We start from the raw sequence: 54,485 nt of genomic DNA, 5'->3' as shown, positions 1-54,485 counted from the left end.
AGATATTCGCGGCCTCAGCGCCGACCAGCTCAAGGACAAGTTGGCTGACCTCAAGAAGGAACAGTTCAACCTGCGTTTCCAGAAGGCCACTGGCCAGCTGGAAAAGTCCTCGCGCATCAACGAAGTCCGCAAGGACATCGCCCGGATCAAAACCATTGCTGCCCAAAAGGCCGCAGAAGCCAAGGCCTAAGGAAGAATACTATGCCTAAACGCATTCTCCAGGGCGTCGTTGTATCCGACAAGAACGAGAAGACTGTCGTAGTTCGCGTTGAGCGTCGATTCGCTCACCCGCTACTGCAGAAGACCGTTCGTCGTTCTAAGAAGTACAAGGCGCACGACGAAAACAACCAGTACAAGGTCGGCGATGTGGTTTCCATTGAGGAATGCGCACCGATCTCCAAGGATAAGCGCTGGACGGTTGTTGCCGCTCACGCTTAATTTCAACGGAATCGCGCCAGGTCTATTGCACTTGGCGCGAAAATCTGTATGAAGCAGCGCAAGGACGCTCGTAACCCGAGCGTCTTTTGCTTTGATGCGCACGGAAGGTCCCTTTGGGAAACCACCCTGGCAAGTTTCTTCCGCGCAAAGACAGAGATTTCATAAGCTGGAACAGGGGGCAGCATCCATGATGTGTGCCCAACCGGTCCGGTAACAACAAGAAGGCGACCTGACATGATTCAGATGCAAACAAACCTCGACGTGGCGGATAATTCCGGCGCACGTCGTGTCATGTGCATCAAGGTGCTGGGCGGCTCCAAGCGCAAGTACGCTTCCGTGGGCGACATTATCGTCGTTTCCATCAAGGAAGCTATTCCGCGCGGCCGCGTCAAGAAGGGCGACGTGATGAAGGCGGTTGTTGTGCGTACCGCTAAAGACATCCGCCGCGCCGACGGCAGCGTCATCCGTTTCGATAACAACGCAGCTGTTCTTATCGACAACAAGAAAGAGCCGATCGGCACCCGTATCTTCGGACCGGTTCCTCGCGAGCTTCGCGGTAAGAACCACATGAAGATCATCTCGCTGGCTCCAGAAGTACTGTAAGGAGCACGAGCGATGCAGAAGATTCGTAAAGGCGACAAGGTTGTCGTATTGACCGGTAAGGACAAGGGCCGTACCGGCGAAGTAATCCAGGTAATGCCGAAGGAAGACCGTGCTGTTGTGCGTGGCGTAAACATGGTGAAGCGTCACCAGCGCCAGACCCAGAGCCAGGAAGCCGGCATTATCAACAAGGAAGCATCCTTGCACATCTCCAACATCGCCATCGCCGATAAGGATGGCAAGCCGACTCGCGTTGGCTTCAAGGTTGTAGAGGGCAAGAAGGTCCGTGTGGCCAAGCGTTCGGGAGAAGTCATCGATGGCTGAGACCAAGTACGAACCGCGTCTCAAGACGGAATACGTCAACCGTATCCGCGGCGCCATGCAGGAGAAGTTCTCCTACGCTAACGTCATGATGATCCCGAAGCTGGAAAAGATCGTCATCAACATGGGTGTGGGTGAGGCGACTGCCGACTCCAAGAAGCCCACGGTTGCTGCCGGCGATCTGGCTGCTATTGCAGGTCAGAAGCCAGTCGTAACCCGCGCCCGCAACTCGATTGCTGGCTTCAAGGTTCGCGAAGGCATGCCAATCGGTGCGAAGGTTACCCTTCGTGGCGCACGCATGTACGAATTCCTTGATCGTCTGGTCAACATCGCGCTTCCGCGCGTTCGCGACTTCCGGGGCCTGAACCCGAAGAGCTTTGACGGCCGTGGCAACTTCGCCATGGGCATCAAGGAGCACATTGTGTTCCCAGAAATCAACTACGACAAGGTTGATCAGATGTGGGGCATGGACATCATCGTTTGCACGACGGCTCCGACCGACGACGAAGCACGGGCTCTTTTGACAGAGTTCAACTTCCCGTTCCGTCAGTAACCGTAACGACGAGCGTAGAAAAGGAACTCCGATATGGCGAAAACAAGCGCAGTTGAAAAGAACAAGCGCCGCCGCAAGACAGTTGCCTCCCAGGCCGGCAAGCGTGCCGCCCTCAAGGCCATCGTCATGAACCAGTCCCTTCCGATCGAAGAGCGGTTCCAGGCAACTCTGAAGCTCGCTTCGCTGCCGCGTGACGGCTCGAAGACGCGTATCCGCAACCGCTGCGAAGTAACGGGCCGTCCGCGCGCGTTCTATCGCAAGCTCAAGATGTCGCGTATCGCGCTTCGTGAGCTGGGCAATTCCGGCAAGGTGCCGGGCATTGTCAAGTCGAGCTGGTAAGGAGACGGGCACATGACCATGACTGATCCTTTGGGTGATATGCTCACCCGCATCCGCAATGGTGCTTCCCGTCGCAAGTCTTCGGTTAGCACGCCTGCTTCCAGCCTCCGCGCACGCGTTCTCGACGTGCTGCAGGCTGAAGGCTACATACGCGGTTATTCCAAGGTCGATTTTGAAAACGGCAAGTCCGAGTTCACCATCGAACTGAAGTACTACGAAGGTGCGTCGGTGATCCGTGAGATCGGCCGCGTATCCAAGCCGGGCCGCCGAGTTTATGTCTCGGTTAAGTCCATTCCGCAGGTCGCGAACGGCCTCGGCATCACCATCCTTTCGACACCGAAGGGCGTGATGGCCGATCACCAGGCTCGCGAACAGAACGTTGGTGGCGAGGTTCTCTGCTCGGTCTTCTAAGGCCGAGTAAGGATCTCCGTAACGGACAGACAGGATAGAAATATGTCTCGTATCGGTAAAAAGCCCGTTCAGGTTCCCGCAGGTGTGACGGCCAACGTTGAAGGCCAGAAGATTACTGCCAAGGGTCCGAAGGGCGAACTGTTCTTCGTCGCAAATGACGACATCCAGCTCAAGCTGGAAGACAACGGCGTTTCGGTACAGCCGTCCAACAACACCAAGGAAGCTCGTTCGAAGTGGGGCATGTCCCGCACCATGATCGAGAACATCTTCAAGGGTGTTAAGGATGGCTACGAGCGCAAGCTCGAAATCAACGGCGTTGGTTACCGTGCAGCCATGCAGGGCAAGAACCTGCAGCTGGCACTCGGTTTCTCGCACGACGTTGTCTACGAGCCGCCGCAGGGCATCACCATCGCCGTGCCGAAGCCGACGGAAATCATCGTTTCCGGCATCAACAAGCAGCAGGTCGGTCAGGTTGCCGCGGAAATCCGCGAATACCGTGGTCCCGAGCCCTACAAGGGCAAAGGCGTCAAGTACGCTGAAGAACGGATCGTCCGCAAAGAAGGCAAGAAGAAGTAAGGAACTCGCGAAATGGCTAGCAGGAAAGAAGCACTTGCACGTCGTGCGAACCGTGTACGCCGCCAGCTCAAGGCGGTTGCTAACGGTCGCCCGCGCCTGTCGGTTCATCGCTCGTCGAAGAACATCTACGCTCAGATCATCGATGATGTTGCAGGCAAGACGCTCGCGTCTGCCTCTACGCTCGAAGCCGATCTGCGCTCGTCGCTGAAGACCGGCGCTGACGTTGCGGCAGCTGCCGTTGTTGGCAAGCTGGTTGCCGAGCGCGCTGGCAAGGCTGGCGTCAAGGATGTCGTATTCGACCGTGGCGCATTCATTTATCACGGCCGCGTTAAGGCCCTGGCAGATGCTGCCCGCGAAGGCGGTCTGAACTTCTAAGACTTTATCCACCCGGGCGTGATCGCGCCGGGTGGATTTTCACCGGGCCAACCGGACTTCAGCAATGGAGCCGGAGGGCCTACTTTCGTTTGCCGTTCGATACCGGAAAAGAAAAAGGAAAAGGACAATGGCACAGGAAAAAAGAGGTTCTCGCGACGATCGCCAGAACCGCGAAGAGCGCGACAGCGAGTTCGTCGACAAGCTGGTCGCGATCAACCGCGTTGCAAAGGTTGTTAAGGGTGGCCGTCGTTTCGGCTTCGCCGCTCTCGTTGTTGTTGGCGACCAGAAGGGCCGCGTTGGCTTCGGTCACGGCAAGGCTCGTGAAGTTCCAGAAGCAATCCGCAAGGCGACTGAAGCTGCCAAGCGCGATCTGATCTTTGTTCCGCTGCGCGATGGCCGTACGCTGCATCACGACGTTAACGGTCGCCACGGCGCCGGCAAGGTTCTGCTGCGTTCCGCCAAGGCTGGTACCGGTATCATCGCCGGTGGTCCAATGCGTGCCGTTTTCGAAACGCTCGGCGTTCACGACGTTGTTGCCAAGTCCACGGGCTCTTCGAACCCGTACAACATGGTTCGTGCAACGTTCGACGCTCTGAAGCATCAGGTTCATCCGAAGGACATCGCTGCTCAGCGCGGTCTGAAGTATGCAACCCTTCAGGCACGTCGCGTCGCGTCCGGCGTCGCTTCTGAAGAGTAAGGATCTGGATCATGGCCAAGACTACAACTGAAGCCAAGAAGACTGTCACGGTCGAACAGATCGGCAGCCCAAATCGCCGCCCGGAGATCCAGCGTCAGACGCTGATCGGCCTGGGTCTTAACAAGATGCACCGTCAGCGCACGCTGGAAGATACGCCTTCTGTTCGTGGCATGATTCGTGCGGTCCAGCATCTCGTTCGCGTCGTAGACGAGAAGTGAGACGGAGGAACCTATCATGAAACTCAATGAAATCAGAGACAACGAAGGCGCCACCAAGGACCGTATCCGCGTAGGTCGCGGTATTGGTTCCGGCAAGGGCAAGACCGGTGGTCGCGGCGTCAAGGGTCAGAAGGCTCGTTCGGGCGTTGCTATCAACGGCTTCGAAGGCGGTCAGATGCCAATCTACCGTCGTCTACCGAAGCGCGGCTTCAACAACATCTTCGCTTCCGAATACGTCACCGTTTCTCTCGGTCGCGTTCAGGCTGCTATCGATGCTGGCAAGTTGGACGCCAAGGCAACGGTTGATGCCGCTGCTCTTAAGGCTGCTGGTGTTATCCGTCGTCCGAAGGACGGCGTTCGCATTCTGGCCGATGGCGAGCTTAAGGCAAAGGTGGCTTTCGAAGTCGCTGGCGCTTCCAAGCCTGCTCTTGAAAAAATCGAGAAGGCTGGTGGTTCCATCAAGCTTCTCGTTGTTGCGCCGGAAGCTTCCGAGTAATATATGGTGTCTGAACGCCCGGGGTGTTTCGCCCCGGGCGTTTCTCTTTACGCTACGTAAGTCTTTGAAAATCTAATCGATTTGACGGATCTGCGCAGCGACTCATTGCGACTTTGCATGTCTCGCGCTCAAAATGCCGCAGCTTGCAGCGCAAGTGAGAGCCTCACAGTTCTTGAACCCCTTTGACCTTGAACTCGGTAGGGGGAGGGGATAGGACATACGAAAACAAGGGTGAGGCATGATTGCGGCGCAACAGTCGCTTTCCGTCCGAAGCCCGGTTTTTGAACCAGTATCTTTATGGACCCTGCCGGAGACGCCGTTCACCGTGCTGCTGGACAGGGTCATGCGGAGAATTTTATGGCTTCAGCAGCGGAACAACTGGCCTCAAACCTGAATTTTTCGACCTTCGCCAAGGCTGAAGATCTGAAAAAGCGTCTCTGGTTTACCCTTGCCGCACTTCTCGTCTATCGTCTCGGCACGCATATTCCGCTTCCTGGTCTAAATCCGGAAGCCTATGCCCAGGCGTTTCGCGGTCAGGCGAATGGCATTCTCGGCCTCTTCAATATGTTTGCGGGTGGCGCTGTCGAGCGCATGGCGATCTTTGCGCTTGGCATCATGCCTTACATCTCCGCTTCGATTATCGTGCAGTTGATGACCTCGGTCGTTCCATCGCTCGAAGCGTTGAAGAAGGAAGGCGAAGCAGGCCGCAAGATCATCAACCAGTACACGCGCTACGGAACCGTGCTGCTTGGCACGCTGCAGGCTTACGGCATCGCCGTTGGTCTAGAGAGTGGTGCTGGCCTCGTTGTCGATCCGGGCTGGTTCTTCCGCGTTTCTACCGTCATCACGCTGCTCGGCGGCACGATGTTCCTGATGTGGCTTGGCGAGCAGATCACGTCTCGCGGTATCGGCAACGGTATCTCGCTGATCATCTTCGCTGGTATTGCTGCAGGCTTGCCGAAGGCTTTGGCCGGAACGCTTGAACTCGGTCGTACGGGTGCGTTGTCGACGACTCTGATCCTCACGGTCGTTATCGTCGCCATCCTGGTGATCGCGCTGATCGTCTTTGTTGAACGCGCCCAGCGCCGTCTCTTGATTCAGTATCCGAAGCGTCAGGTCGGTAACCGCATGTTCCAGGGCGACACGTCGCACCTGCCGCTCAAGCTCAACACGGCTGGCGTTATTCCTGCGATCTTCGCGTCCTCGCTGTTGCTTCTGCCGGCAACGGCTGCGGGCTTTACCAACAGCACGAACCTTCCCGGCTGGGCGACGACGATCATCTCGTCCCTTCAGCACGGCCAGCCGCTCTTCATGCTGTTCTACGGCCTGTTGATCGCGTTCTTTGCCTTCTTCTACACGGCGATCGTGTTCAATCCGAAGGACACGGCCGACAATCTGAAAAAGCATGGCGGCTTCATTCCTGGCATTCGCCCTGGCGAGCGCACCGCAGAGTACATCGACTACGTGCTGACGCGCATCACGGTCGTCGGTGCAATTTATCTTGTCTTCGTCTGTATCCTTCCTGAGACACTTATTGCCCGTACAGGCATACCGTTAGCCCTTGGTGGTACTTCGCTTTTGATCGTAGTCAGTGTAACTCTGGATACTGTTGCGCAAATCCAGGGCCACCTGATTGCCCAGCAATATGAGGGGCTGATCAAGAAATCGAAACTGCGTGGAGGAAAGAGGGGACGATGAGACTGATATTTTTGGGACCGCCAGGTGCAGGCAAGGGAACACAGGCCAAGCGTTTGACGGACAAGTACGGCATTCCGCAGCTTTCCACCGGCGATATGCTGCGTGCGGCTGTGACTGCGGGAACGGACATCGGCAAGCGCGCCAAGGCGGTGATGGATGCCGGTGGTCTCGTGTCGGACGATATCGTCAACCAGATCGTTTCCGAGCGGATCGAGCAGGCTGACTGTGCGAAGGGCTTCATCCTCGATGGTTACCCGCGCACCGTGCCGCAAGCCAAGGCGCTGAGCGAAAACCTCCAGCAGAAGAACATTCAGCTGGATGCTGTCATCGAGCTCAAGGTAGACGAAGAGGCGCTGGTGCGCCGAATCGAAAACCGTGTGGCTGAGACGGTCGCGGCTGGTGGTACGGTTCGTTCGGACGACAATCCCGAATCGTTCCGCAAGCGCCTCTCCGAATATCGTGAGAAGACAGCACCGTTGTCCGAATACTACCGCGAGCAGGGTGAGCTCGTTGCACTGGACGGCATGGCGGATGTCGATGCGGTCACTGCCGCAATCGCGGGTGCCTTGGAAAAGGACAACAGCCCGGCAGCTTCTGCTGCGCGGATCTAAAGAATCTTGGCGGGGCCGGTTGCTTTTTTGAACCGATTCCGTTAAACACCGCGCCAACTCGCGACAACCCAAGCGACTGGCGCGGATTTTCCTTTAGGGAAGGAAAGTCCGGGTTCGGTCGTTTTGACTTGTGACGAACAGGAATTTGAACTGGCGGCAGCATCGTGCCGCTCAAATGGAAGCACCACTTGCCGGATGGCAACTGGAACGCAAGGAGAATAGACGTGGCACGTATCGCTGGCGTCAACATCCCGACGGCTAAGCGCGTTGTTATCGCTTTGACCTACATTCACGGGATCGGTCCGAAATTCGCGCAGGAAATCATGGACAAGGTTGGTCTCTCGGCCGACAAGCGCGTTCATCAGCTGACGGACGCTGAAGTCCTTCAGATCCGCGAAACGATCGACCGCGATTATCAGGTCGAGGGTGATCTTCGTCGCGAAACCGCGATGAACATCAAGCGCCTCATGGATCTTGGCTGCTACCGTGGCCTGCGCCACCGCCGTGGCCTTCCGGTTCGCGGTCAGCGCACGCACACCAACGCTCGTACCCGCAAGGGTCCGGCGAAGGCTATCGCGGGTAAGAAGAAGTAATTTTCCGTTCATACGGAAGAGAAGGCTGGTGCGAACCGCGCCAGCCTTTCTGAGTTTGGCGCAATGCTCGCAAGCGGGTTGCGTGCCGGTGTAGCCGCTGGTGTTACGGCGGTGAAGAGATCAATGAAAGGACTATCATGGCCAAGGAAGCCACACGCGTTCGCCGTCGCGAACGTAAAAATATCACGTCGGGTGTAGCGCACGTCAACTCGACCTTCAACAACACGATGATCACCATCACCGACGCACAGGGCAACGCGATTGCCTGGTCGTCCGCTGGTGCCAAGGGCTTCAAGGGTTCGCGTAAGTCTACCCCGTTTGCTGCCCAGATCGCTGCTGAAGATTGCGCCAAGAAGGCTCAGGAACACGGCATGAAGTCGCTTGAGGTCGAGGTTTGCGGTCCGGGTTCTGGTCGTGAATCCGCACTTCGCGCTCTGCAGGCTGCTGGTTTCCTCATCACCTCCATCCGCGACGTGACGCCGATCCCGCATAACGGTTGCCGCCCGCGCAAGAAGCGCCGCGTCTAACGCGTTCTGTCTGGAGGTTCCGCCTTTCCATCGGTCTGGCGGAATTTTCGCGTAATCGGCGTGTGGTTGCCGGCGTGGCCGGTGTGCTTACGCTTGAAACCCTCCGATGAACCGTTTCGGTTCCTCTCGGTGATCATGCTCGGTCCGCCACGATTGAATGGTGGCGGCGAACGGAAGGTTTAAAGATGATTCAAAAGAATTGGCAGGAACTGATCAAGCCGAACAAGGTCGAGTTCACGTCCTCCAGCCGCACCAAGGCAACGCTTGTTGCTGAGCCGCTGGAACGTGGCTTCGGTCTCACGCTCGGCAACGCGCTTCGTCGCGTTCTCCTGTCGTCTCTGCGTGGCGCCGCTGTGACTGCCGTGCAGATCGACGGCGTTCTGCATGAATTCTCCTCCATCCCCGGCGTTCGGGAAGATGTGACGGACATCGTGCTCAATATCAAGGAAATCGCCATCAAGATGGACGGCGATGATTCCAAGCGCATGGTCGTGCGCAAGCAGGGCCCAGGTGCCGTTACCGCTGGCGATATCCAGACGGTTGGCGACATTGAGATCCTAAACCCTGACCATGTTATCTGCACGCTCGACGATGGCGCTGAAATCCGGATGGAATTCACCGTCAACAACGGCAAGGGCTACGTGCCTGCAGAACGCAACCGCGCGGAAGATGCCCCGATCGGCCTCATCCCTGTGGACAGCCTTTATTCTCCGGTCAAGAAAGTGTCCTACAAGGTGGAAAACACCCGTGAAGGCCAGGTTCTCGACTATGACAAGCTGATCATGACGATCGAGACCAACGGTTCCGTATCCGGCGAAGATGCCGTTGCCTTCGCCGCTCGTATCCTTCAGGACCAGCTTGGCGTCTTCGTCAACTTCGACGAGCCGCAGAAGGAAGCTGAAGAAGAATCGGTTACGGAACTGGCGTTCAACCCGGCACTTCTCAAGAAGGTCGACGAGCTTGAGCTGTCCGTTCGTTCGGCAAACTGCCTGAAGAACGACAACATTGTCTACATCGGCGACCTGATCCAGAAGACGGAAGCCGAAATGCTTCGCACGCCAAACTTCGGTCGCAAATCGCTCAACGAAATCAAGGAAGTTCTCGCTTCCATGGGTCTGCATCTCGGCATGGAAGTGCCTGCATGGCCGCCAGAGAACATCGAAGATCTCGCCAAGCGTTACGAAGACCAATACTAACAAAGAAAAGGCAGGCCCTTAAAGACTGCCTTTCCCCGTCAAACAGCAGACCAGTCGTCTGCATGTGCCAGGAAACGGCAGGACCGTATAGGAAACCTGCACTAAAGGAGAATAGCAATGCGCCACGGAAATTCAGGCCGCAAGCTCAATAGAACCGCCAGCCACCGCAAGGCAATGTTTGCCAACATGGCTGCTTCGCTCATTACTCATGAGCAGATCGTCACCACTCTGCCAAAGGCGAAGGAAATTCGCCCGATCGTAGAAAAGCTGGTTACGCTCGGCAAGCGCGGCGACCTGCACGCTCGTCGTCAGGCCATCTCGCAGATCAAGGATCAGGACGCTGTCCGTAAACTCTTTGACGCGATTGCAACCCGTTACGCGAACCGTAACGGCGGCTACATCCGCATCATGAAGGCTGGCTTCCGCCAGGGCGATAACGCAGCTCTGGCTGTCGTTGAATTCGTCGAGCGTGACGTCGATGCCAAGGGCGCAGCCGACAAGGCTCGCGTTGCTGCTGAGACTGCTGCTGCCGAAGCTGCATAAGCCTCACGCTTAAGCATAGACAGTTAAAGAACCGGGTGAGCGATCACCCGGTTTTTTTATGTCTATTCATGCGTCCGATGGCAGTCAGCTTGGAACGCCGCGGATTCTGGTGAGCGCTGTCTGCTCTATATATGGTTTCATCCAGCGATCACTGCGTGGTGAGGAACCGTGGCGGGTCTGAAGTCCTAGAGCATGTGCGCGAAGGTGTGGAGAGGTTTCACGATCAGGAGATGTGACCAACGAGGAGCTAAGCGTAGCGAGCGAACTGACGGCTCGTTCGAGACGGTAGGCGTATACGTCCTACGTCGCTCTCGGACCGCTATAAGGGCCAAGATCGAGGGCTAAGGGGCGCCGCTACATTCCAGCGGGATTCGGCGAATGCGTGTCGTTTAAGAATCGTGAGTAGGTAGAGCCATGGACCGGTTCATTTCCCATTCACAAAGCCCGGATTTATTTCGCGAAGCCGCTGTCGATCAGAGGCTGTTCAACAGACCGATGGGTTATAGCGTGTCCTGATAGCGCGTATCGCACTGCTGGACGAAGCGTTTCATGACTTCTGGCTCCCTGGCGAAGAGCACGGACATAGTGTCGACATGCTTTTGCAGATAGGCCGATGCTTCTGCTTTTGTGCGCCTGTTTTCTTCAAACGACGCTCTCGCTCTCGCCGCAAGCTTGTTGAACTTGCTGTCGTACTCAGCAGCTTTGGCTTGGATTTTGGGTGACTTACCGCTGTCCTTCAGTTCATGCGCGTTGATGATAAAAGTCGCGCTGCATTGAAACAGATAGTCCGTTTCCGATGGTCCGGGCTTGATGTTGGCTGCGAAAGCCGAGGATGCCGAGACGCTTGCCAGAAGCACGAGGACGCCGATACGCAACGCCGTTTCCTTTTCAAAAGAGAGGCAGACAAGTCGTGTTCATCACGAGAGCCTTCACGACGTCATATCGCTTGCTGTCAGAGGACAGCCAATCATCAGAGTAAGCTTGTTGCCTGATGCTGTAAATGACGGCTTTTAGTACGATTTTTGGGGGAGTGTCGTTAACCAGTTCGACGGGTGCGCCCCACCTATTCAGGGATAAAAATCCGGTGCTTGATGTGCTTCAAATGGGCGACGATGGTGAAGGTCATGATGACGAGAAGAGACCAAGAGCTCCATTTGCCGAGGCTGACTGCGGACCAAGCTCCAAGCTGGCTTGGGTAGCTCCAGATTGCGAAGAATGTCGAAATATTTTCGGCAAGCCAAACGAAGAAGCCGATCAGAATGAAGGAGAGCAAAAGCGGCATCTCCCGATCCCGGTCATAGGGCCGGTAGGTGACAGCGGTCCGGGCATATAAGCCGAGAGCGCAGGCGGCGATGTACCAGCGATAATCCCCAATGAAGTGATGGGTGAAGAAGTTGGCATAGATCGCAAGCGCTATCAGAGTTGCCATCCAATAGGGCGGGTGATGCCGGATTCTGAGATCGAACAGCCTCCAAGCCTGAATGATATAGCTGCCGACTGCGGCATACATGAAGCCGGAAAACAGCGGCACGCCATAAATCTTGCTGTATGCGAAGTCCTGGTAAGACCAGGACTGGATGGCGCTGGACGTCTTGAATAGTTCTAGGGCGAAGCCGACGATGTGGAACAGAAAGATCGCCTTGGCTTCATCGAGTGTTTCTAGTTTGCTCCAAATCATGAATATCTGGATGCCCAACGCAATGACGAGCAGAACATCGTAACGCGGAAGCACAAAGAGGCCCGTGCGAGGTACCAGAAAGATCGACAGGAAGAACAGCCCCGCAAAAATGCAGGCTCTGGCATTCTTGATGCCGAAATAGAGAAACTCGACAATGAAGCGCCTGGTGCCGCTCAGACTTCCCCAGGGTCGCGCATCACAAAGATAGTTATCCAGAAACGATAGGCGGCTGGTTGGAAATGTTGCATCGGTCATCAAAGCATGTGTCCTAGTTTGCCGACCGTTTGAGGTGGCGACAGAATCGACGTAAAGCGCGACGATGACAATCGACAGTGGCAAATTTTATGCATCACGCGTGTTGCTTTTTCTGGCCTGCATTCTGGTCATTTTGACGGGGCTTGCGCTGCGGCGCTATGGCTATGCGATCGGGCTCACGTTTCCCGTCGTCAAATATGGCGGCTCCGTTTTGTGGGGCGCGATGGCTTACCTGCTGATCGCGACGCTATTGGCCCGGCACAGAACGCCCCGTTTCGTTGTGGTCACGGCCTGTTGTATCGCCATTGCCGTTGAGTTGCTCCGGCTGGTGCATTTCCCCGCGCTGGACGCCTTCCGTGACACGGCTGCCGGCACCTTGCTGCTGGGCCGTGTCTTCTCACTTTGGAATATCATTTGCTATCTGACTGGCATCGTGGTCGCGGCACGGATCATGAGGTGGTTCGTGAGACATTAGCAGCTCTCTGTGCCCTACGGCGCGCCATGATGGTCGGCCGGATCAGGCGGTAGCCGAGCAGAACGACAGCGAGCGTGATGTAAAAGATCGGCTCCAATGTCAGACTTTTGCGCGCCAGAACGAAATGTAAAACGGCGATGATCAGCACCGGATAAGCTAGTTTGTGGAGCGTATTCCAGCGGGAACCAAGCCTACGGATGGACCAGCGATTAGAAGTCAGCGCCAGTGGAATGAGCATGGCTAACCCTGCCATGCCAAGCATGATGTACGGACGTTTAAGAATATCTCCGATGATGGAGCTGAAGATAAGTCCTCGGTCTAGTGTCAGATAGACTGCGAAGTGGGCCAGCACGTAATAGAACGCCAGCAAGCCCAGTGCGCGGCGATAGGCGATGAGGTTGATATTGAACAGGTCACGCAATGGCGTGACGATCAATCCAAGGCACAGAAACCTTAGAGCCCATATGCCAAGCAGGTGCTCGAAATCCTTCACGGGATTGAAGCCGAGCCCTCCTGTCGCAGCGAGGTAGAAATACCAGAGGCCTGGACAGAGGCCAAGGATGTAAAGCGCCCAAATGGCAGCGGGCTGATAGCGTTTGGGGAGCGATGGCAAGGGCAGGGCAAATGCCATGTCAGTAATTCGCCTTCAGATCCATGCCGGTATAGAGGCTTGCAACCTCTTCATAGCCATTGAACATCAAGGTCGGGCGGTTCTTCACGCTGAAGAAGCCGCCTTCACCAATGCGCTGCTCCGTCGCCTGGCTCCAGCGCGGGTGATCGACGTTGGGATTGACGTTGGAATAAAATCCATATTCGCGCGCGTTGGAGTTCTTCCAGGTGGTTTCCGGCTGCTTTTCTACCAGCGAAATCCGCACGATGGATTTGATACCCTTGAAGCCGTATTTCCATGGCACGACGAGGCGGATCGGCGCGCCGTTCTGATTGGGCAACGTCTCACCATAAAGGCCAACCGCGAGGATCGTGAGCGGGTGGCGCGCTTCATCAAGCCGCAAGCCCTCGACGTAAGGCCAGTTCAGCGGCTGGAAGAGACCGCTTTGGCCTGGCATCTCATCCGGACGAACCACGGTTTCGAAGGCGACGAATTTGGCACTGCCGAGTGGCTCCACCTTGTCTAGGAGGGCCGCAAGAGGAAAGCCGATCCAAGGGATCGCCATGGACCACCCCTCGACGCAGCGCATGCGGTACGGGCGCTCCTCAAGATCGAACTTCATCAACTCTTCAAGACCGAATTCCTTCGGCTTGCCGACGAGGCCATCGACCTTCACCGTCCAAGGCGTCGGTTTGAACTTTCCGGAGTTCTCCTTCGGATCGGATTTACCGACGCCGAATTCGTAAAAGTTATTGTAGCTTGTGACAGCATCGAGCGGCGTCAGTTGTTCATCCAGCCTATAGGCACCGGGCTTTGCCGTCAGCGGTGCTGCCATCGCCTCTCGACCGGTTAGCCCAATAGCGGCGAGCCCGGCTGCCGTACCGAGAAAGCCACGTCTGGAGAGATAGATATCGCGCGGCGTGATTTCGCTGGAGGCGATACGGGGAGGGCGATAGAGGGCCATGGAAATCTCCTGAGAAACAGGTGCTGCACGGAATGTGCAGGATGAGGCAGGTTCTTATGATATGATCCCGATTTACGGCAAACAACAGATGTCGGTTCACCAATCGCGCGAAAGTGAAAGACCAGTCGGCACACTCGGACGTGCCAAGGCAGGATGGCGCCTCAGCTGTCAGAAAGTTGCGATGTTATTCAGATCGGTGGACGTTGGCTCGGCCCGGTTGGTTCAGTCATAACCGATATGCTGCCTATTGTGGTGTGCGGCCGCTGAAAAAGATAATGCCGGCCCACGCTGACTTCGCCGTCGGTGAGATCGAAGGTTTGGTGCCCGCGGAAATTGACCGTTCCAATGCCCAGGGGAAACGAACAGGGCGATGCGCAATCGACAGTCAATCTGTTTGCCTGAAGATCGTCTCTCTGACGTAAAACGACAGTTACTTTGATTCCAATGTCCGGTCTGGAAATGACCACGCATTCTACCTCCTTCTCGCAGATCGATTCCGCGAGCAGAGGCTCTGGTGAGGCATCGAGCAGGACAGCGATCTGCACATGCCGCCCCTTTGTCTCCTCTGCCTGAGCGGCGCTGAAGAGAGCAATAAGGCAGGCTGGCGCCATGGGGAGCACTCGTAGTCTGTGAGGGTGTACCAGTCAATTCTTCACGATCATCGTATATCCTCAAGCCGGGATTTCATTCATAGAACTATCAATACACGCTAAGACATGCGATGCGGTAGTGTGATCGCGTCAGATTTAAATAACAAGTTGCGTACCGTACCGCACCGTACTGTTTTGCCGCAAGGTGACAGTGACAGCCGTTGGCGAATGGAGTAGAAGACGCCTCAGATTTTAAGCGGGCAGGGCGCGTTGATGTGCCTGGAAGATATGCCCGCGAGTTTGAGAGAACCGAGGAATAACGAGATGCCTGTCTATCGCTCCAGAACGACAACCCATGGCCGCAACATGGCGGGTGCGCGTGGCCTTTGGCGCGCCACCGGTATGAAAGATGGCGATTTTGGCAAGCCAATTATTGCGGTGGTCAACTCCTTCACCCAGTTCGTTCCGGGTCACGTCCACTTGAAAGACCTTGGTCAGCTCGTGGCCCGCGAGATCGAGGCGGCTGGCGGTGTTGCCAAGGAGTTCAACACGATTGCCGTCGATGACGGCATCGCCATGGGTCACGATGGTATGCTCTACTCGCTGCCATCGCGCGAAATCATCGCGGACTCAGTCGAGTATATGGTCAATGCGCATTGCGCCGACGCCATGGTCTGCATTTCCAACTGCGACAAGATCACGCCCGGTATGCTGAATGCCGCCATGCGCCTCAATATCCCGGCTGTCTTCGTTTCCGGTGGTCCCATGGAGGCGGGCAAGGTCGTTCTGCACGGCAAGACCGTTGCACTCGATCTGGTAGATGCCATGGTCGCGGCTGCCGACGACAAGGTGTCCGATGAGGACGTCAAGATCATCGAGCGCTCGGCCTGCCCAACCTGCGGGTCCTGCTCCGGCATGTTCACCGCCAACTCGATGAACTGTCTGACCGAAGCGCTCGGCTTGTCTTTGCCCGGCAATGGCTCAACGCTCGCGACCCATTCGGATCGCAAGCGTCTGTTCGTCGAAGCCGGTCATCTGATCGTCGATCTGGCGCGCCGCTATTACGAGCAGGACGACGAAACTGTTCTGCCGCGCACCATTGCCTCCAAAGCTGCTTTCGAGAATGCCATGTCGCTCGATATTGCTATGGGCGGTTCCACCAACACCGTTCTGCATATTCTGGCGGCGGCGCACGAAGGTGGAGTGGACTTCACCATGGAAGACATCGACCGTCTGTCACGCAAGGTTCCTTGCCTCTCCAAGGTTGCGCCTGCAAAGCAGGACGTGCATATGGAAGACGTGCATCGCGCCGGCGGCATCATGCGCATCCTGGGTGAGCTCGACCGCGGTGGCCTGATCAATCGCGATTGCCCGACGGTGCATGAGCCCACGCTTGGCGATGCCATCGACCGTTGGGATATCACTCGCACCAACTCTGAAACCGTGCGCGAGTTTTTCAAGGCAGCACCAGGCGGCGTTCCGACGCAGGTTGCTTTCAGCCAGTCGTCTCGCTGGGACGATCTCGACACTGACAGCGAAAACGGTGTCATCCGCTCCGTTGAGAAACCGTTCTCTAAAGACGGCGGTCTTGCCGTGCTGTATGGCAATATCGCGCTGGATGGCTGCATCGTGAAGACGGCAGGCGTCGACGAGAGCATTTTGAAGTTTAACGGAACGGCTGTCGTTTACGAGAGCCAGGACGCGGCGGTGAAGGGTATTCTGTCCAACGAGGTAAAGGCTGGCGACGTCGTCGTGATCCGTTATGAAGGCCCGAAGGGTGGTCCTGGTATGCAGGAGATGCTCTATCCGACAAGCTACCTCAAGTCGAAGGGGCTGGGTAAGGCCTGCGCTCTGATTACCGATGGTCGCTTCTCTGGCGGCACGTCTGGACTTTCCATTGGCCACGCTTCTCCAGAAGCGGCACAAGGCGGTGCTATTGGTCTGGTGCGCCAAGGCGATCCGATTGAGATCGACATCCCGAACCGGACGATCAATCTCAAGGTATCGGATGCCGAACTCGCAGCGCGTCGCGCGGAGCAGGATCAGCTTGGCTGGAAGCCCGCAGAATTCCGCAAACGCAATGTTACGACTGCGCTGAAGGCTTATGCAGCCTTTGCTTCGAGCGCGGACAAGGGTGCAGTTCGCATTCTTCCTGAGTGAGTTTGCGCTCTGCATCGTCCGAGTTAATTGGAAAACGCTCTGAAGAGGGCGTTTTTTCTATTTTTTACAACATGTTGAAAGTCGTCGTTGCAAGATTGAGTCAGGTCACAGTGACCCATTTGTAAGCTTTGGTTGAGCTAAGCGTCTTCCCATCTATGTCGGTCAAGCTTGTAACGCATGAGAGGCATGACTTTGCTCCGCTCGCAACAGAAGGCGCTCGCGATCCTGTCCTCTTGAAAACCTAGCTTCCTCAAGATGGGGTGAGATACCTTGCTGTCGGCGATCAAGCTGGCATGAAGCGCTTCGACTTTTAAGCGCGGAAACGTATGATCTACGATAAACGTGTGCTGCACAGGCGTAACCTTTGCCCAGGCGCTGCGGGCCAGCCAATATCCAAACTCACCAGATATGCCAATCAGGCCGATGAGCTGCCCGCTCTCGATAGCCCAAACCGCACGCTTCTTTGTCAGAATCCTTGAGATCAGTCGCCGAGATCCTACAGCGGTGAAAGGCATTGTGGTCTTGAGAAGGTGGCGGGTAATGAGAGGATCGTTGGTGATCCGCACGAGCCTCGCTGTATCTCAAATTTTGAGCGGTCGCAGCAACAGGCGTTCAGATGTCAGTGCAGCAAGTTCCTTGGTGGCATTGATCATCCGTCCCATGATGCGCGAGCCTTCGCCAGGTTTAACCCTGGTGTCATCATCGGAACAACCTGGCTATCGCAAACGTTGCCGCACGACATGGTAGGGAGAACATCATGAAGCGGGCAGTTGTGACCGGCGGCGGTGGCCTGATCGGAACGGGCATCATCGAGGCTTTGTTGGAAGCCGGTTGGACGGTAGCGTCTTTCGATGTGAAGGAAAGCAAGACGGCGGCTCGCCACATTTTGTGCGACGTGGGCAATGAAACTTCTGTGCTTGCCGCTTTCGATCAACTTGGCTGGAAGGGGCTTGAGTTGCTGGTCAACAATGCTGGCATCGCGAGTCCCGTGAACGGGCCGATCCATGAGCTCTCACTTTCAGACTGGCGGAAGGTGACCGACAGCCATTTGACTGGCGCTTTCCTGATGACGCGGTCCGCCGTGCCTTTGATGGGAGAGGGCGCCAGCATTGTTAATATGGCTTCGACGCGCGCCTTCATGTCCGAGCCTGAAACTGAGGCCTATGCTGCGTCCAAGGGCGGTCTCGTTGCTCTAACCCACGCGCTGGCCGTCAGCCTTGGACCGAAGATCCGCGTCAATGCCATCGCGCCGGGCTGGATAACGGATGAAACCGATCTGCGTAAGAAAGACGAGATGCAGCATCCGGTAGGCCGCGTTGGTCGGCCAAAAGATATAGCTGATGGCGTGCTCTATCTCACTGGCGCCGGCTTTATGACCGGGCAGGTTCTCGTCCTGGATGGCGGCATGACGCGGAAAATGATTTACGAAGAGTAGACGTGGCGTTTCTTCTAATGTTGAATCAAGTCGTTGATGTTTCGGCTCAGGAAATCACTCAGACGCGTTGTTTGGAGAATCTTTTCTCGAATAAAGTCCTTCTGGTCACAAGGTAGTGATGCCGCTTCCTTTGGCTGTGCGAGGGCCTACCTAGACACGTATGAAACGTCGCACAGTACTCGCAGCCCTTGCCACCCTGCCTTTCGCCACCAAAGTGTCCGCGCAATCCTCGAATGTGCGCCAAGAACTCGATCCTGTCCTGGATAGGTCTGGTTCACTCCAGACGCTGAAAACTGTAATCGTCAGCGTCGATGGCAAAGAAGTTGCGTCGCGCGCCTATAATGGTGCGGCGCTTAACGGGTCGACGAATATAAAGTCGGCTTCGAAGTCTATCGTCTCAGCTCTTGTCGGCATGGCGATTGATCGCAAAATACTGGAAGGTGCGGATCAGCCCATCGCTTCTGTGCTGCGGGCGGACTTTCCCGCAAATTTCGATCCGAGACTTGAGCGCGTTACCATCGGCAATCTACTGTCGATGCAGGCGGGTCTGGCTCGAATGTCCGGCCCCAACTACGGCCGTTGGGTCGCAAGCCGCAATTGGGTCCGCACCGCCCTCGGCTCTGGCTTCGACGGTGAGCCGGGCGGGACCATGCTCTATTCCACCGCCTCGACTCATCTTCTCTCGGCAATCCTGACTAAAGCCTCTGGCCGCTCTACGCTCTCGCTGGCACGCGATTGGTTCAAGCCGCTGGACGGTTTTTCGATTGGAAGCTGGGAGCGAGATCCTCAGGGGATTTATCTTGGAGGTAACCAGATGGCGATGACGGCGCGCTCGTTGCTTGCTTTTGGAGAGCTGTATCGGCGTGGCGGTATCACAGAAGATGGTCGGCGGCTTCTATCGCAAAGCTGGATTGATCAGTCATGGACGCAGAGGACCAATTCCGTTTTCAATGGGGATGGGTACGGTTATTGCTGGTTCATCAAGAAAATGGCGGGTGAGAAGGTTTATTATGCCTGGGGTTACGGCGGGCAGATGCTCTATATCGTTCCGTCGAAGGCGCTATCTGTCGTCATGACATCCCGGGAAGACGCGCCCTCGGCGCGCACCGGTTACCGGGATGCCCTGCATGCGTTGATGACGGATATCATCGAGACAGTTTAAAGCGGGCGGTTGATGCTTTGGAAGGCTTCGCCGAGTTTCACCATGCGCTCGTCATAGGCTTTAGTCAGGCAGGCGACATCTGCTTCGCAGGTCTGCCGGTGTTTCAACCATTCGGCCTGTTCGGTTTTTAGCGTATCGCGGGCTCCCATGGCCATGAGCTGCGTCAGAATATCGAAGGTCGTGGCCATCTTCACGTCCTGATCGTTCAAAGCGCGATTTTCGCAGATCGCTTTTTCGTCTGCTGCGAGATCGGTCTTGCCGCAATCGAAGCTTGCAGCTCCGACGGGCGATCCGTGCGAGTAAGACGCGCAAACAATAAACATGGCCAGTGCGTGTTTTCGAAACTGCATTTTTCTTTCTCTTTTTTGATCAAATCTTGGCGGATAAATTCTCAGACCTGCAAACCAGTTCCACAGAAAGTAAAGCTGTCGCTCGCAAAGCCACATGTCATGATATTGCCGCCGTTTGATTTATAGGCTGAGACGCTATAACTGCATCCTATTGATGAAGATGAGGAATCACATGCAGCGCGTGTTGAAATTCATGGCCCACGGCTTTCTCGCGGCGTTGCTTCTGGCGCCGTTCAGTGCACAGGCACAGGACGCCAAGGCAGTGCCGTCGAGCCGCACTGAAATGCAGCTATCCTTTGCGCCGCTGGTCAAGCGTACTTCCGGGGCGGTGGTCAATGTCTATGCCGAGCGCATCGTTCAGCGCCGCGCTTCGCCCTTTGCCGGCGATCCATTTTTTGAACAGTTTTTCGGGCAGCAATTGCCAAACCGTACGGAAAAGCAATCCTCGCTCGGCTCTGGTGTGATCGTTTCCGCCAGCGGTCTGGTGGTTACGAACAACCACGTCATCGAGGGGGCCGATGATATCAAAGTGGCGTTGGCGGATGGTCGTGAGTTTTCTTCGAAGGTTCTGCTAAAAGATGACCGCGTCGATCTTGCCGTGCTGCAAATCGATGCGAAGGAGCAGTTCCCCGTGCTGCCGCTTGGCAACTCGGACGCGACCGAAGTGGGTGATCTGGTACTGGCGATCGGCAATCCGTTCGGTGTCGGCCAGACCGTCACCAGCGGTATCGTGTCGGCGCTAGCGCGCAATCAGGTGACACAGGGCGATTTCGGCTTCTTCATTCAGACGGATGCATCGATCAACCCGGGCAATTCCGGCGGCGCGCTGATGAATATGAATGGCGAGTTGATCGGCATCAACACCGCCATCTTTTCGCGCGGCGGTGGCTCCAACGGTATCGGTTTCGCCATTCCGGCCAATCTCGTCAAGGTGTTCCTTGCCGCGGCTGAAAAGGGCGACAAAACCTTCCAGCGGCCTTATGTTGGCGCGACATTCGACCCGGTGACATCCGAAGTTGCCGAGGCTCTCGGACTGAAGCGCGCACGCGGCGCTCTCGTCGTCAGCGTAGTGAAGGGCGGGCCCGCTGAAAAAGCGGGTATCGAGCCTGGTCAAGTGGTCACTGCGGTCAACGATATCGAGGTAGAGCATCCAGACGCGCTGGGTTATCGTCTGACAACAGCAGGAATAGGCAAGTCCGCGAAGATCACGCTGATCGACAAGGGCAAGGAAAAGACCGTCACCATCGCGCTCGACACTGCGCCGGAAACCGCACCGCGTGACGAGCGCCTGCTGGAAGGCCGCAATCCATTCGCGGGTGCGACGGTCGCCAATCTCTCACCGAAGCTTGCCGACGAATTGCGCATGGTCGCCACGACCACCGGCGTTGTCATCGTTGATGTCGCTCGGGGCTCGCCCGCTGCGCGCGTCGGCTTTCAGCCGAAGGACATTATCGTGTCACTGAACGGCGCGGACATCACATCCAGTGCCCAGATGGAAGAAGCGTTGCACGACAATCCCGGCTTCTGGCGTTTGGAAATCATTCGTGATGGTCAGCGTCTCCGGCAGTTCCTGCGATGAGTGGAGACCTCTTTGCACCCCAGGTTCCAGCCGAGGTCGCCAATCGGCGGCCTTTGGCGGATCGGCTACGCCCAACGACGATTGCGCAGGTCACGGGCCAGCCGCATCTGACGGGTGAAGAGGGCGTTCTGCGTCGCATGATCGAGAGCGGTTCGCTCGGCTCGATGATCTTCTGGGGGCCGCCGGGAACTGGCAAGACGACCGTGGCTCGGCTGCTCTCCGGCGAGGCGGGGCTTGCATTCGAACAGATCTCGGCGATCTTTTCCGGTGTTGCCGATCTCAAGAAAGTGTTCGAGGCGGCGCGTGCGCGTCGAATGAACGGGCGGCAGACGCTGCTCTTCGTGGACGAAATCCATCGCTTCAATCGCGCCCAGCAGGACAGCTTTCTGCCGGTCATGGAAGATGGCACCATCATTCTCGTCGGAGCAACGACGGAAAATCCATCCTTCGAGCTTAACGCCGCTCTTTTGTCGCGGGCACGCGTCCTGACTTTCAAGTCGCATGACGAGGAAAGCCTCCTTGAACTCTTGAACCGTGCCGAACAAACGGAAGCTAAACCGCTGCCGCTTGACGATGATGCCAGGCTGTCGCTGCTTCGAATGGCGGATGGCGATGGGCGTGCGGTTCTAACGCTTGCCGAAGAAGTCTGGCGTGCGGCAAGGGCAGGCGAAGTCTTCGATACCGAAGGTCTCACCCGCATCGTCCAGCGCCGCGCTCCGGTCTACGACAAAAGTCAGGATGGGCATTACAATCTGATTTCTGCCCTGCACAAATCCGTGCGTGGTTCCGATCCGGACGCTGCGCTCTACTATCTGGCGCGAATGCTCGACGCTGGTGAAGATCCGCTTTATCTCGGCCGGCGGCTGGTCCGCATGGCGGTGGAGGATATTGGCCTTGCCGATCCGCAGGCGCTTGTCATCTGCAACGCCGCCAAAGATGCGTATGATTACCTCGGCTCGCCCGAAGGCGAGCTTGCGCTTGCGCAGGCCTGCGTTTATCTGGCGACAGCACCGAAATCCAATGCTGTCTATACCGCTTACAAGAGCGCTATGCGGGCAGCCAAGGAAAATGGCTCATTGCTGCCGCCCAAGCATATTCTCAATGCGCCGACCAAGCTTATGAAGGGCGAGGGCTATGGCGATGGCTATCGCTATGACCATGACGAGCCGGATGCTTTCTCGGGCCAGGACTACTTTCCCGAAAAGATGGGGCGCACAACATTCTACGATCCGCCTGATCGCGGTTTTGAGCGAGACATTCGAAAACGTCTGGACTGGTGGTCGAAGCTTCGGCGGGACCGTAACCCCCGCTAAAGCGTGAATGTCCCGTTTCGGGGTATGTTTGCGCTTCGCCTTCGGGTGTTGTCGGAGGATCGATCAGGCAGTCTTGCGCGCAGCGGTGGCCGGGTTGGGTGGCAGCATCTTCACCGATGACTCTGCCAAGCCATTGTGGCCTTCACCATCCACGACGACGTGCCAATGGGCCGTCTCCGGGATAGCTATGCGTACCGGTGATTTTCGTGCAACGCCGCCCACATACTTGAAATCCAACAATTCTGTAAATCTCTGGAAATTACCAGCTGTCATCAAACGCACGTTTGCAACCGCGTTCAAGGACACTTCAATAATGGTACCGGTACGTATCTCTTTGAGATCGTAATGGGTGTAGCGAAAATTAGGTTTGGGCATATCGCTCTCGTGGATTTATTTTGCGTAGAGATAATGATTTCGATTTGTTAATGCACAATTACTTTATATTTTGTTTTTCCGATTTTTTTATTTCAGACGATCGCGAGTCGCGACACTATCGAAAGTTTGATGAGCCTGACTTACATTCATAATGCGTATAGATGATATTTCCTTTCATGTAATATATTTTAATACAAGCGAAAAATGCGTTTTATACTTGGAAATTTTTTAAGCATATCAACAATTTATTACACTTGGGGGCAGATGAAACATTTAAACATGTCCACGCGGCTTTATGCGCTTGTCGCCCTATTTGTGGCGATACTGAAAGTTGCGCGCCGACTTCAATAGCGCCGTCGGCGCTCTAAGGGACGTGATTGCAACAATCTCGCGCAGCAGCGAGGTTGTGAATGTCAGTGCCGCCGATATCAGCGAAGCAACAGGCAATCTTTCCCGCCGCACCGAACAGCAGGCCGCGGCTCTGGAAGAAACCGCAGCCGCACTGGTCGAGATAACATCCACAGTTCGCACCGCGTCGGAACGCGCCAATGAAGCACGGCAGATGGTGACAGAGACAAAGCAAAGCGCAGGACGCTCGGGCGATATCGTGCGCAGCGCGGTGGAGGCGATGAACCGGATAGAGGAGTCCTCGCGCAAGATCGGCCAGATCATCGTCGTCATCGACGAGATTGCTTTCCAGACAAACCTGCTTGCCGTGAATGCGGGTGTGGAAGCTGCGCGTGCCGGCGAGGCCGGTCGTGGCTTTGCCGTTGTTGCACAGGAGGTTCGCGAACTCGCACAGCGGTCCGCCAATGCTGCGTAGGAGATCAAGACGCTGATCAACAGTTCGGCGGAACAGGTAAGTGGCGGTGTAACGCTGGTTCGCTCCACCGGAGAAGCGCTAGAGGAGATCGTATCGCTGGTCAACCGCGTCGACGGTCATGTGAACTCGATTGCCACGGTTGCGCGCGAGCAGGCCACCGGTCTGCAGGAGATCAATACGTCCGTCAACCATATGGACCAGATGACCCAGCAGAATGCTGCGATGGTGGAAGAAACGACGGTGGCGGGCGAAACGCTGGCTGAGGAGAGCCGCAAGCTGCATTCGCTTCTGGCACGCTTCCAGCTTGGAAACGTTTCTGCTGGAGGCCCGATGTCACGGGCGGCCTGAGTCTCGTTTTGATCCGATCAGGAGGGCGTTGCGTGCGACGGCCCCTTCCGTTTTTCCACGCTACTAGAAGCTCGACACTCGCATCGTCGATTCGACGCTGTCTCGTTTCCGAACATACAAGCCTTTGCCGGTCACTTTCTTTGCTTCGGCAACAAGGGTTCGTTTACCAGATTTCTTTACAATTTGACCTGATCGCCGCGTGTTGCGGTCGCTGAAGGTGCAGGTTCTGGTATGGCGTATGTTTCCCTTCCGCGTCGTCTTGCGACGTTGATGACAATGTCGGCGGTGATCGTATCGTGCTCAGCGGAGGGGTTGGTGCCCCCCGCTGAGGTCGATGGAGCGACCCGGGTCAGTTCCATTCGCTCCTCCAGCCGTCAGAACTACAGTGCGCCACCTGCGCCCGTCAGCCAGAATGTGCCATTCAATGACCCATCCGCGCTTTCGCAGCCCATGCCGGGGGAGCAGGCTTCACGTGATCCACTACTGAATTCAGCGGGGCAGGGCTATTCGACGCTCGACGCGCAGGCAAGCCGTCTCGCACCCGTCCAGCCGCAATCAAGCCACATGCCGTCCCAGATGGCTGAGGGTGAGCAGGGCGTGAACATGGATGCGGGACTTGGTGTGACGCCGGGGAGAAGCCTTGCCGAAGAGCAGGATATCGAGGTGTCTGCTCCCGACAGCGGCTCCTATCCGCCACAACAGCCGCCACGCCAGCTGGCCAATCAATCCCGCCTTATTCCGCCTCCGCCCGCAGGCGGTCGTCGGCAGGCGCAACCGGTTGAAGACGTGGCGATGTTGATGCCCGACAATCCGGCGCAGGAAAGGCGCATGTCGCAACCGCCAGGCATGATGCCGCCCTCTGAGGTTGCCTGCCGCACCGAGCTTCGCAGATTAGGCGTTGCCTTCCGCGATGTGGCGCGCATTGCCGATGGTCCCACTTGCGGTATCGATTACCCCATCGAACTCAGCGGCCTCGATAGCGGTGTCGCGATCCGTCCGGCGGTGAAGCTCAACTGCCAGGTGACGCTGGCCTTTGCCAAGTGGGTGAAATTCGAACTCGTGCCGTCATCCCGTTTCCGCTACTTGTCCGGTGTCGGTCGCATCACACCGATGGGCGGTTATTCCTGCCGCAAGATGAATTCCCGGGCCAGCAATCCATGGTCGGAACACGCCCGCGGCAACGCCATCGACATTGGGACGATTACGTTGAAGAACGGTAAGGAAATAGACGTTCGCACCAAGAGTTTTTTTGCCTTCCGCGAAAAAGGTCTGCTCAAAGCCGTCCGCTCCGACAGCTGCAAGTACTTCTCGACGGTTCTTGGTCCGGGAAGCGATCCCAACCACTGGAATCACTTCCATTTCGATCTTCGCACCCGCAAGTCCGGTTATCGCCACTGCGACTGACGGCAGGCTTTTTATCTGTCGTGGCCGGGTTTCGGTCGCATAAAAAAACAGGGCAGAGTCCTGGGGTAAGCCTCTGCCCGGAAATGTCTTTCAGTATGACTGCCGTATATCTCGAAATATGCAACGGTGCTGAAAACCGGGCAGTCTCTGCCGTCAAATCGCGCCGAGCTTGCCGCATTTATCGTTAGCCAGTCTGCATCACATCTTCATGACAGAGTTCCCGGATCATAATGCGGATGCCGAAGATACTGGAACTGCAAGCCGGGTGTAGTGTTTCCGCTCCTGCGTGCCTATATTCGCGCTTCAGTATCCTGCCGAAAGTTTATCCATGACGTCCTCCCGCAAGCCAATCGTGTCCATCCGCAATCTGACGAAGTCATACGCCAATGGTTTTCAGGCCCTCAAAGGCATTACCCTCGATATTCAGGAGGGAGAAATTCTGGCACTTCTCGGTCCGAACGGAGCGGGAAAGACTACGCTGATCTCGATCATCTGCGGTCTCGTCAATCCTGGCGAGGGCAGCGTGCTTGTCGGTGGGCATGACGTCGTCAAGGATTTTCGCAAGACGCGAGCTTTAATCGGGCTCGTACCGCAGGAACTGACGACAGATCAGTTCGAGACGGTATGGAACACGGTATCGTTTTCTCGCGGGCTGCACGGCTACAGCAAGAATCCGCAACTGATCGAACGCGTTTTAAAATCCCTGTCGCTGTGGAACAAGAAGGACAACATGCTGCGAGAACTTTCCGGCGGCATGAAGCGGCGGGTGCTGATCGCCAAAGCACTGGCACATGAGCCGAAGGTTCTCTTTCTCGATGAGCCTACCGCAGGTGTTGATGTCGCGCTCAGACGTGACATGTGGCAGGTTGTGGAGGAGTTGCGCGCGTCTGGCGTGACCATCATTCTCACGACCCACTACATCGAAGAAGCCGAGGAGATTGCTGACCGCGTCGGGGTGATCAATGGGGGTGAACTTCTGCTGGTTGAAGAAAAGACCGCTCTGATGCGAAAGCTCGGACGCAAACAATTGTCTCTGGAACTGACGACACCGGTCAAAACGCTTCCGGAAAGCCTTTCGCCCTTTCATCTGCAGCTCTCGGAAGACGGCTCCTGTCTGACCTATGAGTATGACGGCAACGGGGAGCAGGGGCGGATCGCGGAGCTTCTGTCGGCGCTTGCTGGCGAGGGCGTCCATTTCAAAGATATATCGACGCGGCAAAGTTCGCTCGAGGATATTTTCGTTGCATTGGTGGGAGGACAAAAATGAACTTCGAAGCCATCAAGTCCATCTACCTGTTCGAAATGGCGCGTACGCGCCGGACGTTGCTGCAAAGCGTGATATCGCCGGTCATCTCGACATCACTCTATTTCATCGTTTTCGGCACCGCCATCGGCTCCCGAATCCAGGAAGTGGAGGGTGTGTCCTACGGTGCCTTCATTACGCCGGGTCTCATCATGTTGACCTTGCTGACGCAATGCGTCAGCAACGGCTCCTTCGGCATCTATTTCCCTAAATTCACCGGTACCGTATATGAGATTCTCTCTGCGCCCATCTCCATGACGGAGATATTGGCAGGCTACGTCGGAGCAGCGGCGACAAAGGGCCTGATGATAGGCACGATCATCCTGATCACGGCGTCCTTCTTCGTCGATATCTCGATTGCCCACCCCGTCATGATGGTGCTGTTCTTCGTGCTGACGGCGATCAGTTTCAGCCTATTCGGTTTCATCATCGGCATGTGGGCGTTGAATTTCGAGCAGCTCAACCTGATCCCGATGTTGGTCGTTCCGCCTTTGACCTTTCTTGGCGGCAGCTTCTACTCGATCAATATGCTCCCACCCTTCTGGCAGACGGTCAGCCACTTCAACCCGGTGCTTTATCTGATCAGCGGGTTTCGCTGGAGCTTCTACGAGATCGCCGATGTGAACCCGCTGATCAGCATCGTGATGATCACGGGATTCCTGGCGGTATGTCTGGCGGTTATCAGCTGGATGTTCAGGACGGGTTACAAGCTGCGTAACTGATCCGGCTTTACCGATCCCTCAGTGTCAGCTGGTCTGTCTGCATTTGCAATGATCCGAGCGTCGAGAGGAACGTCATGCCGAGCAGGCTCTGGTCCAGCTGGCCTTCCTGAGCGACGAGCGCGGAGACGTTGCGACGAACGATCGGGCCAATGGCGATCTCCGTAAGGCGCACCGATGCCGCAGCTGTTCGGCCATTGGCAGTCATCACCGAGACTGTGTAATTGAGATTGTCCGGGTTGATGCCGATCGCCTGCGCATCGGCGTTGGAGAGCACGACGGAGCTTGCACCGGTATCCACAAGCATGTGGACGGAGACGCCGTTGATCGTGGCTTCGGTTCCGAAGTGACCGCCCATTGATTTGTTGAGAATAACTTCCTGCGCACCGTCGCGCGTCGTCGTCACCACGGCGCGTCCGGGAACGAGCCCTGCCAACAACCGGTCGCCAAACCGCTGCAGGTCTCCTCGGTAGAGATAACCCGCGACAAGGCCTAAGATGATGACCAGCCAGATGGCCAGTTGCCGCAGCACCGTTGGAAGATTGCCGCGATTGCCTGCCAGGATACCGGCGGACAGAAGGACCGCGATCGGTGTCAGATAGAGCGCGCTGGCGAAGCGCTCATTATCCATCCCGAAGGTCTCTCCGCTACTATTGTTGATGAGGAGAAGTGCCAGTCCGATACCGAGGATGAGAAGAACCAAAGTCAGCCTATTCATGCCCTTGCGCTCTCCATTCCTGCCACTTTCCCCGTTTTGCGTTTGGGCAACTCACCAATGATCCGGTGTCTTTCAGCGACGGTAAAGCCGCTCCAGCCGGTGATTTCAGCGATAGTCCGATAGCAGCCGGTGCAGAGACCTTCCCGGTTTAGCTGGCAGACCTGAATGCAGGGTGTTTCCATCGTCTTCATATCTTTTCTTCAGGCGAGCAGAGCAAGGGCGACCAGCATCACGATTTCGGTAATTTGCTGTGTTGCGCCGATCGTATCGCCTGTGTGGCCATTGATTTTTTTCTGACATTGACGGCCGAAGAGATAGGCGGCCGCCGAGGCACCGGACAGGGTGACGATCGATGCAATGATCGAGATCGACGAGAACAGCGTAACGCATGCAATGGCGGCGCCGAAGAAGAGTGCCTGATTGCAATCGGTTCTGGACGGCTGTCCGATGGATGCTGCGATACCGCCTTCCCGGGCAGGGGGAAGATCATGCCAGTGCCAGACCATCATGGCGCGGCTGAAGCTTGCGATTGCAATCAGGCAGGCGGCGCTTGCCTGCCAAGGCAATTCGCGGATCAGCACGGCTATTGCCGCAGCTCGCACCAGATATGAAAGGATCAGCGCGATTGCCCCGTAGCTGCCGATGCGGCTGTCCTTCATGATGGTGAGGGTCCGCTCCTTGTCCGCGCCGCCGCCGAATCCATCGGCAGTGTCGGCCAGACCATCCTCATGCAACGCACCGGTGATGACGGTGGCGATTCCCAGTATAAGGCCCGCGCTCACCAACGGATCGGCATGGGCGCGGTCAAGGAGGCCCAGGAGGAAAGCTGATGGCAGCACGATCATGAGCCCAGCCACAGGAAAGACGCGAGTGGCAGCCAGCATGTCCACCTTGACGCCATTGAAAAACGTGTCGGGCACCGGGATGCGGCTTAGAAAGCTCAGAGCATGCATGATCCGCGTCAAAAAACCATCCAGGATCAATCTGCTCTCCCGCTGTTCGAATGGCCGATACAGGCTTTCGAAGAGCATATCGGTATCGCAAAATCACTCGGTAGTTTTGCCCGATATGCTTTAGAGGTTGTTCCTCTGCCCGTCCCCGATTATGAGAGGCGCAACAAAGACCGATTTGCCGGAAAACACAAGTCTTCGGCATGAGAGAAAGATCGATACCATGAGCGTGAGCGGCCTGCCTTTCGATGATTTTCGTGTTCTTTTGCGTGACCTGCCAGGGCCGGATACGCATGCACTGGTTGCCGCCAAGGAGCGCAATGCACAGCTGACGAAGCCTGCCGGTTCGCTCGGACGTCTGGAAGAGATTGCGATGTGGCTGGCTGCATGGTCTGGACGCGCACCCGCCGTCAACCGTCCTCTGGTGGCGATTTTTGCTGGCAATCATGGTGTCACACGCAATGGCGTGACGCCCTATCCGTCTTCGGTGACCCAGCAGATGGTCGAAAACTTTGCTGCGGGCGGAGCTGCAATCAACCAGATCTGCGTGACCCATGATCTGGGCCTCAAGATTTTCGATCTCGCGCTGGACTACCCGACTGGCGACATTACCTGCGAAGATGCACTTTCGGAGCGCGATTGCGCCGCGACCATGGCCTTTGGTATGGAAGCGATCGCTGGCGGCACCGATCTTCTGTGCATCGGCGAAATGGGAATTGGCAACACGACCGTTGCGGCTGCGATCAATCTCGCGCTTTACGGTGGTTCGGCAGAAGAATGGACAGGTCCAGGCACCGGTTCCGAAGGAGAGTTCATGGCGCGCAAGATCGCTGCCGTGAAGGCTGCGGTGGATTTCCATAAAGACCATCTGTCGGATCCGCTGGAAATCATGCGCCGTCTCGGTGGTCGCGAGATTGCCGCGATGGCCGGTGCAATTCTTGCTGCGCGGGTCGAAAAAATCCCGGTCTTGATCGACGGCTACGTTGCGACGGCTGCTGCCGCTCTTCTGAAAGCTGCAAATCCGGCAGCGCTCGATCACTGCCTGATCGGCCATGTCTCCGGCGAGCCGGGCCATATGGCGGCGGTCGAGCGGCTTGGCAAAACGCCACTTCTGGCACTGGGCATGCGTCTCGGCGAGGGTACCGGCGCCGCACTTGCCGCAGGGATCGTCAAGGCCGCCGCTGCATGCCACTCCGGCATGGCGACATTCGCGCAGGCGGGTGTCACGAACCGCACTGACCACTGAGTTTGCGATGGATAGGACGCACAACACGCCCACGCCGGATCCCGTTCTCAATCCGGAGCCCGCGTTTCGCAAGGAGACAGGCTTTCGCCATCTGATCGCCGCGACGCGTTATTCCTTTCAGGGGCTGACCCGTTTGTGGGGGGAGGCAGCCTTCCGGCATGAGGTGATGGCATTCGGGGCAGGGCTGATTTTCCTGACCATCATCGGCGCGCCGCTGGTCCATGCCTTGATTTTCATTGTGCTGATGTTGCTGCTCTTTTGCGTGGAGGCACTCAATACAGCCATCGAAGAAATCGTCGACCGTGTGTCGCCCGAATTTTCAAGCGCTGCACGAAACGCGAAAGACCTCGGCTCGTTCGCCGTTTTCTGTTTGTTGCTGGCGAATGGCGGTTTGGTTCTTTATTCGCTGATTTCCACGGTATTTCTCAGCGTCAATCCGTTCTGAAAATTAAGCGAAAGATCGCTTGCGGCGCTCTATTACCGGCACGTCTTCGACGGCCGGAACGGTTTGCAGAATCCGTTTCGCCGGTAGAATGGCTATCGCTTCGGTTCCTTCACGCAGTTTGGATTTCAGCACGAAGTGCCCGTCATGCTTTGAGAGGATTGCCTGGACAATTGGCAGGCCAAGGCCTGTTCCCTGTTCTGCGCTTTTGATGGCGATAGATCCCTGACCGAAGGCCGAGAGTACCACTGGAATTTCTTCTTCGGGAATGCCGGGGCCGTTATCTCTGATCGACACATACTGACCGCCGCGTGCAGTCCAGCCCGCCTTGATCGATATTTCGCCTCCTTGCGGAGTAAATTTGACGGCGTTGGACAACAGGTTGAGAACCACCTGTCGCAGCGCCTTCTCATCCGCCCAGACATGCGGCAGGCTGCGCTCAAACTGCTGGGTGATCCGGATATTCTTGCCACGGGCGCGTAGCTGGATCATGCCGATGCAGTCTTCGGCAATTTCGAGCAGCGATACGGCTTCTTCCTGCAACTCATATCGCCCTGCCTCGATGCGAGAGAGATCGAGGATTTCGTTGATGAGGTCGAGAAGATGCTGGCCGGAGCGGTTGATATCCGCCGAATATTCTTTGTAGAGCGGATTGTTGAGCGGTCCCAGGATTTCCGAGGCCATCACCTCCGAAAAGCCAAGGATCGCATTAAGCGGCGTGCGCAACTCATGCGACATTGAGGCGAGGAAGCGAGATTTCGCCAGATTGGCTTCTTCCGCGCGGCGGCGGGCCTCGTCCGACATTGAATTCGCCACTTCCAGTTCCGCGATCAGATCGTCTTTTTCCGACTGGAAGGACAGGAGTTTGATGCTCGTATTGTGCAACCGTCTGGTAATGTAGTGGCAAAACAGCATGGCCATGAAAAACATCAGCGCCATGCCGATATCTATCGGGTTCTGCGAATGCGCCGCATTGATGCCGAGTGCGACGAGAACTGGCAGAAAGGTGGTGACAATGGCGCGGCGCAGCATGAAATTCGACATGGCCGTTATCGACAGCGCGATCAGCAGCGTGCCGCCCTTGTAGAACATGGCCAGCGACATGTTTTCGGCGTTCATGGGATAAGCGGCGAAGAGCGCCCAGATCAAGCCAATGACGATCTGCATTCCCTGAAAGGTCTTGAGCCAGCGGTCCGCACTTGCCGTGCTGATCGTCTGTTTGTGCGCACGACGGGCAAACATGAGGCAAACGGCGTGGGTGGTCAGCGCCAGGAACGTCCAACCGACCAGCTCTATGTCGCGCGTGATATAAATCCCGATGCCCGTGGCCAGCATGATGAAGAGGGGCATGATGGTAGCGCCATGCAGCATCTCCACCACATGCATCTGCAGCATTTCGCGCTCGAATGCGATCGTGCCGATGCTGCCATATTGCAGACGCTCGCGGGTCGCTTTCACGGCATCGAACACGGCCTTGTTGCGCCGCGTGCGAGACCGATCGACGATGTTCTTGTCGGCAATGATGCTGGCGCTCTTACTCATCTACAAACGAAACCGATCCGGGACGTTTGCAGATTAAGGGTAAAGTCTTAAGAAGATGCTGCCGCGAAAGGATTTGTTTGCCATTTCTGCAAAGGGTTTGTTGGTACATGAGACGAAAGTCAGGCAGAAGGTTCTCTCCGGTGAAGGACGGATTCACCCTCCTGCTCATAGTCATTCTGGGGGCGTTGATATTGGCGAAAGTCGATGGTTTGAGCGACCGGCGCTTCTCTGGCCGGTTTATCGCCATTGACGGGGATACGCTTGCGTCGGGTAAAACGCGCTACCGGCTTTTGGGGATCGATGCGCCCGAACTTCGTCAGAGCTGCGGCGTGGACGATCAGAGCTGGGCCTGCGGGCAGGCAGCACGTGACTTTCTACGTGATGTCCTGGATCGAGGAGAGGTCGAATGTTCCGGGAGCAAAACTGACAAGTACTCGCGCCTTCTGGTTCGCTGTTCCGTCGATGGCAAGGACGTGGGAAGTCTTGTCGTCGCCGAAGGGCTCGCCGTGACGACCGAGTTTTTTCTCTACGCCCAGGAGGAGGAACACGCGAGGGCGCAGAGGCTGGGCCTGTGGAGTGGCGCATTCGAGCGCCCGAGGGACTGGCGACGTGAGCGCAATGGCATGGATGATGATAGGCCCTTTGCGGGAATTATAACCATGCTACGACATGTCTTGCGGTGGTGATATGGATGCTGAACTACAAAAGCCGGACACAGCGATCGAACTCTTGCGCGCCAGTATCGCACGCTGTCGAATCTGTCGTGACGCACCACTAAGGGGCGATGCAGATCGGTTGCCGCATGAGCCGCGTCCGGTCGCTGTCATTTCGGCAAAGGCGAGGATACTGATCGCAGGACAGGCGCCGGGATTGCGTGTGCATGAAAGTGGGCTTCCATTCAACGATGCATCCGGAGATCGGCTGCGAACGTGGCTGAATGTCGATCGTCCGACTTTCTATGACGCCAATCGTTTCGCCATCGCACCCATGGGCTTTTGCTTTCCCGGCTATGACAAGCGCGGTAGCGACCTGCCACCAAGGCGCGAATGTGCGCCGCGCTGGCGTAAAGAGGTCATGGAGGCTATGCCGCAGATCGAGTTGGTTCTGGCTATCGGCCAATACGCTCAAAGCTGGTACCTTGGTGATCGGCGCAAGAAAAACATGACGGAAACAGTGCAAAGTTGGCGCAACTATTTGCAGACGAATAACGGCCCTGCCATCTTGCCTCTGCCGCATCCGAGTTGGCGCAATACCTCATGGTTGCGCAAGAACCCATGGTTTGAGCAGCATGTGTTGCCTGTCCTGCAGGAGCATGTGGAAAGACTGACGCGCTGAAACAAATTTCTTTTTTTCTGTTTTATTTGGTGTAAATAAGGGAAAATAATTCCGTAGGAGAGAAGATTGGACCGCCTCGACCGTAAAATTCTACGTATTCTGCAAGAGGATTCCACGCTGGCCGTTGCTGACCTTGCAAAGAAGGTCGGGCTTTCCACAACGCCCTGTTGGCGGCGTATCCAGAAGATGGAAGAAGATGGCGTCATTCGCCGCCGCGTTGCCATTCTGGACGCGACGAAGGTCAACACGAAGGTGACGGTCTTTGTTTCGATCCGCACAGCTTCGCACTCCATCGAGTGGCTGAAGCGCTTTTCTGAAGTCGTGTCCGAGTTTCCGGAGGTTGTTGAGTTCTACCGCATGAGCGGCGACGTCGATTATCTGCTACGCGTGGTCGTTCCGGATATCGCCGCCTATGACGCCTTCTACAAGCGAATGATCGCCAAGATCGAAATCCGCGACGTATCCTCCGCCTTTGCCATGGAGCAGATCAAGTACACGACCGAACTGCCGCTGGACTACATGATTCTTGACAATCCGAAATCCGGCGAAGAGTAAAGAGCGCTGCAAGTTTGGCGTGCTTTGCCGGTAAAGTTTCTTCGTCATAAAAAAGTGGGCCCGAAGATCGAAATCGATCTTCGGGCCTCTCTGTCTTTGCAAATTTCCTGGACCAAAACATTCGGCAGGAGATCAACCCTTGAACCTGGCAACCACCAGATGACCCGGTGTCGGTTCTCCATCCTGCATGCGCACATTGATATCGGTGACCTCGATCACCTCGAAACCGGTGGCAGCGAGACGTTCGCTAACATAGGTTTCGGAATGCGCGAAGCGCTGGTGGGCACCCACGATATAGGGCCGGCTTTCCATCTTGTCGTCTGGCAGGGTTTCCGATGAAAAGATGAAGATACCACCTTCGACCATATTCTCCGCTGCGCCGAAAAAGAGCGGTTCGAGTGCGCCGAGATAGGGAAGCACGTCGGTGGCAGTGATGATATCAAACGGCTCATCGTCATTGTCCTCGAGGAAATCCTCCACTTCAGCGACATACAGCGTCTCGTAGACATCCTTTTCATGGGCGATTTCGACCATATTCTCTGAAATGTCGATGCCAGTGATGTCTTCGACCATGTCACGAAGCGCCTCGCCGGTGAGACCGGTGCCGCATCCGAGATCAAGCAGGCGCTTGAACGGACCGAGTTCTAGCGTCTGCAACCGTTGGCGCACCATCATCGGAACAGCATAGCCGAGCTGTTCGACGAGGATATCCTCAAAAGCCTCGGCATGCTGATCGAACAGCGTTTCCACATAAGCGTCTGGCGCCTTGGGTGGCGTTTCGCCGCGCCCCATGGATGCGATGCGGACGGCGGCACCGCCATGATCCTCAGGATCGATTGCGAGGACCTCTTCGTAGGCTTTTACCGCCGCGTCGATGTCGCCGGCTTTTTCAAGGGCGAGCGCGCGGTTGTAGGCCTCCGCTAGGGCTTCTTCATCGATCTTGGTGTTGTTGGTCATGGCGTGCATCCGGCTTGGCTTCGTTGGAAGCCTGATTAAGCCGCAACGCTATAAGGCGCAATGCCTGTTTTGGATTGCCAGCCGCTCGCCGGGACCACAACGCCGTCAGTGCAAAATGAATTCACCCTTGAGAGAGCGCCATTCCTGTGCCGAGATCAGTTTGCGGTGGACATAACGTACCGAATGCAGCGGACCATCCAGCGTCTCCTGCCAGAACTTTAGAAATCCGTGCATTTCAGGAAAGTCGGGCGCGAGATCGTAGTTCTGCCAGAGGTAACTTTGCAGGACGCAGGGGTGATCGGGCATGCGATAGAGAATTTCGGCTGTGGTGAGACCATAGCCCTTCAGCATCATTTCCATGTCTTGGTTCATGTGGCTGTTCCCGTTCTATTGATCGCGGACACGTTAAAAGTGTCATCGACAATGGGAACATGACATGGTTAATCGAACCTTGCCAAGAATGGGGTTTGTCACAAATTATTTATGTTTCTCATCATGTTAGCAGCTGCTCGAACGGAGTGCTGCTAACGCGTTACCGCTTCAGATGGCGCGTCAGTCGCGCTTCCACCATCGCCCACACATGGCGCAGAATTTCCACCATGGAGAGATAGAAAATCGCAGCCCAGAGGTAGGCCTGAAAGTCGAAAGTACGCGAATAGGCGTAGCGGGTCTGGCCCATCAGGTCAAAGACGGTGACGATGGAGACCACTGCCGAGCCCTTGATCATCAATATGATCTCGTTGCCGTAGGGGCGCAACGCAACGATGAGGGCCTGCGGCAGAACGATCTTCCAGAAGGTCACCGGCTTGGAAATACCGAGCGAGGCAGCACCTTCATGCTGCCCCTTCGGCACACTCTCGATTGCACCGCGCAGGATTTCGGCTTGGTAGGCAGCGGTGTTCAGCGTCAGTGAAAGGAGGCCGCAATACCAAGCATCGCGGAAGAACCACCACAGGCCGACCGCTTCCAGTTCGGTACGGAAGCCGCCAAGGCCATAATAGATAAGGAACAACTGAGCCAGGAGCGGCGTACTGCGGAAGACGTAGACATAAGCGAACGCAATGGCGCTGACGACCCTGTTCTCCGACATGCGGGCGAAAGCAATCGGTGCGGAGAGCACGGCGCCGAGGATCAGGGCAAGGCCGACAAGGCTTATGGTCGTCAGCAGGCCGTCAATATAGCGCCAGCCGTAACGCTCGATCTTGTCTGGATCCCAGTCCAGGACCAGTGAAAGGACCAGCCCGCCAAGAAGGAGCGCCCAAAGCGCGACGATTGCGTAGCCTGCGATCCTCGCAACTGACAACTGCCGCGGCGGCGCGGGTGGTGCAGGTCTTGCCTCGATCAACTGGTCGACATGGCTCATTTCTGCACCTCCGAGCGACGTGCCCAGCGGTCGATATAGCCAATGCCGATCGACGAGAGGAGAGCGAGGACAAGGTAGAGCATGCAGGCAATACCGTAGAACAGAAACGCATCCTTAGTGACACGCGCAGCAATACCGGTCTGTCGCACGATATCCGCGAGCCCGATGATCGACACATAAGATGTGTCCTTCAACAGGATCACCCAGAGATTGGTCATGCCGGGCAGGGCGATGCGCACGAGCTGCGGAATGATGATCAGGACCATGGTGCGGCTGCGCGACAAGCCAAGCGCATCTCCCGCCTCATACTGACCCTTGGGTATGGCCCGGAAAGCAGACAACAGCACTTCGGATGCATAGGACGAGAAGACGACCGAAAGCGCAATCATACCAGCGACGAAGGCGTTGATCTCGATGGGGCCAGTGAAGCCGAGATAACCGCCGATCGTCTGCAGCAGGATCTGCATGCCGTAATAGACGATGAACAGGGTCAAAAGCTCCGGCAGACCACGGAAGATCGTCGTGTAGATGCCAACGGCAAGGCGCAGGGATTTCTCCTGCGATTGTGCGGCGAGCGCGATCAGAAAGCCCAAAAGCAGTCCGACCGGGAGCGTTGCGATTGCCACTGAAACGGTGACCTTGACGCCAAAGGCAATTTCGTCGCCCCAGCCGTCGCCGCAGGTGAGCAATGTGCCGTTGCCAAAGAGTGAGAAGATACCGACCGGACCACAGAACGGGTCGAACAGATATGTGAGATAGGTCCAGAACGAACCTACGGCGGAAAACACTCCGCTCATGCCAATGTCCCCTGCGGTCTCCGCCGCTCTTCATATTTGTTTTATGAAGATGTTCTCAAACAAAAATGGCGGAAGGGCAACCCTCCCGCCATCATATTTCAACATGAGAAATGCGCTTACTGGCCGTAAACGTCGAAATCGAAGTACTTGTCGTTGATCTCTTTGTACTTGCCGTTAGCGCGGATCGCTGCAATGGCTGCGCTGAACTTGTCGGCCAGTGCCGTGTCGCCCTTACGAACCGCGATGCCAGCGCCCTTGCCGTTGATTTCTTCATCAACCGGTAGAGCCGTCAGGATCTTGCAGCATGCGCCGGCGTCCGACTTTACCCACTGCGACAGCACAACGATATCGTCGATGACGCCGTCGATACGGCCATTGGTGATGTCGAGCTTGTACTCGTCAGCCGTCGGGTAGAGCTTCAGCTCGGAATCGGCAAGATGCTTTTCCGCGTAGTTGGCGTGGGTGGTGGAGCCCTGCGCGCCGATCGTCTTGCCCTTCAGCTCTTCCACAGATTTGATCGGGGAATCCTTCGGCACTGCAATGGCCGGCGGCGTGTTGTAGTACTTCTTGGAGAAGTCTACTTTCTGCAGGCGCTCAGGCGTGATCGACATGGACGCAATGATCGCGTCGAACTTCTTGGCCTGAAGGGCAGGGATGATGCCGTCCCAGTCGTTGGTAACGAAGGTGCATTCAGCCTTCATTTCTTCGCAGAGCGCCTTGGCGATATCGATATCGAAGCCGGTCAGCTTTCCGTCAGCTTCCAGAACGTTGAAGGGCGGGTAGGCGCCTTCCGTGCCGATGACGATCTTGTCCTGCGCCAAGGCGGAGCCAGCAAACAGCGACAGTGCGGCGATGGACGCTGCAGCAAACAGACGGGTGGGGTTGAGCATTTCGATCCTCTCTTTTGGCGATTCGACGCACGCCTCATTTATGTTCTGCGTGCGTGGAGACTTTAGCACTCCGCTACCGATCAAAAGCCGGTTGCGGATGCTTGCCGGGATACTCATCCCGTTGCAAAAAAAATGCAACATCATTGTTTTGCGCTGCGACAGCCGACTCGAAACACGATTTGAATCGCAGCCTGGTTACTAGAAGTTAATGGAACAGAATGTGGCGTTCGTGCGTCGTAAGTAAGCCTTATAATTTCAGGCATAAGTTTTCTTATTTCAGAAGACGGTTCCCGATTTTCGGCCTCCGCCTCCATCTTCAAGGAGGATTTTTCGTGAGTATAACCCAAAGTGTTCAGTCGTTGACGCCCTCTCAGCGCAACACGGTCATCGCCAGCTTCCTCGGCTGGACGCTCGACGCCTTCGACTTCTTCATCCTTGTCTTTGTCATCAAGGATATTGCCAAGGAGTTCAACACAAGCATTCCCGCGGTCTCGGTCGCAATTTTCCTGACTCTTGCCATGCGGCCGATCGGCGCGCTGATCTTTGGGCTCGCATCCGACCGTTACGGTCGCCGCATCACACTCATGGTCGATGTCCTTCTCTATTCCGCTCTTGAGCTTCTTTCCGGCTTCTCGACCGGGCTGACGATGTTCATCGTGCTGCGCCTACTCTATGGTATCGCCATGGGCGGCGAGTGGGGTGTGGGCGCTTCACTCACCATGGAAACGGTGCCGCCTCAAGCGCGCGGATTCGTTTCCGGGCTGCTCCAGGCTGGCTACCCTTCCGGATATTTGCTGGCGTCAATCGTCTTCTTTCTGCTCTACCCAATCATCGGCTGGAGAGGGATGTTTTTTGTCGGCGCGCTGCCAGCGCTGATCGTTGTCTATATCCGCCGCAATGTAGAGGAATCCCCCGCATTTCTCCAAAGTCAGAAGCGGCCTCAGCAGCCGTTCCTCACGGTGCTGAAGAAGAACGTCCCGCTTTTCATCTGGACAGTTATCCTGATGATGGCGTTCAATTTTCTCAGCCACGGCACGCAGGATATCTATCCTACCTTCCTAGAAACGCAGCGAGGCTATGACAGCCATACCACAGGCGCCATAGCGATCGTTTACAACATCGGGGCGATTTGCGGCGGCCTGTTTTTCGGCACCCTGTCGCAACAGATCGGCCGCCGCAATGCGATCGTGATTGCCGCCGTAATGCGATCGTGATTGCCGCCGTTCTGACAATACCTGCTGCATGGTTCTGGGTTTATGCTCCCGGCGTGGTCTTGCTCGCAATCGGCGCCTTCGTTCTGCAATTCTTCGTTCAAGGCGCATGGGGCGTCATCCCTGTTCACCTGAACGAACTCTCGCCAGACGAGGTGCGTGGCACGTTCCCCGGCTTTGCCTACCAACTCGGGAATTTGCTCGCCTCTGGCAACGCCACTCTGCAGACGACACTTGCCGCGCATTGGAATGGCGACTATGCCCTCGCGCTTTTCAGCGTCGCCGTGGTCGTCGCCTGCGCCGTCGCACTGCTCGCCGGTTTCGGATATGAAAAACGCAACGCGGAATTCGGTGTACCGGATGAGCAAGCGATTGAAGCCGCGCCAGCGTCAGGTGGAAAAACAGCTTAGCGATCGCGCTAGACGGCGGTGGGCCTGACCTGCCGTCGTCAAATTCTTCCAAGAATGAATCCGGCGTCCTGGACCGCCTTCCATACGAATTGGGTTACATGCCATCCCGAAGCGCCCCGATAAGGTGCGTCTTTCGTCGGAAATAGTCCCCGGCAATTAAGGCCGCGCTTCCAGAAAATGCCTTTTTTCGTTCATTCCCGGTACAGCCCTTGATGATCATCATTGGAACAAGACCGCACGCCCGGCGTTGTTCAGCGCCATTATGTGCAGACTGTGCCCCAATGCCGCAGGGCAAAAGTGGATGAAGACGGCAGATGAGGAAGCGCCATGCTGAATAAGAATAAATTACTGACCGGGGTGGTTTTCCCCCTGATGTCGATTGCCATCGCAGTAGAGCCGGCACTTGTGGCCACCGTTGCGCATGCAGCGCCTTTGGCGCGGGTTGAGCAACAGGGATCCATTTCCAACGGTCAAGGAGCCATTATTCTTGCGCAGGCCGAAGCGCCAGCGAACCCAGAAGAAGAATTGTTGAAGCGCCGCCAGCGTGAGCAGCAGGGTGAGCCACAGGCTGAACCGAAGCGCGAGCCAGAGCAGAAGCGTGAGGAAGCTCCACCGCGTCCAAAGCGTGAAGCAGCCCCAGAGCCCCAGGCTGAGCAGCCGCAGGAGCGTCCACGCCGCGAAGCAGCACCAGAAGCTGAGGCACCACGCCCAGAGCGCCCACGCCGTGAAGCCGCCCCAGAGGCAGCGCCGCAGGCCGAGCCTGAGCAGCAGCAGGAACGCCCGCGCCGTAAGCCAGCCGCAGAGGCGCAGCCGGAAGCAGAAGGCCAGCCACGGCCCGAGCGTCCCCGCCGCGAAGCCGCCCCTGAAGGCGCGCCCCAGGCCGAGCCTGGCCAGCAACAGGAGCGCCCGCGTCGCAAGCCCGCCGCAGAGGCGCAGCCGGAAGGTGAAGGCAAACAGCCGCCAAAGCCGGAAGCTCCAGCTGCCAAGCCAGAAGCGCCAGCCGCCAAGCCGGCAAATGAGCCCGCAGCTAACGAAGCTGCGCCAGAAAAGCCGGTCAAGCCAGCCAAGCGTCCAGCAGCTCCAGAACCTGCCGAGGGCGCCGCACCGGTGCCTGCAGAGCCTCCGACCCCTGGTCGCGCCCCTGCACCTGCCGAGCAGCCAAACCCGGCGCCTGGCCAGCAGCCATCCGAACAGCCGCGCCCGCCACGTGCTCAGAATGGCGAGCCAGCACCGGCGCCCGTTCCGGGTGCGCCGACACCAGCGCCGCTGGACGGAGCCGCAACAGGTCAGGCACCTGCGGGCGAGCCTGTTCCAGCCCAGGTCGCAACTCCGCAGACGGAAGCGCCTCCCATGACAAAGGAGCAATTGGACAAGGCCCGTGCCATTGCCCAGGATCCTTCCAAGTCGGCTGATACGGTCGTTCTTCCGGTAGACAAGGGTGCAGCCGTTCTCGACAGCGACAAGGAAGTCTATCGCAGTGGCAACGAGCAGCTTCGCGAACAGCGTCGCCGTGAACGCGAGCAGGTTCAGGACTTCAAGGTTCCGACGTCGGATGCAGAAGCTCAAGCGGCTGCCCGCCGCGACGGACAGCCTGCACCGCAGATCAACATCCAGAACATCACCAACATCCAGGGTGAGCGCATCGACCGCCGTCCGCAGTTCGACCGGCCCGACGGCGTTCGGGAATGGCGTCCTCGCGACCTGCCGCGTGACCGCGACATGGGCGACCGCGTCTTCCTGCAGTTCGGTGATCGCGTTGTCGTGCGTGGCAGTGATGATGACCGCTTCGTCAGCGAAGGTGCGCGTCCCTATTATGAACGTCTCCCCGACGATCGTTATCGCGAGACGATCGAACGTTCCGACGGCACGCAGGTCGTAACCATTCGCAACCGTTACGGTGACGTCATCCAGCGTTCGCGTATCGATGCGCGTGGCCGCGAGTATGTGCTCTTCTACGCGCCGGAGCTGGCGGATGAGCCAGATCGCGAATATGTCTATCGCGACCCGGGTCTCGACTTGCCGCCACTGCGTCTGCGTATTCCGGTCAACGAGTACATCATCGATACGTCGTCGGACCAGGATCGCGACTACTATCGCTTCCTCGAGCAGCCGCCGGTAGAACCAGTCCAGCGCGTCTACTCTCTGGATGAGGTCCGCTATTCGGCTCGCGTTCGTGACATGGTGCGTCGTATCGACCTCGATACCATCACCTTCGCCACCGGTAGTGCCGAAATTCCGATGAGCCAGGCACGCTCGCTGCGCAAGGTTGCTGATGCGATGAACAAGGTTCTGGAAAAGAACCCGGCTGAAACCTTCCTCATCGAAGGACACACGGACGCCGTGGGTTCGGATGAGAGCAACCTGGTTCTCTCCGACGAGCGCGCGGAGTCCGTCGCCAAGGTCCTGACCGAAGTTTACGGTATCCCGCCGGAAAACCTCACTACGCAGGGCTACGGCGAGCGTTACCTCAAGGTTCAGACGCTTGGTCCGAGCCAGGAAAACCGTCGCGTCACCATCCGCCGCATCACTCCGCTGGTGCGCCCGGTCGCGCAGAAGTAAGGTTCTCGCAACTCAACAAAAAAGACCCGGAAGCCATCGGCTTCCGGGTCTTTTCTTTAGTCCAAGCTGGTTCAGGCGAGCGCTACGGCGATCTCGGCTGCCAGGCGGGCGTTGTTGCGAACTAGCGAGATGTTCGTATCGAGGCTGCGGCCTTCAGTAATTTCGAAAATCTTCGCCAGCAGATAGGGCGTCACCGCCTTGCCGGAGATGTCGTCTTCTTCGGCCGCCGACAATGCGCGTTCGATATAGATTTCCATCTCGTCGCGGCCAATCTCGTCTTCTTCCGGTACAGGATTGGCGATCAGCATGCCGCCTTCGAGGCCGAACTGTTCGCGGGTTGTCTGGAAGTTGGCAATCGCTGCCGGGCTGTTCAGCGTCAGCGGGCTCTTGAGGCCAGAAGCGCGCGACCAGAAGGCCGGGAATTCTTCCGAACCATAGGTGACCACCGGGACGCCGTTGGTCTCCAGAACTTCAAGCGTCTTCGGCACGTCGAGGATGGCCTTGGCACCGGCGCAGACGACGATGACGCCAGTGCGCGCAAGCTCGGTCAGGTCAGCGGAGATATCGAAGCTTTCTTCGGCGCCGCGATGTACACCACCAATACCGCCGGTGGCGAAGACCTTGATGCCCGCATGTTCGGCGGCGATCATGGTGGCGGCAACGGTCGTTGCGCCCGTGCGGCGCTCTGCGATCGCAAAAGCGATGTCGGCGCGCGAGACCTTCATGGCATCTTTTGTCTGCGCCAATGCTTCGAGCTGGTCCTTTTCGAGGCCGATATGCAGCGTTCCTTGAATGACAGCGATCGTTGCTGGAACCGCGCCATTGTCGCGGATCAGTTGTTCCACACCTTCAGCCATGCGGATGTTGCCCGGATAGGGCATGCCGTGGGTGATGATCGTGGATTCGAGTGCGACGATCGGGGCGCCGCGCTGCTTGGCCGCAGCGACTTCTTCCGAGTAGACGATCGGCAGGAGCGGGGAGGTGGTCTTGGTCATGGTCTCTTCCATTTCAATTAAGCGATCTCTTCACACCATTTCAGCCTGCGGCACAAGCGCCAGAAGCGCGCCAAGTGTTTCGCCGTTCAACTCGCTGGATGTGGCAAAGGGTGATTGCACGGTGATCGCAGCGGCGGCAGCGCCGTGGCGCAGCGCTTCGGTGATGGGTTTGCCGTTGGCAATGGCGGACAAATAGCCGGATGCCATGGCGTCGCCCGCGCCGGTCACATCCTTCACGTTTTCGATCAGCGGCGGGGTGAGCGCCGCGGTTCCATTCTGGTTGAACGCGACAACGCGTTTGGCTCCGCTGGTGATGACGCCGCCGCGCAGGCCGATATTTCTTAGCAAGGTCGGCCATTGTCTCACATCGGTGACATTCTGACCGGTCAGCGCGCGGGCTTCGGCCTCGTTCATGAACAGCATGTCAATGTCGGCCAACGCCGATTTCATTCGCACCACCTTTGCCGGCGAGATGGCAATTGCCGCAAGGGGCTTTTCGCAGGCTCGCGCCGCGACGCCGATTGCGCTCAGCGTATCTTCAGGCAGGTTTGCATCGCAGAGGATGATGTCGGTCGCCTTGATCGCGTCGCGTACGGCGCGCACTTTGAGGCGACGCGGCGTGAACAGCTTGTAGAGGTCCATATCGGCAATGGCGATAACCAGATTGCCGTCGCGTTCCATGATTGCCGTGTAGCTTGGAGTGCTACGATCCAAAAAGGTGAACGGCGTGTCTTCGACGCCAGCGTCGCGCGCCGCTGCAGCAACGGTCGCGCCATTGCCATCGCCGCCACGCGGGGCAATCAGCCGCACTTCAAAGCCAAGGCGCGCAAGATTGCGGGCCGCGTTGAACCCGCCGCCGCCAGCCTCTTCCATCCATGATCCGGGATTGCTTGCGCCATGCACCGTTTCAGTCTCGATCATGCCGCGCCGGTCTATATGCGCGCCGCCCAGAACGAGTATTTTCTTCACGTTGATCCATCCTTCTTTCCGAGCCGGACGGACGTGTCCGATTCGGTGTTTTGCGGCTCTATCCAACTGGCTCCGGAGCTTTGGGAAAACCTCCGATCAAGAAAAACAAAAGCAGAACGAACAGCTTATCATTATTTGTTTTCAAAGGGCTGCTGCACTGTTGTGGAGTGAGAACAAAAAGAGTACATACTGTTTCCACACTGCTTCGTTGCCTGTGCGGCTTCAATAACCTAAAGGTGGTTCAGATGGCACAAAATTCTTTGCGTCTTGTAGAGGACAATTCGGTGGATAAAAGCAAGGCACTGGAAGCGGCGCTCTCCCAGATCGAACGTTCGTTCGGCAAGGGATCGATCATGAAGCTCGGTTCCAATGAAAACGTCATCGAGGTCGAGACCGTTTCGACGGGGTCTTTGAGCCTTGATATTGCGCTTGGGATCGGCGGTTTGCCGAAGGGGCGTATCATTGAAATTTACGGCCCGGAAAGCTCGGGTAAGACGACGCTGGCACTGCAGACCATTGCAGAAGCACAGAAGAAGGGTGGCATCTGCGCCTTCGTGGACGCAGAGCATGCGCTCGACCCGGTCTATGCCCGTAAGCTTGGTGTCGATCTTCAGAACCTCCTGATTTCGCAGCCCGACACGGGTGAGCAGGCACTTGAAATTACCGACACGCTTGTGCGCTCCGGTGCCGTCGATGTGCTGGTAGTGGACTCCGTTGCCGCTCTGACGCCACGTGCCGAAATCGAAGGCGAGATGGGTGACAGCCTGCCCGGTCTTCAGGCTCGCTTGATGAGCCAGGCGCTGCGCAAGCTGACGGCATCAATCTCCAAGTCGAAGACGATGGTGATCTTCATCAACCAGATCCGTATGAAGATCGGCGTGATGTTCGGTTCGCCGGAAACGACGACGGGCGGCAACGCTCTGAAGTTCTACGCGTCTGTTCGTCTCGACATTCGCCGTATCGGTTCGGTCAAGGAACGCGAAGAGGTTGTTGGCAACCAGACGCGCGTCAAGGTCGTCAAGAACAAGATGGCGCCTCCCTTCAAGCAGGTCGAATTCGACATCATGTATGGCGAAGGCGTTTCCAAGACCGGCGAACTTGTCGATCTCGGTGTGAAGGCCGGTATCGTCGAAAAGTCCGGCGCCTGGTTCTCCTATAACAGCCAGAGGCTGGGGCAGGGACGTGAGAACGCCAAGACGTTCCTGCGCGAAAATCCAGCCGTTGCAAATGAGATCGAAATGGCGCTGCGGCAGAATGCCGGCCTGATTGCCGACCGGTTCCTGGAAAACGGTGGACCGGAAGCCGATGCGGATGGCGTAGAGCCAGACGCTTAATCGAAAGGGTCCGGCCATTTCGCCGGGACATCGCGATAGTAGCAAATGAAATGAGGCCGTGCGATCCGTTCGCGCGGCCTCGTTCTTTTTTGCTGCCTCATTCTGGGCGGGCCCGGCGCTCTTTGGCTGGACAGGCAGCATGGCGAACGATAAAAGCCTGTGACTTTTTTATTATCGCTGCGTGAGCGTGGCAATGAAGGACTTCGTATGAGCGGTGTGAATGAAATCCGGTCGACTTTCCTCGACTACTTCAAGAAGAACGGCCATGAAATCGTGCCATCCAGCCCGCTGGTGCCGCGCAACGACCCGACACTGATGTTCACCAATGCGGGTATGGTCCAGTTCAAAAACGTTTTCACTGGTCTTGAAAGCCGCCCTTATTCCAAGGCTGCTTCGTCGCAAAAATGCGTCCGCGCCGGCGGCAAGCATAACGACCTGGATAACGTTGGCTACACCGCGCGTCACCACACCTTCTTCGAAATGCTCGGCAACTTCTCCTTCGGCGATTACTTCAAGGAAGAGGCGATTACGCACGCCTGGAACCTGATCACCAGGGAATTTGGCATCGACAAGAACCGCCTTCTGGTGACGGTCTATCACACCGATGACGAAGCCTTCGATCTCTGGAAGAAGATCGCCGGTTTTTCAGACGACCGCATCATTCGCATTCCGACCAGCGATAACTTCTGGGCGATGGGCGATACCGGTCCTTGCGGTCCTTGCTCGGAAATTTTCTATGACCACGGCGATCATATCTGGGGCGGACCTCCTGGCTCTGCCGATGAGGATGGCGACCGTTTCATCGAGATCTGGAACCTCGTTTTCATGCAGTACGAGCAGGTGACGAAGGAAGAGCGCATCAACCTGCCGCGTCCATCCATCGACACGGGTATGGGCCTTGAGCGCATCTCCGCTCTGCTGCAAGGCAAGCATGACAATTACGATACCGACCTTTTCCGCGCACTGATTTCCGCATCCGTCGAAGCGACCGGCGTTCCGGCTGAAGGCGAGAAGCGCGCAAGCCACCGGGTCATCGCCGACCATCTTCGGTCCTCCGCGTTCCTGATTGCCGATGGCGTTCTGCCGTCGAATGAAGGCCGTGGTTACGTTCTGCGCCGCATCATGCGCCGCGCCATGCGTCATGCCGAGCTCCTGGGTTCCAAGGAGCCGCTGATCTGGAAGCTTTTGCCGACGCTCGTTCAGCAGATGGGCCGCGCCTATCCGGAACTGGTGCGCGCCGAAGCGCTGATCTCGGAGACGCTGAAGCTTGAAGAAACCCGCTTCCGCAAGACGCTGGAGCGTGGTCTGTCGCTTCTGTCCGACGCGACGTCCGACCTTTCCAAGGGCGGCATGCTGGACGGCGAGACCGCCTTCAAGCTTTACGACACCTATGGCTTCCCGCTCGATCTGACGCAGGACGCATTGCGTGCGCGTGAAATCGGTGTGGACATTGCCGGCTTCACCGACGCCATGGAGCGCCAGAAGGCTGAGGCCCGTTCGCACTGGGCCGGCTCCGGTGACAAGGCGACTGAAACCGTATGGTTCGAGCTGAAGGAAAAGTTCGGCGCGACCGAATTCCTCGGCTACGACACCGAGACCGCGGAAGGTGTGGTTCAGGCGATCGTCAAAGATGGCAAGTCGGTTGATGCTGCAGCTGAAGGTGAGACGGTCCAGATCGTTGTCAACCAGACGCCGTTTTATGGCGAGTCCGGCGGTCAGATGGGCGATACCGGTGTCATTTCCTCCGACACTGGCAGCTTTACGGTGACCGACATGCAGAAGAAGGGCGAGGGCCTCTTCGTCCATATCGGCAAGGTCGCCAAGGGCGGCGTGAAGCTCGGCGACGCCGTGCAGTTGACGGTCGATCATGATCGCCGTTCGCGTCTGCGCGCCAATCACTCCGCAACCCATCTGCTGCACGAAGCGCTGCGCGAAGTGCTCGGAACCCACGTGGCGCAGAAGGGCTCGCTCGTTGCGCCTGAGCGTCTGCGCTTCGACGTGTCGCATCCAAAGCCGATGACGGCGGAAGAGTTGAAGACCGTTGAAGACATGGCGAATGAAATCATTCTCCAGAACTCGCCGGTCGTCACGCGCCTGATGAGCGTTGACGATGCGATTGCTGAAGGCGCAATGGCGCTCTTCGGCGAAAAATATGGCGATGAAGTGCGCGTCGTCTCGATGGGGACCGGCATTCATGGCGCAAAGGCCAACCGACCGTACTCTGTCGAGCTCTGTGGCGGTACGCATGTCTCCGCTACCGGGCAGATCGGTCTTGTCCGCGTCCTTGGTGAGAGCGCAGTGGGTGCTGGCGTACGTCGCGTTGAAGCGGTCACGGGACCAGGCGCACTTGCCTATCTCGCCGAGCAGGATGAGCGGGTGAAGACGCTCGCATCGTCGCTTCGCGTGCAGCCAGGCGATGTGATTTCGCGTGTCGAGGCTCTGCTGGACGAGCGCAAGAAACTGGAACGTGAACTGGCGGATGCCCGCCGCAAGCTTGCCATGGGCGGCGGTTCGGCAGAAGGCTCTGCCAGTGACACGAGAGAGGTTGGTGGCGTGAAGTTCATGGCCAAGGCCATGTCCGGCATCGACGCCAAGGACCTGAAAGGTCTCGCTGACGACGCCAAGACCACTCTAGGCTCCGGCGTTGTGCTGCTGATCGCAGTCTCCGATGATGGCAAGGCGAGTGCCGTTGCGGCGGTCACTGAAGACCTGACGTCGCGCTTTAGCGCAGTCGATCTGGTGCGCACGGCCTCTGCCGCTCTCGGCGGCAAGGGCGGCGGCGGACGTCCAGACATGGCGCAGGCTGGTGGTCCGGATGGATCGAAGGCCGATGAAGCCATCGAAGCAGTGGCAGCGTCTCTCGCGGGCTGATCCTGCGCTAGGTTGGAAGGCGGCAAAGTAGCGGCCTTGCATATGACTGCTGATAGATTAGGGGCCGGAACATCGAATAGGATGTTCCGGCCCTTTCTATTTCCGGTCACGCGTCCCAGTCAGGGAAAGGTGCAACAATGCGGCGACTGGCTTCGAGGGAGCGCCCGATCGCTTATCGGCGATGTGTGACTTAGCCATGCTACCTCAGGGGGAGCATGTTTCCCTCGTAGGAGCCGTTCTGTAGCGTTTGCCGCATTCGAGTGCGACATCACCTTAAGGTCGCACGGCTGCGTGCTGGTGACGAAACATGGAAATCGGATGTGCGGTGCGTGGTTCGATGAATATCAACGGCTGATGCGCGACCCGCAGCATTCAGTCTTCCTCACCTGGCCCTTCCTCGCGGATGGTTTCTTGTTGCCGAGGAACTCGCGCGCGGCTGTCCGCATTGTCTTCTCAACAGAGGAGACAATCATGGAAAATTATACAGAGCTTCGACAGCAGATCGCACAGGATCTCGATACGCTCAGTCGTGCCGAGAGCCCGAAATCCATCTTCGAAATTGCGGATGATTATCTACTCGGAAATCCGTCGCTGAAGCGCGAATTGGTGGAAGATATTATCAAGGAAGAGGCGGATAAAAGAAACATCCCGATCCATTGATTGGGTTATAGGGCCTTCGCGTAAAGCTTTAGAGAAATCGCTTAGATAACTGAAGACAAAGAAAAACCCGCCGAAGCGGGTTTTTCTTTTGGTGCGGTCGAGAAGACTCGAACTTCCACGGGTTGCCCCACAGCGACCTCAACGCTGCGCGTCTACCAATTCCGCCACGACCGCATCGTGGTAGGATCGACTTGCGCCGACGGGGGTGCATGTAGCAAAAGGATTTTGGGTGCACAAGAGCGTCGTGACAGTTTTTTGAAATTAAAAACAGGCCTTTCGCTCCCTATATGAAAGAAGCCCTGAAACGCTGGGCTTGCAGCCTCAATTTCATTCTGCCAGAAGGCTGTGGAAAGGACATTTTCATGCTCACACGCACCGATCTCACCCAAAAAATGTATCCCGTCGCAGGCTCGCCGCCCGTGCGCTGGCGAATCTCCGACGGGCTGGTGCCTTATGAGCAGGCGATTGAGGAGATGGAGCGTGAGGTTGCGGCAATCGCTGCGGGCGAAGCCGGTGAGCTTGTGTGGCTGCTGGAGCATCCACCGCTCTACACGGCTGGCACAAGTGCCGATTCGTCCGACCTGATCGAGCCGGATCGCTTTCCTGTCTTCGCGACGGGGCGAGGCGGCGAATATACATATCACGGGCCGGGACAGCGTGTGGTCTATGTGATGCTTGACCTCAAGCGCAGACGCCAGGATGTGCGCGCCTATGTGGCCTCACTGGAGGAGGTCATCATCCGCACGCTCGACAAGATGAACGTCAGGGGCGAGCGGCGTGAGGACCGCGTGGGTGTATGGGTACGTAGGCCGGAGAAGCCGCTTCTGCCGGACGGCTCGATGTCGGAGGACAAGATTGCGGCACTCGGTATTCGCTTGCGCAAATGGGTGAGCTTCCATGGTCTGTCGATCAACGTGGATCCAGATCTGAGCCACTTTGGCGGGATCGTTCCCTGCGGCATCACGCAATACGGCGTCACAAGCCTCGTCGATCTCGGTCTTCTGGTGATGATCAATGATGTCGATGTGTTTTTGCGCGAGGCTTTTGAGGAAGTCTTTGGCGATACCGCGAATGAGAAAACCGGCGCTGCGGCTTAACGAGGTTTCATCGCGCGCTTCGGCTCAGGGGCAACAAGGTGGCCCGGGCGCTTGGGCAAATTCGCCCAACGCTTCTGCTCTCTCCAAGATGGTCTAGCAGCCCATGCGCAGCGATGGTGCGTGGTCAGGGGTTCTCAGGCTCAGCCGTCCGTGCCCGTTCGTCCAACAGCCACGTCGGCTACGCTTGTCTGGTCCTTGGCGTCTGCTATTGATGAACTGAGGGATCGCTCGACGATGCTCAAGCGCCCCGTCGCTAAGATCTGATCGAGTGATGCGGGACGTCCGAGCAAGTAGCCCTGTGCTTCCCCACATCCTTCGGATTCAAGAAGGGACAGTTGTTCCTTCGTTTCTACCCCTTCCGCCAGTACCGGAATTCTGAGGCCCTTGCCGAGTGCCAGTACCGTGCGGATAATGGTCAGTGCTTCCTCATTGCTGTGGGCTTCATCAATAAAGGAGCGGTCGAGCTTGATCTTGCTGAACGGGAAGGACCGCAACGTATCAATCGAAGAATAACCTATGCCAAAGTCGTCGAGAGCGACGGAGACCCCATAGGACTTGATCTGGCGAAGCATGTGAAAGGCGCGCTCACGATCCTTCAGGATGGCCGTCTCCGTGAGTTCCAGCTCCAGTCTATGTGGGGCAAGTCCCGTTTCCAGAAGCACGCTCATGACGAGCTTGGGCAGATCGCCAGCGGCAAACTGGACTGCGGACAGGTTGACGGCGACTTTGCAGGCTGGTTCCCATGAGGCCGCGGCGGTGCATGCCGTGCGCAGCACCCACTCCCCAAGTTGCAAGATAAGGCCATTCTCCTCCGCGAGCGGAATAAAGTCTGAAGGCGGGATGAAACCATGCTCGGGATGGTGCCAACGCAAGAGGGCTTCGTAGCCCGTGACCTCTCCAGTAGAGACCGAGGTCTGTACCTGGTAGTGGATTGAAAGTTGATTGCGCGACAGCGCTTTGCGCAAATCAGCTGCCATGCAGCGACGTGCTTTGACGGCCGTGTCCATGCCTGCTTCATAGAAGCAGACGCGTTTTTCCGTTAGTTGCGACTTCGCCCGGTACATTGCAAGGTCTGCGTTGCTGACGAGCGTTTCCTTGGTGGTCGCATCGTTCGGGTAGATGGCGACACCGAAGCTCGCGCCGGCAACAATTTGAGATTCGTCGACGTTGATCGGACTGAACATCACGGCTTCGAGACCTTTCAGGAACCTGTTGACGCCGGTTAGGTCTTTGTCCTCAATGCGGAAGAGGGCTGCAAACTCGTCTCCTCCAACGCGGGCGATGAACTCGCCCTTGTCCTCGCGAACGAGGTTTTTGAGCCGTATTCCAAGGTCGGTCAACACTTCGTCCCCCACATGATGGCCGCGTGTATCGTTGATTTCCTTGAACCGATTGAGATCGATCCCGATCATGGCGATCCTGATCTTTTGCGTATCGGCGACCGCAAGCTCACGATCCAGCTTCTCGTTGAAGTTCGCGCGGTTGGGGAGGCCGGTCAGAGCGTCGTACAAGGCCATTTGGCGAAGATGCTCAATGGTCTCGGCGCGTGTGCCGTTATCGATGAGGTAGCTGACCAGGCCGCAGGCAACGATGACGAAAGCCATGCCGGAAATCGCGATGGCCAGAGTCCAGAGGGAATCCGGATTGGAGAAGGATCCATCGACGAACATCGGCTCGATGCGGAATGCCGTCATGCCTGTGAAGTGCAAGACAGCAATGGCAAGGGTCAAGACCACTGCCATGAGGTTGCTGCCTTTTCGCATGCCAAAATGCAGTGCAGCCGAAGACAGCGCGACGGAGAGAAGGATGGAGGCGACGAGGTAGGTCGCGTCCCAGGATACGATGCCCTGCACACGGTAGGCTATCATGCCGGTATAGTGCATGGTGGAGATTGCGAGACCGACGATCGCGCCGCCCAAGGCGGGCATGAGAAAATGCCGCTTGCTGATGGCTACTGCGAAACCGATTGCGTTACCGAACACCACGGCCAGAAGCGAAACCACGGTCAACGGCAGATCGAAGCCGATCGGTACGCGCGCATCATAGCCGAGCATGGCGACGAAATGCGTGCACCAAATCGCCACGCCCGCGGAAAGTGCTGTCATTGCCTGCCAGCCCACGCGCTGTTTTCCGCTCGCTGTTATCGTCTTGCTGAACAGCCGCGATGTCACCCATGACCCAGTGCCGCACAGCAAGACGGCCATCAGCACCAGCCAGATGTTGTGGTCATAGACGATGCATCCAAGCACAGTCATCATTACAGTCGCCTCTCGTTGTAAGGCGCTGCGTCAGCGCGAACGCAGCAACCGTGTACTGCGTTCGCAGGCCCATTGGCACTTATTGGTTTTACAACACAACGAGTTAATGATTCATATGTGGTCGGGGTTAAATTTTATAATATCTACAATGACTTATCTCAATCTAAGGTTGGTTTTTGCAGCTTGGGCGACGCATCCTCTGATAGAGTATGGATATTCCGAACGTAATTGGATCAGCTTGTCTTCGTCTGTTTGATGAGCGCGTCATCGATCTCCTGAGCTCGCGAGAAAGCTGGGCGCTGCGCAAGACGCGCGAGATAATCGGTGAACGCCAAGCGCTTCTCGAGCGTGCCAAATTGCAGTCCCCAACCAATATGCGAGCCCACATAGACGTCAGCGGCTGTGAAGGTTTCGCCGGCGATGAAAGCAGTCTGCGTTACGGCGTATTCCAGGGTGTCCATAATGTCCTCGAAGCGTCCGCAGCCCGCCATGCGATATTTGTCTTCCGGAATTTCAAAGCCCATAGCGCGGTTGGTGACGCCCATTTCCAGCGGACCAGCCGCGAAGAAGAGCCAGCGATAGTAGAGACCACGGTTGGAGTTTGGCGGGGCAAGCCCCTTTTCGGGAAAAGCATCTGCCAGATAGGCGCAGATTGCCGCGCATTCCGTCACGACCACGTCGCCATGCTTGATCGCTGGCACCTTGCCCATGGGATTGATCGCTTTGTACTCGCCAGCCTTCATATCGCTGTCAAAGCCGATGATTTTTGTATCGTACGGCGCGCCCACTTCCTCTAGCATCCAACGGATGATGCGTCCGCGTGACATGGGGTGGGTGTAAAATGTCAGATCGTTCATGTCTCTCTCCCTATTTGGTGATGGGAGTTTGCTCCGGCAGGACGACCTAATCAAGACAGCGCCTTGGTACAAAAAGAAAACCCGGCGCGAAGGCCGGGTTCTCATAGATTTTGGAAGGGCAGGTGCCAATCAGGCAGCCATGGCCTTCTTGAGGTTTTCGTCGATCTTGTCGAGGAAGGCGGTGGTGGAGAGCCAAGGCTGATCGGGTCCGATGAGGAGCGCGAGGTCCTTGGTCATATAGCCGGCTTCAACCGTGTCCACGCAGACGGTTTCCAGCGTGGATGCGAACTTTGCCAGTTCTGCGTTGTCGTCCAGCTTGGCGCGGTGGGCGAGACCACGGGTCCATGCGAAGATCGACGCGATGGAGTTGGTCGAGGTTTCCTGGCCCTTCTGATGCTGGCGGTAGTGGCGCGTGACCGTACCGTGCGCTGCTTCTGCTTCCACCGTGCGACCGTCCGGAGACAGAAGAACCGAGGTCATCAGACCGAGCGAACCGAAGCCCTGTGCGACGGTGTCCGACTGCACGTCGCCGTCGTAGTTCTTGCAGGCCCAGATGTAGCCACCGGACCACTTCAGTGCGGAGGCGACCATGTCATCGATCAGGCGGTGTTCGTAGATGATGCCGGCTTCGTCGAACTGCGCCTTGAATTCGCTTTGGTAGACCTCTTCGAAGATGTCCTTGAAGCGACCATCATAGGCCTTCAGGATGGTGTTCTTCGTGGAGAGGTACACCG

At 57.0% G+C, this 54,485-nt stretch carries 58 protein-coding genes, 1 tRNA gene and 3 pseudogenes (1 of these 62 running past the window's edge); 39 read left to right on the top strand and 23 right to left on the bottom strand.

Annotated features, from left to right (window positions below):
• The 18 genes from rpmC to rplQ all read left to right on the top strand — a co-directional run.
• Positions 1-190, top strand: partial view of a 50S ribosomal protein L29 gene (gene rpmC, locus QZ869_RS21045; RefSeq protein ID WP_027677421.1) — the 3' portion only. Its footprint begins 11 nt before the window's first position; the window shows 190 of its 201 coding nt (coding positions 12-201); the start codon falls outside the window, past its left edge; the stop codon is at positions 188-190.
• 11 nt (positions 191-201) lie between these two features.
• Positions 202-438: a 30S ribosomal protein S17 gene (gene rpsQ / locus QZ869_RS21040; RefSeq protein WP_027677420.1), complete on the top strand. Its 237-nt coding sequence runs from the start codon at positions 202-204 to the stop codon at positions 436-438.
• A 234-nt stretch (positions 439-672) separates the two neighbouring features.
• On the top strand, positions 673-1,041 hold the full coding sequence (gene rplN / locus QZ869_RS21035; protein ID WP_027677419.1) for a 50S ribosomal protein L14: 369 nt from the start codon (positions 673-675) through the stop codon (positions 1,039-1,041).
• A 12-nt stretch (positions 1,042-1,053) separates the two neighbouring features.
• On the top strand, positions 1,054-1,362 hold the full coding sequence (gene rplX, locus QZ869_RS21030) for a 50S ribosomal protein L24 (protein WP_062427531.1): 309 nt from the start codon (positions 1,054-1,056) through the stop codon (positions 1,360-1,362).
• Positions 1,355-1,912 carry a 50S ribosomal protein L5 gene (gene rplE, locus QZ869_RS21025; protein ID WP_296038471.1) on the top strand — a complete coding sequence of 186 codons (558 nt, stop codon included), beginning with the start codon at positions 1,355-1,357 and terminating at the stop codon, positions 1,910-1,912. Before rplX ends, rplE begins: the two co-directional genes overlap by 8 nt.
• 33 nt (positions 1,913-1,945) lie before the next feature.
• Complete coding sequence (gene rpsN / locus QZ869_RS21020) at positions 1,946-2,251, top strand: 30S ribosomal protein S14 (RefSeq protein WP_062427529.1); 306 nt, start codon at positions 1,946-1,948, stop codon at positions 2,249-2,251.
• 12 nt (positions 2,252-2,263) lie between these two features.
• Positions 2,264-2,662, top strand: coding sequence for a 30S ribosomal protein S8 (gene rpsH, locus QZ869_RS21015; RefSeq protein ID WP_062427528.1), 399 nt, complete (start codon positions 2,264-2,266; stop codon positions 2,660-2,662).
• Positions 2,663-2,704: 42 nt separating this feature from the next.
• A complete protein-coding gene (gene rplF, locus QZ869_RS21010) occupies positions 2,705-3,238 on the top strand; it encodes a 50S ribosomal protein L6 (RefSeq protein WP_062427527.1) in 534 nt (177 codons plus the stop codon).
• Positions 3,239-3,250: 12 nt separating this feature from the next.
• Positions 3,251-3,613: a 50S ribosomal protein L18 gene (gene rplR / locus QZ869_RS21005; protein WP_062427526.1), complete on the top strand. Its 363-nt coding sequence runs from the start codon at positions 3,251-3,253 to the stop codon at positions 3,611-3,613.
• A 127-nt stretch (positions 3,614-3,740) separates the two neighbouring features.
• Entirely contained in the window at positions 3,741-4,310 is a 570-nt protein-coding gene (gene rpsE / locus QZ869_RS21000; protein ID WP_027677412.1) for a 30S ribosomal protein S5, read from the top strand.
• An 11-nt stretch (positions 4,311-4,321) separates the two neighbouring features.
• Positions 4,322-4,528, top strand: a complete 207-nt coding sequence (gene rpmD, locus QZ869_RS20995; RefSeq protein ID WP_296038469.1) for a 50S ribosomal protein L30 — start codon at positions 4,322-4,324, stop codon at positions 4,526-4,528.
• Between the two features lie 16 nt (positions 4,529-4,544).
• On the top strand, positions 4,545-5,024 hold the full coding sequence (gene rplO / locus QZ869_RS20990) for a 50S ribosomal protein L15 (protein ID WP_296075583.1): 480 nt from the start codon (positions 4,545-4,547) through the stop codon (positions 5,022-5,024).
• 357 nt (positions 5,025-5,381) lie between these two features.
• Positions 5,382-6,722: a preprotein translocase subunit SecY gene (secY, locus tag QZ869_RS20985; RefSeq protein WP_296038467.1), complete on the top strand. Its 1,341-nt coding sequence runs from the start codon at positions 5,382-5,384 to the stop codon at positions 6,720-6,722.
• Entirely contained in the window at positions 6,719-7,333 is a 615-nt protein-coding gene (locus tag QZ869_RS20980; protein ID WP_296107155.1) for an adenylate kinase, read from the top strand. The genes secY and QZ869_RS20980 overlap by 4 nt, the downstream gene beginning before the upstream one ends.
• Positions 7,334-7,557: 224 nt before the next feature.
• On the top strand, positions 7,558-7,926 hold the full coding sequence (gene rpsM / locus QZ869_RS20975) for a 30S ribosomal protein S13 (protein ID WP_113327213.1): 369 nt from the start codon (positions 7,558-7,560) through the stop codon (positions 7,924-7,926).
• Between the two features lie 137 nt (positions 7,927-8,063).
• Positions 8,064-8,453: a 30S ribosomal protein S11 gene (rpsK, locus tag QZ869_RS20970; protein WP_296038463.1), complete on the top strand. Its 390-nt coding sequence runs from the start codon at positions 8,064-8,066 to the stop codon at positions 8,451-8,453.
• Positions 8,454-8,638: 185 nt separating this feature from the next.
• Positions 8,639-9,649, top strand: a complete 1,011-nt coding sequence (locus QZ869_RS20965) for a DNA-directed RNA polymerase subunit alpha (RefSeq protein WP_003495228.1) — start codon at positions 8,639-8,641, stop codon at positions 9,647-9,649.
• Positions 9,650-9,766: 117 nt separating this feature from the next.
• Positions 9,767-10,192: a 50S ribosomal protein L17 gene (gene rplQ / locus QZ869_RS20960; protein ID WP_296038462.1), complete on the top strand. Its 426-nt coding sequence runs from the start codon at positions 9,767-9,769 to the stop codon at positions 10,190-10,192.
• Between the two features lie 500 nt (positions 10,193-10,692).
• Here rplQ and QZ869_RS20955 read toward each other — a convergent pair whose 3' ends face one another.
• Both QZ869_RS20955 and QZ869_RS20950 read right to left on the bottom strand, forming a co-directional pair.
• Positions 10,693-11,067: a hypothetical protein gene (locus QZ869_RS20955; RefSeq protein WP_296107151.1), complete on the bottom strand. Its 375-nt coding sequence runs from the start codon at positions 11,065-11,067 to the stop codon at positions 10,693-10,695.
• A 188-nt stretch (positions 11,068-11,255) separates the two neighbouring features.
• Entirely contained in the window at positions 11,256-12,125 is an 870-nt protein-coding gene (locus QZ869_RS20950) for a DUF817 domain-containing protein (protein WP_296107149.1), read from the bottom strand.
• Between the two features lie 64 nt (positions 12,126-12,189).
• Between QZ869_RS20950 and QZ869_RS20945 the strand changes: the two genes are divergently transcribed.
• Positions 12,190-12,600, top strand: a complete 411-nt coding sequence (locus QZ869_RS20945) for a DUF2809 domain-containing protein (RefSeq protein WP_296081541.1) — start codon at positions 12,190-12,192, stop codon at positions 12,598-12,600.
• Here the strand turns inward: QZ869_RS20945 and msrQ are convergent.
• The 3 genes from msrQ to QZ869_RS20930 all read right to left on the bottom strand — a co-directional run bounded on the left by msrQ (position 12,575) and on the right by QZ869_RS20930 (position 14,785).
• Positions 12,575-13,231 (bottom strand): protein-methionine-sulfoxide reductase heme-binding subunit MsrQ, encoded by a 657-nt coding sequence (gene msrQ / locus QZ869_RS20940; protein WP_296107145.1) that lies wholly within the window; start codon positions 13,229-13,231, stop codon positions 12,575-12,577. The two genes, QZ869_RS20945 and msrQ, sit on opposite strands and share 26 nt — an antisense overlap.
• Before the next feature lies 1 nt (position 13,232).
• The gene (gene msrP / locus QZ869_RS20935; RefSeq protein ID WP_296107143.1) at positions 13,233-14,174 is read right to left on the bottom strand and encodes a protein-methionine-sulfoxide reductase catalytic subunit MsrP; all 942 of its coding nucleotides are present in this window, start codon (positions 14,172-14,174) and stop codon (positions 13,233-13,235) included.
• A gap of 188 nt (positions 14,175-14,362) precedes the next feature.
• On the bottom strand, positions 14,363-14,785 hold the full coding sequence (locus QZ869_RS20930) for a hypothetical protein (protein WP_296107140.1): 423 nt from the start codon (positions 14,783-14,785) through the stop codon (positions 14,363-14,365).
• A gap of 303 nt (positions 14,786-15,088) precedes the next feature.
• Between QZ869_RS20930 and ilvD the strand changes: the two genes are divergently transcribed.
• Positions 15,089-16,924, top strand: coding sequence for a dihydroxy-acid dehydratase (gene ilvD, locus QZ869_RS20925; protein WP_296018921.1), 1,836 nt, complete (start codon positions 15,089-15,091; stop codon positions 16,922-16,924).
• Positions 16,925-17,061: 137 nt separating this feature from the next.
• On the opposite strand, the pseudogene QZ869_RS21820 reads toward ilvD, so the two are convergent.
• Positions 17,062-17,493, bottom strand: a pseudogene (locus tag QZ869_RS21820) (GNAT family N-acetyltransferase); the annotation flags it as partial.
• A gap of 188 nt (positions 17,494-17,681) precedes the next feature.
• On the opposite strand from QZ869_RS21820, the gene QZ869_RS20920 reads away from it, so the two are divergent.
• Both QZ869_RS20920 and QZ869_RS20915 read left to right on the top strand, forming a co-directional pair.
• Complete coding sequence (locus QZ869_RS20920; protein ID WP_296038452.1) at positions 17,682-18,359, top strand: SDR family oxidoreductase; 678 nt, start codon at positions 17,682-17,684, stop codon at positions 18,357-18,359.
• A gap of 160 nt (positions 18,360-18,519) precedes the next feature.
• On the top strand, positions 18,520-19,521 hold the full coding sequence (locus QZ869_RS20915) for a serine hydrolase (RefSeq protein ID WP_296107137.1): 1,002 nt from the start codon (positions 18,520-18,522) through the stop codon (positions 19,519-19,521).
• Here the strand turns inward: QZ869_RS20915 and QZ869_RS20910 are convergent.
• A complete protein-coding gene (locus tag QZ869_RS20910; protein ID WP_296038489.1) occupies positions 19,518-19,844 on the bottom strand; it encodes a lysozyme inhibitor LprI family protein in 327 nt (108 codons plus the stop codon). The genes QZ869_RS20915 and QZ869_RS20910 overlap by 4 nt on opposite strands.
• A 199-nt stretch (positions 19,845-20,043) precedes the next feature.
• Between QZ869_RS20910 and QZ869_RS20905 the strand changes: the two genes are divergently transcribed.
• Together QZ869_RS20905 and QZ869_RS20900 are read left to right on the top strand one after the other, a co-directional pair.
• Positions 20,044-21,450, top strand: coding sequence for a DegQ family serine endoprotease (locus tag QZ869_RS20905; protein ID WP_296107134.1), 1,407 nt, complete (start codon positions 20,044-20,046; stop codon positions 21,448-21,450).
• The gene (locus tag QZ869_RS20900; protein WP_296075605.1) at positions 21,447-22,763 is read left to right on the top strand and encodes a replication-associated recombination protein A; all 1,317 of its coding nucleotides are present in this window, start codon (positions 21,447-21,449) and stop codon (positions 22,761-22,763) included. The genes QZ869_RS20905 and QZ869_RS20900 overlap by 4 nt, the downstream gene beginning before the upstream one ends.
• A gap of 63 nt (positions 22,764-22,826) precedes the next feature.
• On the opposite strand, the gene QZ869_RS20895 is transcribed toward QZ869_RS20900, so the two are convergent.
• On the bottom strand, positions 22,827-23,138 hold the full coding sequence (locus QZ869_RS20895) for a DUF1883 domain-containing protein (RefSeq protein ID WP_296018911.1): 312 nt from the start codon (positions 23,136-23,138) through the stop codon (positions 22,827-22,829).
• A 322-nt stretch (positions 23,139-23,460) separates the two neighbouring features.
• On the opposite strand from QZ869_RS20895, the pseudogene QZ869_RS20890 reads away from it, so the two are divergent.
• The 4 genes and pseudogenes from QZ869_RS20890 to QZ869_RS20875 all read left to right on the top strand — a co-directional run.
• Positions 23,461-24,309: pseudogene (locus QZ869_RS20890) on the top strand (methyl-accepting chemotaxis protein); the annotation flags it as partial.
• A gap of 231 nt (positions 24,310-24,540) precedes the next feature.
• Complete coding sequence (locus tag QZ869_RS20885; RefSeq protein WP_296107132.1) at positions 24,541-25,713, top strand: extensin family protein; 1,173 nt, start codon at positions 24,541-24,543, stop codon at positions 25,711-25,713.
• A 328-nt stretch (positions 25,714-26,041) separates the two neighbouring features.
• Entirely contained in the window at positions 26,042-26,980 is a 939-nt protein-coding gene (locus tag QZ869_RS20880; RefSeq protein ID WP_296018908.1) for an ABC transporter ATP-binding protein, read from the top strand.
• The gene (locus QZ869_RS20875) at positions 26,977-27,738 is read left to right on the top strand and encodes an ABC transporter permease (protein WP_296107129.1); all 762 of its coding nucleotides are present in this window, start codon (positions 26,977-26,979) and stop codon (positions 27,736-27,738) included. Before QZ869_RS20880 ends, QZ869_RS20875 begins: the two co-directional genes overlap by 4 nt.
• Before the next feature lie 7 nt (positions 27,739-27,745).
• Here the strand turns inward: QZ869_RS20875 and QZ869_RS20870 are convergent, their stop codons facing one another.
• From QZ869_RS20870 to cobS, 3 genes are read right to left on the bottom strand one after another with little or no spacing between them, the layout of a single operon-like run.
• The gene (locus QZ869_RS20870; protein ID WP_296107126.1) at positions 27,746-28,453 is read right to left on the bottom strand and encodes a TIGR02281 family clan AA aspartic protease; all 708 of its coding nucleotides are present in this window, start codon (positions 28,451-28,453) and stop codon (positions 27,746-27,748) included.
• Entirely contained in the window at positions 28,450-28,644 is a 195-nt protein-coding gene (locus QZ869_RS20865) for a DUF1289 domain-containing protein (protein WP_296018903.1), read from the bottom strand. The genes QZ869_RS20870 and QZ869_RS20865 overlap by 4 nt, the downstream gene beginning before the upstream one ends.
• A gap of 9 nt (positions 28,645-28,653) precedes the next feature.
• Positions 28,654-29,484 (bottom strand): adenosylcobinamide-GDP ribazoletransferase, encoded by an 831-nt coding sequence (gene cobS, locus QZ869_RS20860; protein WP_296107123.1) that lies wholly within the window; start codon positions 29,482-29,484, stop codon positions 28,654-28,656.
• Between the two features lie 142 nt (positions 29,485-29,626).
• Here cobS and cobT point away from each other — a divergent pair, with 142 nt between their 5' ends.
• Both cobT and QZ869_RS20850 read left to right on the top strand, forming a co-directional pair.
• A complete protein-coding gene (gene cobT, locus QZ869_RS20855; protein ID WP_296018898.1) occupies positions 29,627-30,649 on the top strand; it encodes a nicotinate-nucleotide--dimethylbenzimidazole phosphoribosyltransferase in 1,023 nt (340 codons plus the stop codon).
• A 7-nt stretch (positions 30,650-30,656) separates the two neighbouring features.
• The gene (locus QZ869_RS20850; protein WP_296018895.1) at positions 30,657-31,094 is read left to right on the top strand and encodes a diacylglycerol kinase; all 438 of its coding nucleotides are present in this window, start codon (positions 30,657-30,659) and stop codon (positions 31,092-31,094) included.
• Positions 31,095-31,097: 3 nt separating this feature from the next.
• Here QZ869_RS20850 and QZ869_RS20845 read toward each other — a convergent pair whose 3' ends face one another.
• The gene (locus tag QZ869_RS20845; RefSeq protein ID WP_296100048.1) at positions 31,098-32,633 is read right to left on the bottom strand and encodes a HAMP domain-containing sensor histidine kinase; all 1,536 of its coding nucleotides are present in this window, start codon (positions 32,631-32,633) and stop codon (positions 31,098-31,100) included.
• Positions 32,634-32,773: 140 nt separating this feature from the next.
• On the opposite strand from QZ869_RS20845, the gene QZ869_RS20840 reads away from it, so the two are divergent.
• The 3 genes from QZ869_RS20840 to QZ869_RS20830 all read left to right on the top strand — a co-directional run bounded on the left by QZ869_RS20840 (position 32,774) and on the right by QZ869_RS20830 (position 34,523).
• Positions 32,774-33,319 carry a thermonuclease family protein gene (locus tag QZ869_RS20840; RefSeq protein WP_296107120.1) on the top strand — a complete coding sequence of 182 codons (546 nt, stop codon included), beginning with the start codon at positions 32,774-32,776 and terminating at the stop codon, positions 33,317-33,319.
• A gap of 1 nt (position 33,320) precedes the next feature.
• Positions 33,321-33,968: a uracil-DNA glycosylase family protein gene (locus QZ869_RS20835; protein ID WP_296107118.1), complete on the top strand. Its 648-nt coding sequence runs from the start codon at positions 33,321-33,323 to the stop codon at positions 33,966-33,968.
• Positions 33,969-34,034: 66 nt separating this feature from the next.
• The gene (locus QZ869_RS20830; protein ID WP_027677373.1) at positions 34,035-34,523 is read left to right on the top strand and encodes an Lrp/AsnC family transcriptional regulator; all 489 of its coding nucleotides are present in this window, start codon (positions 34,035-34,037) and stop codon (positions 34,521-34,523) included.
• A gap of 132 nt (positions 34,524-34,655) precedes the next feature.
• On the opposite strand, the gene QZ869_RS20825 is transcribed toward QZ869_RS20830, so the two are convergent.
• The 5 genes from QZ869_RS20825 to QZ869_RS20805 all read right to left on the bottom strand — a co-directional run bounded on the left by QZ869_RS20825 (position 34,656) and on the right by QZ869_RS20805 (position 38,530).
• Complete coding sequence (locus QZ869_RS20825; protein ID WP_296107115.1) at positions 34,656-35,480, bottom strand: class I SAM-dependent methyltransferase; 825 nt, start codon at positions 35,478-35,480, stop codon at positions 34,656-34,658.
• A 105-nt stretch (positions 35,481-35,585) separates the two neighbouring features.
• Positions 35,586-35,852, bottom strand: a complete 267-nt coding sequence (locus QZ869_RS20820) for an usg protein (RefSeq protein ID WP_296075632.1) — start codon at positions 35,850-35,852, stop codon at positions 35,586-35,588.
• A gap of 160 nt (positions 35,853-36,012) precedes the next feature.
• Positions 36,013-36,843, bottom strand: coding sequence for an ABC transporter permease (locus QZ869_RS20815; RefSeq protein ID WP_296107113.1), 831 nt, complete (start codon positions 36,841-36,843; stop codon positions 36,013-36,015).
• Positions 36,840-37,640, bottom strand: coding sequence for an ABC transporter permease (locus QZ869_RS20810; protein WP_296107111.1), 801 nt, complete (start codon positions 37,638-37,640; stop codon positions 36,840-36,842). Before QZ869_RS20810 ends, QZ869_RS20815 begins: the two co-directional genes overlap by 4 nt.
• Before the next feature lie 116 nt (positions 37,641-37,756).
• Complete coding sequence (locus tag QZ869_RS20805; protein WP_296018875.1) at positions 37,757-38,530, bottom strand: ABC transporter substrate-binding protein; 774 nt, start codon at positions 38,528-38,530, stop codon at positions 37,757-37,759.
• Between the two features lie 332 nt (positions 38,531-38,862).
• Here QZ869_RS20805 and QZ869_RS20800 point away from each other — a divergent pair.
• Both QZ869_RS20800 and QZ869_RS20795 read left to right on the top strand, forming a co-directional pair.
• Positions 38,863-40,151: pseudogene (locus QZ869_RS20800) on the top strand (MFS transporter).
• A 327-nt stretch (positions 40,152-40,478) separates the two neighbouring features.
• On the top strand, positions 40,479-42,710 hold the full coding sequence (locus QZ869_RS20795; RefSeq protein WP_296107108.1) for an OmpA family protein: 2,232 nt from the start codon (positions 40,479-40,481) through the stop codon (positions 42,708-42,710).
• Positions 42,711-42,781: 71 nt separating this feature from the next.
• On the opposite strand, the gene QZ869_RS20790 is transcribed toward QZ869_RS20795, so the two are convergent.
• Both QZ869_RS20790 and QZ869_RS20785 read right to left on the bottom strand, forming a co-directional pair.
• Positions 42,782-43,705, bottom strand: a complete 924-nt coding sequence (locus QZ869_RS20790; RefSeq protein ID WP_296107105.1) for a pseudouridine-5'-phosphate glycosidase — start codon at positions 43,703-43,705, stop codon at positions 42,782-42,784.
• Between the two features lie 30 nt (positions 43,706-43,735).
• Positions 43,736-44,674 (bottom strand): carbohydrate kinase family protein, encoded by a 939-nt coding sequence (locus QZ869_RS20785; protein ID WP_296038427.1) that lies wholly within the window; start codon positions 44,672-44,674, stop codon positions 43,736-43,738.
• Between the two features lie 245 nt (positions 44,675-44,919).
• Here QZ869_RS20785 and recA point away from each other — a divergent pair, with 245 nt between their 5' ends.
• The 3 genes from recA to QZ869_RS20770 all read left to right on the top strand — a co-directional run bounded on the left by recA (position 44,920) and on the right by QZ869_RS20770 (position 49,539).
• Entirely contained in the window at positions 44,920-46,008 is a 1,089-nt protein-coding gene (gene recA / locus QZ869_RS20780) for a recombinase RecA (protein ID WP_296018863.1), read from the top strand.
• Positions 46,009-46,215: 207 nt separating this feature from the next.
• Positions 46,216-48,879 carry an alanine--tRNA ligase gene (alaS, locus tag QZ869_RS20775; protein WP_296107102.1) on the top strand — a complete coding sequence of 888 codons (2,664 nt, stop codon included), beginning with the start codon at positions 46,216-46,218 and terminating at the stop codon, positions 48,877-48,879.
• A gap of 471 nt (positions 48,880-49,350) precedes the next feature.
• Complete coding sequence (locus QZ869_RS20770) at positions 49,351-49,539, top strand: hypothetical protein (RefSeq protein WP_296018815.1); 189 nt, start codon at positions 49,351-49,353, stop codon at positions 49,537-49,539.
• An 89-nt stretch (positions 49,540-49,628) separates the two neighbouring features.
• Here the strand turns inward: QZ869_RS20770 and QZ869_RS20765 are convergent.
• Positions 49,629-49,713 (bottom strand) — tRNA-Leu (locus QZ869_RS20765).
• Positions 49,714-49,901: 188 nt separating this feature from the next.
• Between QZ869_RS20765 and lipB the strand changes: the two genes are divergently transcribed.
• On the top strand, positions 49,902-50,636 hold the full coding sequence (gene lipB, locus QZ869_RS20760) for a lipoyl(octanoyl) transferase LipB (RefSeq protein ID WP_296041527.1): 735 nt from the start codon (positions 49,902-49,904) through the stop codon (positions 50,634-50,636).
• A gap of 140 nt (positions 50,637-50,776) precedes the next feature.
• Here the strand turns inward: lipB and QZ869_RS20755 are convergent, their stop codons facing one another.
• The 3 genes from QZ869_RS20755 to QZ869_RS20745 all read right to left on the bottom strand — a co-directional run.
• A complete protein-coding gene (locus QZ869_RS20755) occupies positions 50,777-52,894 on the bottom strand; it encodes a bifunctional diguanylate cyclase/phosphodiesterase (protein ID WP_296078127.1) in 2,118 nt (705 codons plus the stop codon).
• Between the two features lie 233 nt (positions 52,895-53,127).
• Positions 53,128-53,751, bottom strand: a complete 624-nt coding sequence (locus tag QZ869_RS20750; RefSeq protein WP_296107099.1) for a glutathione S-transferase family protein — start codon at positions 53,749-53,751, stop codon at positions 53,128-53,130.
• Positions 53,752-53,880: 129 nt separating this feature from the next.
• Positions 53,881-54,485, bottom strand: a 605-nt coding sequence (locus tag QZ869_RS20745; RefSeq protein WP_296107096.1) for an NADP-dependent isocitrate dehydrogenase, incomplete at its 5' end; no start/stop codon positions are given.

This window comes from uncultured Agrobacterium sp. (assembly GCF_913777885.1).
Classification (GTDB): Bacteria; Pseudomonadota; Alphaproteobacteria; order Rhizobiales; family Rhizobiaceae; genus Agrobacterium.
The sequence above is the reverse complement of the archived record's forward strand: the minus strand, read 5'-3'. Positions and strand labels throughout refer to the sequence as shown.

Excerpts from the sequence above, each read along its gene's own strand:
- rpsQ (WP_027677420.1), top strand. The coding sequence starts at position 202 with ATGCCTAAACGCATTCTCCAGGGCGTCGTTGTATCCGACAAGAACGAG.
- rplN (WP_027677419.1), top strand. The coding sequence starts at position 673 with ATGATTCAGATGCAAACAAACCTCGACGTGGCGGATAATTCCGGCGCA.
- rplX (WP_062427531.1), top strand. The coding sequence starts at position 1,054 with ATGCAGAAGATTCGTAAAGGCGACAAGGTTGTCGTATTGACCGGTAAG.
- rplE (WP_296038471.1), top strand. The coding sequence starts at position 1,355 with ATGGCTGAGACCAAGTACGAACCGCGTCTCAAGACGGAATACGTCAAC.
- rpsN (WP_062427529.1), top strand. The coding sequence starts at position 1,946 with ATGGCGAAAACAAGCGCAGTTGAAAAGAACAAGCGCCGCCGCAAGACA.
- rpsH (WP_062427528.1), top strand. The coding sequence starts at position 2,264 with ATGACCATGACTGATCCTTTGGGTGATATGCTCACCCGCATCCGCAAT.
- rplF (WP_062427527.1), top strand. The coding sequence starts at position 2,705 with ATGTCTCGTATCGGTAAAAAGCCCGTTCAGGTTCCCGCAGGTGTGACG.
- rplR (WP_062427526.1), top strand. The coding sequence starts at position 3,251 with ATGGCTAGCAGGAAAGAAGCACTTGCACGTCGTGCGAACCGTGTACGC.
- rpsE (WP_027677412.1), top strand. The coding sequence starts at position 3,741 with ATGGCACAGGAAAAAAGAGGTTCTCGCGACGATCGCCAGAACCGCGAA.
- rpmD (WP_296038469.1), top strand. The coding sequence starts at position 4,322 with ATGGCCAAGACTACAACTGAAGCCAAGAAGACTGTCACGGTCGAACAG.
- rplO (WP_296075583.1), top strand. The coding sequence starts at position 4,545 with ATGAAACTCAATGAAATCAGAGACAACGAAGGCGCCACCAAGGACCGT.
- secY (WP_296038467.1), top strand. The coding sequence starts at position 5,382 with ATGGCTTCAGCAGCGGAACAACTGGCCTCAAACCTGAATTTTTCGACC.
- QZ869_RS20980 (WP_296107155.1), top strand. The coding sequence starts at position 6,719 with ATGAGACTGATATTTTTGGGACCGCCAGGTGCAGGCAAGGGAACACAG.
- rpsK (WP_296038463.1), top strand. The coding sequence starts at position 8,064 with ATGGCCAAGGAAGCCACACGCGTTCGCCGTCGCGAACGTAAAAATATC.
- QZ869_RS20965 (WP_003495228.1), top strand. The coding sequence starts at position 8,639 with ATGATTCAAAAGAATTGGCAGGAACTGATCAAGCCGAACAAGGTCGAG.
- rplQ (WP_296038462.1), top strand. The coding sequence starts at position 9,767 with ATGCGCCACGGAAATTCAGGCCGCAAGCTCAATAGAACCGCCAGCCAC.
- QZ869_RS20950 (WP_296107149.1), bottom strand. The coding sequence starts at position 12,125 with ATGACCGATGCAACATTTCCAACCAGCCGCCTATCGTTTCTGGATAAC.
- QZ869_RS20945 (WP_296081541.1), top strand. The coding sequence starts at position 12,190 with ATGACAATCGACAGTGGCAAATTTTATGCATCACGCGTGTTGCTTTTT.
- msrQ (WP_296107145.1), bottom strand. The coding sequence starts at position 13,231 with ATGGCATTTGCCCTGCCCTTGCCATCGCTCCCCAAACGCTATCAGCCC.
- msrP (WP_296107143.1), bottom strand. The coding sequence starts at position 14,174 with ATGGCCCTCTATCGCCCTCCCCGTATCGCCTCCAGCGAAATCACGCCG.
- QZ869_RS20930 (WP_296107140.1), bottom strand. The coding sequence starts at position 14,785 with ATGGCGCCAGCCTGCCTTATTGCTCTCTTCAGCGCCGCTCAGGCAGAG.
- ilvD (WP_296018921.1), top strand. The coding sequence starts at position 15,089 with ATGCCTGTCTATCGCTCCAGAACGACAACCCATGGCCGCAACATGGCG.
- QZ869_RS20920 (WP_296038452.1), top strand. The coding sequence starts at position 17,682 with ATGAAGCGGGCAGTTGTGACCGGCGGCGGTGGCCTGATCGGAACGGGC.
- QZ869_RS20915 (WP_296107137.1), top strand. The coding sequence starts at position 18,520 with ATGAAACGTCGCACAGTACTCGCAGCCCTTGCCACCCTGCCTTTCGCC.
- QZ869_RS20910 (WP_296038489.1), bottom strand. The coding sequence starts at position 19,844 with ATGTTTATTGTTTGCGCGTCTTACTCGCACGGATCGCCCGTCGGAGCT.
- QZ869_RS20905 (WP_296107134.1), top strand. The coding sequence starts at position 20,044 with ATGCAGCGCGTGTTGAAATTCATGGCCCACGGCTTTCTCGCGGCGTTG.
- QZ869_RS20900 (WP_296075605.1), top strand. The coding sequence starts at position 21,447 with ATGAGTGGAGACCTCTTTGCACCCCAGGTTCCAGCCGAGGTCGCCAAT.
- QZ869_RS20895 (WP_296018911.1), bottom strand. The coding sequence starts at position 23,138 with ATGCCCAAACCTAATTTTCGCTACACCCATTACGATCTCAAAGAGATA.
- QZ869_RS20885 (WP_296107132.1), top strand. The coding sequence starts at position 24,541 with ATGGCGTATGTTTCCCTTCCGCGTCGTCTTGCGACGTTGATGACAATG.
- QZ869_RS20880 (WP_296018908.1), top strand. The coding sequence starts at position 26,042 with ATGACGTCCTCCCGCAAGCCAATCGTGTCCATCCGCAATCTGACGAAG.
- QZ869_RS20875 (WP_296107129.1), top strand. The coding sequence starts at position 26,977 with ATGAACTTCGAAGCCATCAAGTCCATCTACCTGTTCGAAATGGCGCGT.
- QZ869_RS20870 (WP_296107126.1), bottom strand. The coding sequence starts at position 28,453 with ATGAATAGGCTGACTTTGGTTCTTCTCATCCTCGGTATCGGACTGGCA.
- QZ869_RS20865 (WP_296018903.1), bottom strand. The coding sequence starts at position 28,644 with ATGAAGACGATGGAAACACCCTGCATTCAGGTCTGCCAGCTAAACCGG.
- cobS (WP_296107123.1), bottom strand. The coding sequence starts at position 29,484 with ATGCTCTTCGAAAGCCTGTATCGGCCATTCGAACAGCGGGAGAGCAGA.
- cobT (WP_296018898.1), top strand. The coding sequence starts at position 29,627 with ATGAGCGTGAGCGGCCTGCCTTTCGATGATTTTCGTGTTCTTTTGCGT.
- QZ869_RS20850 (WP_296018895.1), top strand. The coding sequence starts at position 30,657 with ATGGATAGGACGCACAACACGCCCACGCCGGATCCCGTTCTCAATCCG.
- QZ869_RS20845 (WP_296100048.1), bottom strand. The coding sequence starts at position 32,633 with ATGAGTAAGAGCGCCAGCATCATTGCCGACAAGAACATCGTCGATCGG.
- QZ869_RS20835 (WP_296107118.1), top strand. The coding sequence starts at position 33,321 with ATGGATGCTGAACTACAAAAGCCGGACACAGCGATCGAACTCTTGCGC.
- QZ869_RS20825 (WP_296107115.1), bottom strand. The coding sequence starts at position 35,480 with ATGACCAACAACACCAAGATCGATGAAGAAGCCCTAGCGGAGGCCTAC.
- QZ869_RS20820 (WP_296075632.1), bottom strand. The coding sequence starts at position 35,852 with ATGAACCAAGACATGGAAATGATGCTGAAGGGCTATGGTCTCACCACA.
- QZ869_RS20815 (WP_296107113.1), bottom strand. The coding sequence starts at position 36,843 with ATGAGCCATGTCGACCAGTTGATCGAGGCAAGACCTGCACCACCCGCG.
- QZ869_RS20810 (WP_296107111.1), bottom strand. The coding sequence starts at position 37,640 with ATGAGCGGAGTGTTTTCCGCCGTAGGTTCGTTCTGGACCTATCTCACA.
- QZ869_RS20805 (WP_296018875.1), bottom strand. The coding sequence starts at position 38,530 with ATGCTCAACCCCACCCGTCTGTTTGCTGCAGCGTCCATCGCCGCACTG.
- QZ869_RS20795 (WP_296107108.1), top strand. The coding sequence starts at position 40,479 with ATGCTGAATAAGAATAAATTACTGACCGGGGTGGTTTTCCCCCTGATG.
- QZ869_RS20790 (WP_296107105.1), bottom strand. The coding sequence starts at position 43,705 with ATGACCAAGACCACCTCCCCGCTCCTGCCGATCGTCTACTCGGAAGAA.
- recA (WP_296018863.1), top strand. The coding sequence starts at position 44,920 with ATGGCACAAAATTCTTTGCGTCTTGTAGAGGACAATTCGGTGGATAAA.
- alaS (WP_296107102.1), top strand. The coding sequence starts at position 46,216 with ATGAGCGGTGTGAATGAAATCCGGTCGACTTTCCTCGACTACTTCAAG.
- QZ869_RS20770 (WP_296018815.1), top strand. The coding sequence starts at position 49,351 with ATGGAAAATTATACAGAGCTTCGACAGCAGATCGCACAGGATCTCGAT.
- lipB (WP_296041527.1), top strand. The coding sequence starts at position 49,902 with ATGCTCACACGCACCGATCTCACCCAAAAAATGTATCCCGTCGCAGGC.
- QZ869_RS20755 (WP_296078127.1), bottom strand. The coding sequence starts at position 52,894 with ATGATGACTGTGCTTGGATGCATCGTCTATGACCACAACATCTGGCTG.
- QZ869_RS20750 (WP_296107099.1), bottom strand. The coding sequence starts at position 53,751 with ATGAACGATCTGACATTTTACACCCACCCCATGTCACGCGGACGCATC.